Source organism: Streptomyces sp. NPDC023573, assembly GCF_055559735.1.
Genome location: NZ_JBVHKB010000002.1, coordinates 1 through 57,671, shown reverse-complemented (window position 1 = coordinate 57,671; position 57,671 = coordinate 1). Strand labels below are relative to the sequence as shown.

The following is a 57,671-nucleotide window of genomic DNA, read 5'->3' as shown; positions in this document are numbered from 1 at the left end:
TACGTCGTGCAGACCCTCGAGAAGAAGGGCGCGATCTTCGTCGACGTGACCGCGGAGGTGCCCGAGGGCTCCATCGTGATGTTCTCCGCGCACGGCGTCGCCCCGACCGTCCACGCGGAGGCCGCCGAGCGCAAGCTCGCCACGATCGACGCGACCTGCCCGCTGGTCACCAAGGTCCACAAGGAAGCCGTCCGCTACGCCAAGGAGGACTACGACATCCTCCTGATCGGCCACGAGGGCCACGAGGAAGTCATCGGCACGAGCGGTGAGGCCCCCGACCACATCACGCTGGTCGACGGCCCCGACGACGTGGCGAACGTCGAGGTCCGCGACGAGTCGAAGGTCGTCTGGCTCTCCCAGACCACGCTCTCCGTCGACGAGACGATGGAGACCGTCGGCGCGCTCAAGCAGAAGTTCCCGAACCTCCTCTCCCCGCCCAGCGACGACATCTGCTACGCCACGCAGAACCGTCAGATCGCCGTGAAGAAGCTGGCCGAGGACGCCGAGCTGGTCATCGTCGTCGGCTCCAAGAACTCCTCCAACTCGATCCGCATGGTCGAGGTCGCCCTGGACGCCGGCGCGCCCGCCGCCCACCTCGTGGACTTCGCCGACGAGATCGACGAGGCGTGGCTGGAGGGCGTCACCACCGTCGGGCTCACCTCCGGCGCCTCGGTGCCCGACGTCCTCGTCGACGGCGTGCTGGAGTGGCTGGGCGAGCGGGGCTACGCGGACGTGGAGACGGTGAAGACGGCCGACGAGTCGATCACCTTCTCGCTGCCCAAGGAGCTCCGGCGCGACCTGCGGGCCGAGGCCGCCGCGCTCTCCGCCCAGTGACCGGGGCGCGCCCGGCCCCCGGCCGGGCGCCCCGCGCACGTCGGCCGGATCACCCCTCCGGGGAGTGATCCTCGCCACCTGCCCGTACCGTGGATCACATGGAGATCTTCGGTGTGGACATCGGTGGTTCAGGGATCAAGGGTGCGCCCGTGGACCTGGACCGCGGAGAGCTGGCGCGGGAGCGCCACAAGGTACTGACACCTCACCCGGCCACGCCCGCGAGCGTGGCCGACGGTGTGGCCGAGGTCGTCGGCCACTTCGACTGGCAGGGGCCGGTCGGCATCACGTTCCCCGGAGTGGTCACCGGCGGTGTCACCAGGACCGCGGCCAACGTGGACAAGGGCTGGATCGACACGGACGCCCGGGCGCTGCTCAGCGAACGTATCGGGCAGCCCGTCACGATCCTCAACGATGCCGACGCGGCCGGTGTCGCCGAGATGACCTTCGGGGCGGGCCGTGACCGCAAGGGCACGGTCATCATGCTGACCCTCGGCACGGGCATCGGCAGCGCGGTCTTCACCGACGGGCAGCTCGTCCCCAACACGGAGCTCGGCCACCTGGAGCTGCACGGCCACGACGCGGAGAAGCGCGCCTCCACGAAGGCCAAGGAGGACGAGGACCTCAGCTGGCACCACTGGGCGCACCGGGTGCAGAAGTACCTGGTCCACGTGGAGATGCTGTTCTCGCCCGAGCTCTTCATCATCGGCGGGGGCGTCAGCCGCAAGGCGGAGAAGTTCCTGCCGCTCATCGAACACGTACGGGCCGAGATGGTCCCGGCCCAGCTGCAGAACAACGCCGGCATCGTCGGTGCGGCCATGGCGGCCGCCGGCACGTAGCTTCTAGGCGCGGGGGCGGCGGTCGGCCCGGTCGGCCCTGGCCAGGTGCCGCTGCCGCTCCCGCATCTGCCGGATCTTCCGTACGGAGGCGATGAGACCCGCGATGAGCGTGCCCCCGTACAGCCAGCCCGCCTGGACGGCGAGCGCGGTCACGACGGCCATCGCCTGCCCGCCGAAGCCGCCCGTGCCGCCGGCGACGGGGATCACGCCGACCGCGAAGGCGATGGGCACGATGATCGGGGCGGTCACCAGGTCGGCGGGCCGCACCCACAGGGCGGTCAGGGCGCTGACGGGCAGGAAGAGCAGCCCGTACACCAGCTCCGAACCACCGAAGAGCAGCCGGTCCACGCAGGCCAGCAGGAACATCGCCAGCGCCGCGAAGAGTCCGGCGCCGATGCCGGTCAGCCGGGGGTTGGGGAATCTGCGCAGCGCCAGGACCACGGGCGGGGCCCCGCGCCGGGGCCCCGGGCCGGCCGCCGGCGCCGGGGCGACCGCCACCGCCACCGGGCTTCCGGCCGCCCCCGTGGCCTCGCCGAGGCCGCCGGGCGGTGCGGGCCGGCCCTGCGGGGGCTGGGTGCGCTGCGGGGTACGTGTCCTGTGCTGCTCCACCCCGACAACCTAGGACGCCGGGTGCACTCTTTCGGGCGTTGGACACGCGCTTTGGGTGACCTTGGCGTTGCGTTCGATACCGCACGGCCGAAACAGGCCCGTTCGGCCCCGGGCCCGCCTCCGTCCCGGCCTCCGTCCCGGCCTCCGTCCCCGCCCCCGTTCCCGCACCCGTGACGGGTCGGCGGGCCCCGCCCGTAAACTGGAGAATCGGTCCGCCCTCCGGCCCGCCCGCACAGCCCCTCTCCTCACTTCAGGAAGTCGCCAAAGTGTCGCTCACGATCGGAATCGTCGGCCTGCCGAATGTCGGCAAGTCGACCCTTTTCAACGCCCTGACCAAGAACGACGTGCTGGCGGCCAACTACCCGTTCGCCACCATCGAGCCGAACGTCGGCGTCGTGGGCGTCCCCGACCCGCGCCTGGACAAGCTCGCCGAGATCTTCAGCTCGCAGAAGCTGCTCCCCGCCACCGTCGACTTCGTCGACATCGCGGGCATCGTGCGGGGTGCGAGCGAGGGCGAGGGTCTGGGCAACAAGTTCCTCGCGAACATCCGCGAGTCCGACGCGATCTGCCAGGTCATCCGGGCCTTCAAGGACGACAACGTCGTCCACGTCGACGGCAAGGTCTCGCCCAAGGACGACATCGAGACGATCAACACCGAGCTGATCCTCGCCGACCTCCAGTCCGTCGAGAAGGCCGTCCCGCGCCTGACGAAGGAGGCCCGCCTCCAGAAGGAGAAGGTCGCGGTCCTCGCCGCCGTCGAGGAGGCCCAGAAGATCCTCGAGGCGGGCGACACGCTCTTCTCCCGGGGCATCACGGCCGGCACCGAGAAGGGCCGCCTCCTCCACGAGCTGCACCTGCTCACGACGAAGCCCTTCCTGTACGTGTTCAACGTCGACGAGGACGAGCTCGTGGACGAGGACTTCAAGAACGAGCAGCGCGCCCTGGTCGCCCCGGCGGAGGCCATCTTCCTCAACGCCAAGATCGAGTCCGAGCTGATCGAGCTCGACGACGAGGAGGCCCTCGAACTCCTCCAGTCCATGGGCCAGGAAGAGCCCGGCCTGGCCACCCTCGGCCGCGTCGGCTTCGACACCCTGGGCCTGCAGACCTACCTCACGGCAGGCCCGAAGGAAGCCCGCGCCTGGACGATCAAGAAGGGCGCGACGGCTCCGGAGGCGGCCGGTGTGATCCACACCGACTTCCAGAAGGGCTTCATCAAGGCGGAGATCGTCTCCTTCGACGACCTCGTCGAGACGGGCTCGGTCACGGAGGCCCGCGCCAAGGGCAAGGCGCGCATGGAGGGCAAGGACTACGTGATGCAGGACGGCGACGTGGTGGAGTTCCGCTTCAACGTGTAGCGGGCTGGCCCCGGGGTGTGAGGGTCTTCCTCCGGCGTGTCACCCGGACGGCGCGTTCGGCTCCATGTGAAGGGTGGCGCCCGGCGTGTGCCGGGCACTGCCCGCACCCTCGTACGTTTTGATCGGTGCGGCAAGCGCCGCGCCGGCCGGGCGCCGGTTCGTCGAGGGAGCGCTCGGAATGGTCATGGCTGAGGAAGAGTCCGGCGCCACCCACTGGCTGTTCGGCGACCAGCTGGGTCCCCATTTCGTGGATCCGGCGCGGGGGGGCCCGGCCCGTAACGCGCCGCTGCTCATGATCGAGGCCCGCAGCGTCTTCCGGCGGCGCCGGTTCCACCGCGCGAAGGCCCACCTGATTCTGTCCGCGATGCGCCACCGGGCCGCCGAGCTCGGTGACCGTGTGCGGTACGTCAAGGCGGATACCTACCGTCAGGGCCTGCGCGAGTCAGTGGGGGACAGCCCGGTGACCGTGCACCATCCGACGTCCCACGCGGCCCACGCCTTCGTGTGCTCGCTCCCCTCCGTGAGCGTTCTGCCGGCGCGCGGCTTCCTCGTGACGCACGACGCGTTCAAGGGCTGGGCGGACGGCCACGGCGGGAGACACCTCCGCCAGGAGGACTTCTACCGGTGGGTCCGCAGCACGCACGACCTGCTGATGGAGGGCGACCGCCCTGTCGGCGGCCGGTGGAACCTGGACCACGACAACCGGCAGCCTCCGCCGCGCGGCGCCGGCGACCTGGGCGTGCCGGCCGCCTACCGTCCCCGGGAGAGCGGCATCGACGCCGAGGTGCGGTCCGACCTCGACCGCTGGTCGCGTGACGGGGACGTCGAGTTCGTCGGGGAGGACGCACCCCGCAGGTTCCCGGCCACTCGCCGGGAGGCGCTGGCCGCACTGCGCCGCTTCGTCGAGCACCGGCTCGCCACGTTCGGGGCATACGAGGACGCGGTCCTCACCGGGGACGCGACGATGAGCCACAGCCTGCTCTCCTCGTCGCTCAACCTCGGTCTGCTGGAACCCGCGGAATGCGTCGAACGGGCGGAGGCGCGGTGGCGGTCCGGTGGTGTGCCGCTCAACAGCGCCGAGGGCTTCGTGAGACAGATCGCCGGATGGCGCGAGTTCGTCTGGCACGTCTACTGGTACTTCGGTGAGCGGTACCGCGCGAGCAACACGCTCCGCCATCACGAGCCGCTGCCGGACTGGTTCACCGAGCTGTCCCCGGACGGCACGGAGGCCAATTGCCTCACCCACGTCCTTGAGCAGGTCAGGACGACCGGCTGGACGCACCACATCCCACGCCTCATGATTCTGGGCAGCTTCGCCCTGCAACGGGGGTGGGAGCCCGGCGCTGTCACCGACTGGTTCCACCGCAGCTTCGTCGACGGCTACGACTGGGTCATGGTCCCCAACGTGGTGGGCATGTCGCAGTACGCGGACGGGGGCCGCATGACCACCAAGCCCTACACGTCCGGAGGCGCCTACATCGACCGCATGAGCGACTTCTGCGGTCCCTGCCGGTACAAGCCGTCCGTACGGGTGGGCGAGGACGCCTGCCCCTTCACCGCCGGGTACTGGAATCTCCTGCACCGCCACCGCGACCGGTTCGAGCACAACGCGCGGATGACCCAGGCGGTGCGGGGGCTGGACCGGCTCCGCGATCTCGATGCCCTGCTGGACCAGGAGCGCGACCGCCGGCACTGAGTACGCCTCCCCCGGCGGCCGGGGCGGGGCCGGTCTCCCGCGCCGGCGGCCGGCTTCGTTCCGTCAGCTGCCGCTCGTCTCGGGGACGAGGCCCCCGGCGTGGGGCTGCGGCCGGGGAGCGGTCCGGGGGCGCAGCACCTCGTCGACGGACTTCTGGCGCCACTCCTTCAGCAGTTCGTGGAAGGCGGCGGCGCCGTGGGGGTAGGCGCTCGCGGAGTTCGGCCGGCCGAGGCCCTCGCGGTTGTAGTAGCCGGGGGTGCACCCGGCGTGGAACCACTCGTGGTCGGGCGCGTCCTTGGCCATGACGGCGGTCCAGGCGTCCTCGGAGGCGCGTGAGGGTTCCAGGAGGGCGTCCCCGGCCTCGGCCGCCGCGACGAGCGCGGCGGCGTGGACGGCCTGCTCGTCCAGGACGTGCGTGAAGTTGACGCTGCTGGCGTTGTGCAGGGACCCCATACGGATCAGGTTCGGGAAGTTGTTGCTGGTGAAGCCGTGCAGCGTGCGCGGGCCCTCCTGCGCCATCGCGCGCAGCAGTTGCGTGCCGTCCCGGCCGTGGACGGGGAGCTTGCCCGAGTGGATGCCGGAGACACCCACGGAGAATCCCGTGGCGAAGATCAGGCAGTCGAGTTCGTACGTGTCGCTGCCGACGACCACACCGTCCTCGGCGACGCGCTCGATGCCATGGGTGTCAGCGGTGTCGACCAGGGTGACGTTGTCGCGGTTGAACGCCGCGTAGTACGTGTCGGAGAAGGTGGGGCGCTTGCAGGCGTACCGGTACCAGGGCTTGAGCTTCTCCGCCGTACCGGGATCGGTGACGGCCTGCTCGACACGGGTGCGCAGTTCGTTCATCTTCGCGGCGTCGGCCACCTCGTACGCGGCCTCGAAGGCCGCCACGTCGCCCTTGCGGCTGAAGCTCGGCAGGAGCTTCTCCAGAAGTCCGGCCGAGGCGGTCCAGCCGTCGGCGACGAGGTCCCGGTCGGCCGCCTCGCCGGAGACGATGCGCAGGAAGTTCTCACGGCGCTCCCGGGCCCAGCCGTCGCGGTCGGCGCCCACGTCCTCACCGGTGGTACGGCGGTTGGCGCGCACGTCCACGCTGGAGGGGGTGCGCTGGAAGACGTAGACGTGCTGGGCGTCCTCGGCCAGCATCGGAATGACCTGGACGCCGGTGGCACCGGTGCCGACGATGCCCACGCGCTTGCCGGCGAGGCCGGTCAGGCCGCCGTCCGGGGTGCCGCCGGTGTAGGCGTAGTCCCAGCGCGACGTGTGGAACGTGTGGCCCCGGAAGGTCTCGATCCCCGGTATGCCGGGCAGTTTCGGCTCGGACAGCGTGCCGGTGGCGGTGACGACGTACGTGGCGTGGAACGCGTCGCCGCGGTCGGTGGCCACGATCCACGTCTCGGACGCCGCGTCCCAGGTGAGCGAGGTGACCGTGGTGGAGAACAGGGCGTCCGGATAGAGGTCGTACGTCTGGGCGACGCGCATGGCGTGGCGGCGGATCTCCTCGCCGGGGGAGTACTTCCACTCCGGCACGTAACCGGTCTCGTCGAGCATCGGCAGATAGACGTGCGACTCGATGTCGCAGTGGATGCCCGGGTAGCGGTTCCAGTACCAGGTGCCCCCGAAGTCACCGCCCGCCTCGACGATCCGGACCCGCTCCACCCCCTGCTGCCGCATCCGCGCCCCGGCGAGGATCCCGCCGAACCCGCCGCCGATCACGGCGACGTCGACGGTGTCGTGCAGCGCCTCGCGCCGGGCCGGTTCCCCCGCGTACGGATCGGCGGCGTAGTAGCCGAACTCAGCCTCCGTGCCGAGGTACTGGCGCGCTCCGTCGGGTCGTACGCGCCGCTCGCGTTCCAGGTCGTAGCGCTGCCTCAGTGCGGCGAGTTCGTCGGGGGCCGGCGCTTGAGTGGTGGTCATGTGGGGGTCTCACTCCAATCGGTCAGCCGTCCTCGGCTGAACGGCCATCAGCTACCGTAGCAATGACCGGACAACGATGTCCGGTTCTCTGTGCGGGTGGCCGGAAACACCCGTACGGGGCGTCCTGGCACCCCACCCCGGTCCCGTCGGCCTCCCGGCCGGCGGCGCTCCGCCCCCTCCAGACAGGAAGAGTGATTCCCCCCATGCGACGAACTCCGGTCCGGTCCCTTGCCGTACTCGCCACCGTCGGCGCCCTCGCCCTCACCGGATGCGGTACGCAGACGAGTGCTTCCGCCGGCCGCGAAGCCCCCGCCGGCGCGGACAGGACCATCCGCGCCCACCAGGTCATGCAGTTGACGAAGGTGCACGAAGAGACCGGGATGACCCTGCTGGAGGGCCCGGTCTTCGACGAGAACGGCGACCTGCTGGTCGTCGACGTCACGGCGCCCGAGGGGGAGCCCAAGGTCATGCGTGTCGACGTGCGGAAGAAGAAGTCGCGTGCCTTCCACACGGACGGCCGGGGGGCCTACACCTCCGCGCAGTTCAGTCCGTACGACGGACGGCTCTACCTCACCGACTACGCACACGGCGAGATCGTCAGCCTGGCCCCGGGCGGCGGTGACCCGCGGACCTTCTTCTCCGGCGAGGTGGACGGCGCGCGGATGAACCCCGACGACATCGCGTTCGACGAGGAGGGCAATCTGTACGTCAGCGATTCACGCAGCCTGTCCGCCGGGGACGCACAGGCCCGGGTGGTGCGCATCGGTCGCGACGGAGCGAAGGCCACCGTCCTGGCCGGAGGGCTGGCCTCGGTGAACGGGATCTCGTTCGACGCGGACTACCGGGGCCTGTGGATCAGCGAGCTCACGGAGAACCGGATCTCCTACCTCCGTCTCGACGGGGAGGGGCAGCTCGCCTCCCGGCACACCGCCATCCGCGTGGACGCCGGGATCGCCCAGACCGACTCGATCGCCGTGGACGCGGACGGCAACCTCTACCAGGCGCTGCACGGCCGGGCCGCCATGGCCGTGTTCGACAAGCACGGCGAGCGCCTCGCCACGATCGAGCTCCCGGCCGGAGCCCGGGGGCTCGAGTCGGCGACGAACGTGGCGATCACCCCCGGCGGGACGAAGGCGTACATGACCGTCAGCGGACCCGCCGGCGGCTACCTGTACACCTTCGACGCCCTGGCGGAGGGCGTACGGCAGTCCAACGGCGGCTGACGCCCCGCCTCAGACGCCGAAGGGCCGTACCGGACCCACCTCGACGCCGAGCAGCGCCCAGGCCGCAGCCGCCCGGCGCTCCCGCGCCTCACGTGTGGGCCCGCCGGCGGCGCCGGAGACCATGGCGACGGCGAGCATGAGGTCGTTCCGCGCGCTCAGCCGGTGCCCGTCCGGCAGACGCTCGCGCAGGGCACGCTCGACCCGGTCCGAGAGGGACAGCGCGTGTGCGAGCGCTCCGGAGCGGGCGACGGACCCGCGCACGTGCAACAGGCCGAGGAAGGCCGCCGACTCCGTCAGGTGCCAGGTCAGTACGCCGAGGACATCGGCGAACAGCGTGTCATCGGCCGCGGCGGCCTCCTCGATCTGCCGCACGTTCTCCTCCAGGACCGCGGTCGCCACCGCGTCCCGGTCGGGGAAGTGCCGGTACAGAACGCCCTGCCCGACCCCTGCCCGCCGGGCGATCGCGGAGAGCGGGGCGTCCAGTCCCTCCGCCGCGTAGATCTCCCGGGCAGCCACGATCAGCGCGGCACGGTTGCGGGCGGCGGCCTTCGGACCGCCGTTCGCGGGCCGTCTCACGTCCGGCACAAGGGGCTGGCTCATCCCGAAAGGGTACCAACCGGGCGCTGCGGGCCTACGTGTCCCGTCCGGCGGCCACGCGGGTGCCCAGGAAGGCCAGGAGCGCGTCGTTGAAGGCCGTGGGCTGCTCGGCGCCCGGGAGGTGTCCGGCCTGCTCGACGACGACCAGATCGGCGGACGGGATCAGGCGGTGCATCGCCTGGGCCTCGCTCACCGGGGTGTACGCGTCGTCGGCACCCACCAGAATGAGGACGGGTACCGAGGCCGCTGCGAGGGTGTCGCGGTAGTCGGGCCGTTCGGCCCGTCCGCGCAGTGCGGCGGCGGCCCCTTCCGGGGCGGTGGCGCGCATCATGGCCAGGACGTGCGCGGCGACGTCCGGGAGGGCCGTGACGTTGTACGGGGCGATCATCCTGTCGATCACCTCGTCCGCGTAAGGCCCCATGCCTTCCGCCAGGAGCCGGTCGGCCAGGGCGATGCGGAAGGCCTTGCCCTCCTCGGTCTCGGCGACCGGGGAGGTGTCGGAGAGGACGATTCCACGCACCCGTTCCGGACGGGTCCGCTGGAACTCCATGGTGATCTGTCCGCCCATGGAGACCCCGCCGATGACGACGGACTCCAGGCCGAGCGTGTCCAGGAGCCCGGCGATGTCGTCGGCGAAGTCGGAGAGCAGACACGTGCCCGGCACGACCTCACTGCCGCCGTAGCCGCGGAGGTCCGGTGTCACGACGCGGTACCCGGCGGCCGTGAGGGCCGTGACCTGGGGCGCCCACAGAGTGCGGTCGAACGGATGGCCGTGCACGAGCACCACGGGTAGGCCGTCCGACGGCCCCTGATCGTCGTAGTGGAGGGACACGCCGTTGACCACAGTCCTGACCATGCGGGGCACTGTAGTCGCCACCGCTTTCCGGGGAGGCTGATTTTCCCCGACAGCGGAGCTGGTCACGCCTGGAGCATGCTGAGTGCCTTCATCGCGTCGTGCTCGACGCGCGACAACTCGTGGAGGACCTCGCCGGCCTCCGCGAGACGGGTCGCGTCACCGGCTTCGCCGGCCGCCGCGACGAGCGCGGCCACCTGTGTCCAGAGTGTCGCCGCCTCGGCGTACAGGCCCAGGCCGGTGCGCAGATGGCCGCTGTCGATCAGCTGGGCGCTCTCGGCGAGGAAGTCCCGGTAGAGATTGCGGAACAGGGCGCCGCCGGTGCCCGCCCTCTCCATGAGGAGAGCCGCCCGGGGCAGGTCCACCTCCGGACCGCCGCTGCGCCGCAGCCACTGGGGTACCTGCTCGGCGGACAGCCCGGAGCCGAGCCCGAACAGCATGGGCTCGGACAGGTCGACTCCCTCGTGCCGCAGCAGCACACCCAGCGCCGTCGTCTCGCAGTGCTGCATGCCGCGGGCGTCAATGCCTTCCACCACGCTCATGCCGCTCATTCTTCCTCCCACGACGGACACCGACGCGGCTGCGTGACTGACGTGCGCCGTTCAGGAACGGTGACGCACGAAGCGGAGGTACGTGAACGACTCGCCCTCGCGCGGCGCCCGCGTCCAGGACCGGGTGGTGAACGTACGGAGACGGCCGCGGGTCAGCGCGAAGCGGGGGAGAGAGAGGCCGAGTTCGGTGTGCAGGGCCTCCAGCACCCGCAGTTCGTTCTCCGCTTCGGTGTCCTCCGGACGGAACAGCCGGACGGGGTCCAGCGCCTCGGGTATCGCGCCGGAGCGCTGGATCTCCGTACCCCGCACGGTGAACGCGTAGATTTCCTCGCCCTGTTCGGCCACCGACAGGTGGAACGGGGTGGGGTGGCCCTCCGGGTGCGAGCGCGCCGCGTCGCGCCACACCACCACCGCGCGGCCGGCCGCGGAGGCGGCCGGAGCGGGGGACACGAAGCGGTCGTTCAGGTGGTTGGGGTGGCCGTCGAAGGCGAAGCTCCACGCGTCGGTCGAGCGGCCGACCGCGACCACGGACCGGTCCTCCCACGGCTCCCGCTGCTCCGGCTTACGCCGGTACGCCAGACGCTGATCCGCGGGCGCGTCCAGTCCGGCGCCTTCCTCGCCGAGCAGGGCGGGCAGGCGGCCGGGGTCGGCCCCCTCGACCCAGACACAGCGGTACCCGTCGAACGGCAGCCGGTTCGAAACGGGCTCCGTGAGCCAGGCGAGGCCCGGCGGGTCGAGATCGGGTACGGGCTCGGGAGCGGGGCCCGTCTCGCCGGCCCGTGGGGTCGCGAGGATCTCCCGCCCCCGCTCCGGGGTGATCAGCGGGCCCAGGACCGGATCGGCGAGCAGGCCGACCGGCGCGATCAGCGAGGGCCCGGGAGCATCCCACAGCGGGAGCGCCTCCCGCAGCACCTGCCACGCGGCGTCGGTCGCCCCCCAGCGGGCCGGTTCCCGGGCCTCGGCGACGGCCCTGCCCCACGGGCCGGGAGGCGCGTAGCGATGGGTGCCGTCCCGCACCGCGCCCAGTACGGCCTCGGCGGTCTCCCGGGCGACTCCGCGGGCGGCCATCATCCCGAGCCAGTGGTCGTCCCCGCCCAGCCGCCATGCGCCGCGTGCCGGTTCCATGGCCTGCACGGGCAGGATCTCGGCCAGATAAAGGGGGTCGGCCCCCAGGTAGCCGTAATCCTGGGGAGCGCGCGGTGCCAGCAGCTGCCGGAGCTGGTACAGCAGGACGGCGCTCCGTGGCCGTCCGAAGGACAGGGCCTCCTCCAGCAGGGGCACGGCCTCCTCGTGGCGTCCGCGCAGGGCCAGCAGACGGGCCTCCTCGACGTGGGCGTCCTGGGCACGGGTGGTCGCGTTGACGAAGTCGGGCATCCCCGCACGGGTGCCGTGGAAACCTCGGTACATGGCCTCCATGTACGCGCGGAACGACGGGTAGCGGTCCGGGTATTCACCGCCCCAGCCCTTGTACAGGTAGAGCGCCCACTCGCCGTCCTGGTCGGTGTCGCCCGGGTCGAGCAGGGCGTACGACATGTCGGAGTCCGTCTCCAGGCGCAGCGCACGGCGCCACATCCCGGCCAGCAGGACCTCCTCCTCGCGCGGGTTGTCGCCCAGATTCTCCTCGTACATCGGGGACATGCCGAACTGATCCTGGAACCAGTCGATGTCCGCGACGCCGCCGAGCTGATAGACCCCGGCCACCTGGTCCACGTGCCAACCGTCGCTCACGGCCAGGAACTCCCGGTACGAGGGCGGCAGCCGCCGCCCCAGCCGCTTCTCGGCCGCGGCGATCGCGGCCTCGCCGGCCCCGGGTCTGCCCTGGCTGACGAGGGTCTGTCCGTCCTCGTCCTCCTCCTCGTCCTCGCGGGGGACCCACTCCTCCTGCCAACGCCCGAGAAACGCGTGCCAGTCGAAAGACTCACTGTTCATGACCGGATGGTGTCACCGGGCTCTGACAATCCCGTCCCGCAGAGGAAAAACCCCGGTCGACCGGTCGGTGGCGGCGCCGGACGGCACCGAGGGCGGCTTCGTGGAAGAGAGGCCGGGCACGTCCACGGGAAGGGACGGGAGGGACGCGCGCGGGGTCACAGGCGGCAGTTCCGTCACCGGACCGACGGGGTCCATCCGTATCTTCACCGTTGCCGCGACCTGCGGCTGGTACGGCGCCGACGAGTGGCCCGACTCGGGGCGCGGCGTGTCCCGGCCCGTTTCCACGGCGGGTTGCGAGGGAAGAGGCGGACGAGTGCGCGGACGTGCCGGAGCCGGGCGAGAAGCGGGTAACTCCGTGTCCGGGGCGGGCCGCAGCGCACCGGAGCCTGCCCTCGCAGGCGGGGTGTCCGGCCTGTCGGGAGGTGCGGCAGGCAGGGACAGCCCCACCGTGGCGGCTGTCACCGCCGCCGATGCCGCCACCGCCGACTGCGTGACGCCCGTGCGCGGGAACCTGCGCACGGACGTCCAGACGGTCAGGACCAGGGTGACACTCCCGGCGAGGAGGCTACGCAGCGACCGTCTGGCTCTGGCGAGCAGCGACTCGGCCCCTCGATCACTCAGCCCCAAGGCCAGGGCCACCTGCCCGACCTCGAGGCCCTGGGACCGGAGCCTCAGCGCCTCGGCCTGCCGGGCGGGCAGCAGCTCCGCGCTGCGGGCGGCCACCCACCGGGCCTCCGCCCGGTCGCACGCCGCTTCCTCGACCGGCCGGGGCTCGGCCGGAGCGGCGAAGGGGCTCTTGCCCGCCTCCGAGTCGCGGGCGACCTGGCGGTGCCGTTCGGCACACACGCGTACGGTCGCGCGCCTGAGCCACGGGCCCACCCGGCCGTACGCGACACCCGGGTCCTCCACCGCGCGGAGCATGGCTTCCTGGACGGCGTCCTCGGCCTCCTCCGCGCTCGACGAACGGCGGAGCGCGATGGCCAGCAGCTCGTCCCGGTGGCTCCAGACGAGCTCCCACCGATTGCCCGGGCCGGGCGGACGACGATCCGTGCGTCGACGGTCCTTCACGTGCGAAAGCTCTCCGGTCCGTGGGTTCGGAGCCCGATGTGCGTCGATCGCGGCCCCGCGGCCCCTATGCCCCGCGGCCTGTCCGGCATCGGGGCATACGGGCTCGGCGACGGCTCAGGCCGACAGCGTGGCGGCGGAGCCGAGCCCGGCGACACCCGGTCCGCCGGCGCTGAGTGCGCCCGAGAATCCGGCGGAGAGCGACGAGAGCGGCGTCTCGAGGGCGACCTCGCCGGCCAGACCGGCAATGACGCCACCGGACACGGCGTCCAGGTCCGCGTCGGAGATTTCCTGGGTCTGTATCTGGGGGGCGGAGCTCATGAGGTGAATTCCTTTCACGTAATGCCGAATGGCCGGGCCGACTCCGTCAGGAATGCCGGCCCTAGGCCGATTGCACGGTCGTGGCGCTTCCGTGGTGTGGAGGATGAAAGCACGCGAGCGCGTCGCGGGGCCACCGTCCTGTGACCCCTTGAGCTGCCTTTTCGGCATCGAAACGCCGTGACGGTCACATCGGTTCACGGACCGGTACGGTTTCTTCACTCGGCCGATCGACGGACTTTCCGTCAGCCACATTCTTGATACGCCCCCAACGGGACATTTTTCGCGCCAGACGCGGCAGTCACGCCTTCCGGCGAGGAGCCGCCGGCTTCCTGCGCGCGCCATGTGGAGATCCCCCGCAGGGACCCGTCTGCGGGGGATCGGTGGGAGCCCGGGGACGCATTGGTGCCGTGCATGCCCCGTAGGGGTGTCCGTAACTTCCCGGTGGACCCTCAGGGGGCTTCGAGGGCGGTCAGGGACGTTACGGCCGTCGGTTTGTCGGCGTCCGTCGAGTGGACCGTGAGCCTGATCCGGCGGGCCATGGCGCCCGGTTCGTACGGGTGCCAGGTGCGGCCGTCCAGGGAGGTCTCCAGGGTGTGGGAGGCCGGTGCGATGTCCGCCCAGCGAGGAGTGAGCGAGGCGAGCCGGGTCGCGTGGCGCAGCGGCACCGTCAGCGTGCCCGTCGCGCCGTCCGGCGACCAGGCGGTCGACGGGCTGCCGTCCACCGCCGCCTCGGCGTAGAGGCCGGGGGCCTCCGACGTGGCCGTCGCCGGGCGGCAGCGGGCCGCGTCGGACGTGGGGACGAGGTCGGGGCGGCGCGTGGGGAGCGTGAGGGTGCCGGAGAGGCGGCGCGGTCCGGCCGGCGTGTGGACCGTGAAGGGCTCGCCGTCCGTCAGCCGGACCGTGGTCGTCCGGGGGCCGACGGCGATGTCGTACGTACGGCCCCGGTAGCGCAGCCCGGTCAGTTCCACGCCCTCGCGGAGCTGCGGGGGCAGGAGCGGGTCGAGGCGTACGCCGTCCTCGCGGAGCCTGAGCCCGGTCAGGCCGTGCGTGAAGACCTGGAGGAAGCCGCCCTTGCCGGTGATGAAGTCCTCGGCGGGGAAACCCGAGAGGGGGTCCTGGGCCCCCGACTTCTCGCCCCGCGCCTCGGAGAAGAGGTCGTAGGGGCCACGGACGAACGGGCGTACGGCGCGCTGGAGGTACGTGTACGTGGCGCAGCCCGGCTCGCCGATCGCGGCGGCGTCGATCGCGTGCACCGAGTCGGTCATCGCGGGGCCGTCCGGGTCGGTGCGGGCCGCGTAGTAGTCGAGCGTCGCGGCTGCCGCGCCCTGTGCCATCGGCCACTCCAGCGGGTAGACCAGCAGCACCGTGTCGGCCTGCTTGATGGTCGAGCCGTTGTAGCCGGCGTACTGGAGGAAGACCTTCCGCTCGGCGTCGTAGGGGATGCGCAGTCCGTCGGCGACCCTGGTCCAGCCGGCGGGCGCCGGGTGGCCGAGGAGCTCGGCGGCGCGGGTGGCGTTGCGCAGGGCGGTGGCGGCGACCGCGTTGGTGAAGACGCCGTCCGTGACGCCGTTGCTGTACTCGTCGGGGCCGGCGACGTTCTTCACCGAGTAGCTGCCGTCGGTGTTGGCCGTGGCGCGCGACTGCCAGAAGTCGGCGATGCCCTTCAGCAGCGGCCAGCCCCGGCCGGCGAGCCAGGCGCGGTCGCCGGTGGCCAGGTAGTACTGCCAGACGGCGAGCGCGATGTCGCCCTGGAGGTGGTTCTGGGTGAGGCAGTGCGGCGGGTCCCAGCTCTGGCACTCGGAGTCCAGACGGCCCTTGCTCGCACTCGTCCAGGGGTAGAACAGGCCTTCGTGGCCCAGCTTCTCGGCGTTGGCGCGGGCGGCGTCCCGGGTGCGGTAGCGGTACTCGACGACGGAGCGGGCCAGCTCGGGGCGGGTGGCGAGCAGCCCCGGGTACATCCAGGTCTCGGCGTCCCAGAACACCATGCCGGCGTAGTTGTCGCTGGTCAGCCCGGCCGGGGCGATGCTGTCCGAGGAACCGGGCCGGGTGTTGGCCAGGAGCCCGTACTGCGCGGCCCGCAGCCAGGCCTGCAGGTCGGGGCTGCCCGGCGTCCTGACGTCGAAGGCCCAGGCCCGGCGCCAGGCCGCCGCGTTGGAGGCGAGGACCCCGGACCAGCCGCGGCGGGCCGCGCGGTCCGCCGCCGCCCCGGCGGAGGCGAGGGGGGTGCGGGAGGTGAGGGAGGTGTCGACCCCGACGTACTTCTCGAAGGTGTACGAGTGCCCGGCCCTCACCCGTGCGGTGCGGGCGCCGTCGGAGCCCCGTTGGACGATCGCCCCCGACGTGCCCGTGCCCAGCGTGCGGAACGTGCCGTCCTCGGCGACCGTGACCCGGCGCGCCCCCCGCTCGTCCAGCCGGCCCGTCACCGTGGCCGTGCCGCTCCAGCGCGGGGTCATCCGCAGGCGTACGGCGCCGGTGTGCACGTCGGAGCGGTCGGCCAGCACCTCGTAGGTCAGGTCGGTCGCGCGGCCGTCGGCCGTGGTCCACCGCAGGGAGGTGACCACGACGCCGCAGCGCAGATGGAGGGTCTGGCGGTAGTGGGAGACCTGGCCCGCGGGGGTGGCGGAGCCGTACGTCTCGGAGCCGACGCGCACGTCGAGCGTGGTCCAGGACGGCAGCGCGGCGAGCACCTCGCGGCCCTCGGCGAGGCCCTTGTCGCGGGCGTAGAGCCCGGAGACGAAGGCTCCGTCGTACCGTGGGGTGTAGAGGGGCCAGCCCGTCTTCTCGCCCGTGGCGGCGTATCCGGCGCCGGTGGCGGGGACGCGGTGGCCCAGGTAGCCGTTGCCGACGTAGGGGTCGTACCCCGCGGCCTCGCCGAAGGTGGTGGAGGCCGGTGCCCAGGAGGGGCCGGGGCGCGCGTCCGTCCTGCCGCACACCGGATCCGGGGCGGGCCCGGCGGCGTGCGAGAGCGGCGGCAGGGGGAGGACCAACGCGCCCGCGACGACCGGCGCGAGAAGAGAGATGCGCTTGAGGCTCACCCCACGAAGGTAGGGAAGACGACGCCGCCGGTGCGGTACCGGCGCGCGGGACGAGCGGACCGGTCCACGACCGGAGGCAGGGAGAGCGGCATGTCCTATCCGGAACCCGTCCACACGGACGGCGCGGGAGAGATCAGCGCGACGTACCGTCCGGCCGGCACCGCCCCGGACCTGCTGACACGCGGCGGCGGATCCACCCACTACCTGGCCACGACGGAGTCGACGCACGGCGAGTTCGGGCTGTACCGCATCACCATGGGACCCAAGGCGGGCGGCCCGGCCGAGCACTTCCACAGGTCGATCTCCGAGTCGTTCTTCATCCTCGGCGGGACGGTGCGGATCTACGACGGCGAGCGATGGGTGGACGCCACCCCGGGCGACTTCCTGTACGTGCCCCAGGGCGGCCTGCACGCCTTCCGCAACGACTCCGAGGAGCCCGCTTCCATGCTGCTGCTCTTCACGCCCGGAGCGCCCCGCGAGGAGTACTTCGAGAAGGTCGGAAAGGTCTCCGACTGGCCCGAGAAGCAGCGGGCGGAGTTCTTCGTCAAGCACGACACCTACTGGACGGGCGGCTGACAGGCCCCTGCCGCGCGAGGCCCGTCCGCCGGGCCGCCGCCCTCTCGCCGTGGAGATCCGCCCCCGCCTCGCCGACCGGGGTCCGAACCCGCCGCTGATACGCGATCGAGCGCCGAGGGCGGCACGTCCGCCGCCCTCGGCGCGGTCCCGGCAACGCCCTACCGGCGGTGCAGCCCCCGGTCGACCGCGGTCATCAGTTCGCCGTCGTCCGTGTCGCCGTCCAGCGACCAGAACATCGCGCCGCCGAGGCCCCGGTCGCGGATGTACGAGGTCTTGGCGCGCAGCACCTGCGGATCGTCGTACGTCCACAGAGTGGTGCCGTCGAACAGCCAGGCGTGGCCGTTGCGGGTGTCCCGGTGCACCTCGAACTGTCCGGACCCGGCCAGTTCCTTGAGAGCCTTGTAGTCCTCGTAGCCTGCGGCGTACGTGGCGGGCGCCGGTGCCTTCGCGGGCTGCCCGAGACCGTCACCACCCCCGGCGACGCCCGTCCACCCCTGACCGTAGAACGGCATGCCCATCACGAGCTTGCGGGCCGGGGCGCCGCGCTCGACCCAGTCGCGGACCGTCTGGTCGACGCTGAAGTCGCCCTTGGCGTACAGGGCGGACTGCTGTGCGGTCGCCGGCTCACCCGAGACGTGGAAGTCGTATCCCTGGAGGTTGACGAAGTCGAAGTCCCGCATGACGCGCGGTACGTCGAAGCCCGCGTCGATCTTGGCGGGAGCGGTGGGGACGAAGGCGGACAGCTCGTAGTGCTTCGGTTTCCCCCTCCGGCTGTTCTTCGCGTAGGCGTCGAGCTGTGTCCGGAACTCGTGCACCAGGGCGGTGAAGTTCTTCTTGTCCTCCGGGCGGTACACGGTGTCCGTGTCGCCGGCCGATCCGGGCCACTCCCAGTCGAGGTCGATGCCGTCGAAGAGACCGGCCGCGGCCCCCTCGCCCCCGCGGGCGCCGTCCACGGGCAGGTTGCCCTTGATGTAGAGGTCGATGCAGGACGAGACGAGCGCCTTGCGGGACGCGGCGGTGCGGGCCGCGTCCGAGAAGTGCGTGGACCAGCTCCAGCCGCCCAGGGAGATCATCACCTTGAGGCCGGGGTGTGCGGCCTTGAGCTCGCGCAGCTGGTTGAAGTTGCCCGCGAGGGGCTGCGCGTCGGTGTCGGCGACGCCGTCGACGGACCCGGCGGCGTCCAGCGGACGGGCGTAGTCCGCCCAGGCGTCGGCCTCGCCGGGCACGTTGCCCGTGAAGCAGCGGCCTTCGGCGCTGACGTTGCCGAAGGCGTAGTTGATGTGGGTGAGCTTGGCCGCGGTGCCACTGGTCTCCAGGTCCTTGACCTGGAAGTCGCGTCCGTAGACGCCCCACTGGGTGAAGTAGCCGACGGTGCGGTACGCGCGGTCGTGGTGGCCCGCACCCCGGTCGTGGCCGGGCCCGTCGGCGGTGGCGGCGGGGGCGAGGCCGGCCAGGAGGCTCAGGGCGCAGGCGGCGGCGGTGGTCAGTCCGGTCAGGGTTCTTCGGCGCATGGGGCTCGTTCCTGTGCGTGGTCCGGGAAAGCGACGGGAGCCGTGCTGTGCACAGGAAGGTATTGGTCTGGACCAAAAAGGGTCAAGGGTCGAGGCGTACCTGGCGTACTACCTCGGTCAGGTATGCGCAGGTGGGCGGGGAATCATCACTTCGAGTGAAACCCTGGCCTGTGCTTGCGGTACTCAACCCACGGTTGCAACGCTGTTGCTGTCTGTCAACCTGTTGGGAGTGGCCTGTGCCTTTCGGTGAGCAGCCCGCCTATCTGCGCGTGGCGAGCGATCTCAGGGAGAAGATCGTCAACGGCGCGCTGCCGCCCCATACCCGCCTGCCGTCGCAGGCCCGCATCCGCGAGGAGTACGGCGTCTCGGACACCGTGGCGCTGGAGGCCCGCAAGGTGCTGATGGCCGAGGGCCTCGTCGAGGGGCGGTCGGGCTCGGGCACCTATGTGCGCGCGCGTCCGGTCCCGCGCCGGATCGCCCGCTCCGGCTACCGGACGGGGGCGGGGGCCAGTCCGTTCCGTCAGGAGCAGACGGCGGAAGGGGCGCGGGGGACGTGGGAGTCCCGCAGCGAGCAGGAGGGGGCGAGCGACGAGATCGCCGAGCGGCTCGGGATCGAGCCGGGCGACCGTGTGATGCGCACGAGGTACGTCTTCCGGGAGGCGGGCGAGCCGATGATGCTGTCCACCTCCTGGGAGCCCCTGGCCGTCACGGGGCGTACGCCGGTGATGCTGCCGGAGGAGGGCCCGCTGGGCGGCTGCGGTGTCGTCGACCGCATGGCGGCGATCGACGTCGTCGTGGACAACGTGGCGGAGGAGGTCGGCGCGCGCCCGGGGCTGGCGGAGGAGCTCCTGGCGCTCGGCGGGGTGCCGGGCCATGTGGTGATGGTGATCGGGCGGACGTACTACGCCTCGGGGATGGCGGTGGAGACGGCCGATGTGGTCGTTCCCGCCGACCGCTACAGGATTGCCTACCATCTGCCGGTCAAGTAGCCGCCGGGGCACGGGGGATGACAGGTGGGACGGCCGTGGTGACCGCTGGGAGCGACGGTCTGTCCGCATCGGTTGACGCGGACGCAACGAACCCGGTCCGCACGTAACCGGCGGGCAACCGTTCACCGTGCCCACTTGTCATGTCCAAGTCCTAACTTCCCGTTCGTCACCCGCACACCGGACCGACGAACGGGAAGCCACCGATGACGGACACCGCAACGCCCACGGCGGGCGAGGCGCCGCGACAGGAGCCGCGGGAAGACCCCCGGCCGCCCCGGCGCAGCTATGCCAGGCTCGCGGCCGACGAGAGCCGCGAGGACTACTCCCTCCGCTACGCGCCGCACTCCTTCCGGCGCTGGTCGCCCTCGACGGTCGCGGGGACGGCGCTGGGCGGCATCGCCTATCTGGCCGACTTCGCGATCGGCGCGTCGATCGTCTTCACGTACGGCTTCACCAGCGGGCTCGCCTCGATCCTGGCCGCGGCGACGATCATCTTCCTCACCGGCATCCCGATCGCCCGGGCGTGCGCGAAGTACGGCCTGGACATGGACCTGGTGACCCGCGGGGCGGGCTTCGGCTACTTCGGCTCGACGCTGACCTCGCTGATCTACGCGTCCTTCACCTTCATCTTCTTCGCGCTCGAAGGCTCGATCATGGCGCAGGCCATGCACCAGGCCGTCGGGCTTCCCGTCGAGGCCGGCTATCTGATCACCACGCTGATCGTCATCCCCATCGTGTTCCGGGGCATGGGGGCGCTGGCCAAGGTGCAGGCCTGGACCCAGCCGGTCTGGATCATCGGGATGGTGCTCCCCTTCGTGGTCCTCGCCGTCGAAGCCCCCGCCTCCTGGGGTGCGTTCAGCTCCTTCACGGGCACGGAGGGGGCGGAGCCGGGCTTCTCCTGGATCGCCTTCGGCCTCGGCACGGGCGTGGCGCTCTCGCTCATCGCCCAGATCGGTGAGCAGGCCGACTACCTGCGCTTCATGCCCGCCAGGACCGAGGCCAACAAGCGGCGGTGGAACCTCGCCGTCCTCGCGGCAGGCCCCGGCTGGGTCGTCATCGGGGCCGCGAAGCAGATCGGGGGCGCCTTCCTCGCCTTCGTCGCCCTGGAGGCGGTCGGCAAGACGCACGCGCTGGAGCCGATCGCCCCGCAGATCGAGGCCCTGAAGCCGTGGCTCGGCTCGTTCGCGCTCCCGGCCGCCGCCCTCTTCGTGATCGTCTCCCAGATCAAGATCAACGTGACCAACGCCTACAGCGGCTCGCTGTCCTGGTCGAACTTCTTCTCCCGGATCACGCACAAGCATCCGGGCCGCGTCTGGTACATCTTCCTCAACCTCGCCATCGCGCTGACGCTGATGGAGATGAACATGTTCGCGGCCCTCAACAAGCTGCTGGGCTTCTACTCCAACGTGGGCATCGCATGGATCGTGGCCGTCGCGGCCGACCTGGTGATCAACAAACGGATCGGGCTGAGCCCCCGTTACATCGAGTTCAAGCGGGCCTATCTCCACGCGGTCAATCCGGCCGGCTTCGGTGCCATGGTGATCGCGTCGACCGTCTCGATCCTCGCCTTCTTCGGCCTCTTCGGCAGATACGCGGAGGCCTTCTCGACCTTCATCGCGGCCGGACTGTCCCTGGTCCTCTGCCCGTTGATCGCCTGGCTGACGAAGGGGAAGTACTACCTGGCGCGGCCGAACCCGGTGAACGGACCGGACGTCGACATCGCCGACATCACCGCCACGCACACCTGCGCGGTGTGCGAAACCGCCTACGAGCTCCCGGACATCGCCGACTGCCCGGTCCGGTCGGGGCCGATCTGCTCCCTGTGCTGCTCGCTGGACGAGGAGTGCGGAGACGTCTGCCGCAAGAAACCCGCGGCGGGCCCGGTACTGATGCCGGTGCCGGTCGTACGGACGCCCGCCGGCTGATGCCGTAGAGGTGCCGGCTCGTGGCCGGAAGGGGGGCGCATTCCGAGGAGTGCGCCCCCTTTGGTATGGCCGGATGCGTGTCTCTTTGTGTAAACACGCATCCGCTGAGTGAAGGTCAGGCGTACGCTCGGGCATATGCGTACTGCGGTTTCCTGGGGATCCTTAGAGACGTGCACGCCGGTGGGGAGAGGGGCGGGATGCAGGGGAGGGAAGTCATGACTGACAGCGGTGCCGTGCTCCCCTGGCTGGTGATCAGACAGGACGACAACGGCAACAGATACCGCGTCGGGCGTTATGCGACGCAGGACGAGGCTCAGAAGATCGCCGACGGCCTGGACCGTCATGGACACAAGCAGCTCTACTGGGTGGAGCGAACGAGCCGGAGCGCGCGCCCTTAGCGCATCGGCGGCACCGGCAGCGCACAGCGGCGTACAGCGGCGCGCCGACGGGAGATTCACCGGGGGGAGTTACGCTCCCGCACATGAGTGATTCCGTGGTGGTGGCCGGGGCCGTCTGCGACGGCGGGCGGCTCCTGGCCGCCCGCCGCAGCGCCCCGCCGGAGCTGGCCGGGCGCTGGGAGCTGCCGGGCGGCAAGCTGGAAGCCGGGGAGAGCGGCGAGCAGGCGCTCGTACGGGAACTCCGCGAGGAGCTCGGCGTGGAGTCGGAGCCACTGGAGCGCATCCCGGGGGAGTGGCCGCTGAAGCCGGGCCTGGTGCTCCGGGTGTGGACGGTGCGGCTGCTGTCGGGCGAGCCCGCGCCGCTGGAGGACCACGACGAGCTGCGCTGGCTCGCGCCGGAGGAGACGGACACCGTCGACTGGCTGGACCAGGACCGCCCCGCCGTGGCCGAAGCCGTACGCCGTCTGCGGGACGCCGCGCGGGCCTGAGCAGCACCGCCGCGCGCCCCGCGGTGGCGCCCGTTTCCGCCCGCCGTCCGGCAGGGGGCGTACACCCGTACGCCCCATAGGGCAGGGTCTGCGATAGTTCGCGCCGAATATCGGGTATGTGCCGACTATGCCCTGTTGACAGGGTGCGTCCCCGCTGCCGGCTCTGGGAAGTGATCGGCGTGACCGATATCGAAGGCGATTGTGCCGAGTGGAGCTTCCCGGCGGTGCCGGGCTCCGTGCGCAGCGCCAGGCACGCGGTCCGTGACGCACTGCACCAGTGGGGGTTCGACGCGGCGGTGGGGGACGTCGCCGTGCTCCTCGTCAGCGAACTCGTGACCAATTCCCTGCGCTATGCCTCCGGCCCCATCGGCGTCCGGCTGAGGTGGCCGCATCCCGACGGCGAGGTGCCCGACGCAGGTGCCGAGGGGCGGGGTCTGCTGGTGGAAGTCTCCGATCCGGTTCCGGATCCGCCCACCGAACGCACGGCCGGACCCGAGGACGAGAGCGGTCGCGGACTGCAGCTCGTGGCTTGTTCCGCGCGCCGCTGGGGGACCCGGCGCGGCAGAAGTGGCAAGACCGTGTGGTTCGAGCTCGCTCTGCCTGGTTAGGAGAGGTAGGGGACGCACAGCGATCACCGGAGGTCGGGCAGAACCTGGCTGAAAGGGACTGAGACCGTGCTGTGATCGTGAACGCCGTGCCGGTGAGGGCCGTAGTGCTGAATACTGCGGGCAGGACCGGTCCGGTGTGTGAGCTGGAGGGGACGGTCGCGTGAGCGAGATACCTGGGACGGCGGGCGACGTCATGTGGCAGAGCAGCCCGCCCGGCTCGATCTATGACTACATCAGGGTCGCATCGTTCTCGATCGGGCCCGACGGGCTGATCGAGCAGTGGAGCCGGCGGGCCGCCGGTCTCTTCGGCATGGCCTCCGACGAGGTGGTGGGCAAGGACCCGGTCGAGGCGTTCATGCCCGCCGAGCTGCGCCCGGGCGCCCACAGGCGGGTCGCCGAGATCCTGGACGGCAAGGAGTGGACGGGCGTCGTCCCGTTCCGGATCCCGGGCGAGAACGGGGTCGGCGGACTTGCTGAGATCTATGTCATGCCGAGCGAGACGGGAGCCGGAGAGCGCGCCGCGCTCTGCATCGTGGTCGACGTCAGAGCGCTGCGGCGCATCGAGACGGACCTCGCTGCCTCGCAGGCGATATTCGGCCAATCTCCCTTCGGTTTCGTCCTCTTCGGTACGGACTTCACCGTCGTGCGCGCCAACAAGCGGTTCGCGACCGTCTTCGGCGGCGAGGCCGACGACCACCGCGGCCGCACGGTGGACGACTACCTGACCCGCCCGGAGGCCGAGCGCCTCTCCGGCACGCTCAAGCGGGTCCTGGAGACGGGTGACGCCGTCACCGACCTCCAGCTCGTCGGCACCCCGCCCGGCACCACGGGCCGGCGCCACTGGTCCATGAACCTCTACCGGGTGCACAGCGGCGCCGGGCGTCCCGTGGGCGTCGCCGGACTCGCCACCGACGTCACGCAACGGCACATCGCCGCCCGCGAGGCCGCCAGTGCCCGCCGCAACCTCGCCCTGCTCAACGAGGCCAGCGCCCGCATCGGCAACTCCCTCGACCTGGAGACCACCGCCCGGGAACTGCTGGACGTCGCGGTGCCCGTCTTCTGCGACCTCGCCTCCGTCGACCTCTACCAGGGGCTGCTCACCGGCGAGGAGGCCTCGCCCGCCAGCTGGGGCAGGCACCAGGAGTCCGGCACCGGCTCCGCCGAGCTGCGCCGGGTCGCCCATGCCAGCGCCGTCTCCGACGCCCTCCCCGGAGCCTTCTCCGGCGTGGGCGGTGGAGTGGCGGCCGCCGGGGACACGGGGCAGCCCGCTCTCGGCGCGGTCCACCGCTACCCGTTCCACTCCCCCTGTGCCGTCGCCCTGCGCACCGGCCGCGTGGAGGACGTGCCCGGCGACGAACGCGGCTTCGTCCACTCCACCCTCGCCGTGCCGATGGTCGCGCACGACGTCGTCGTGGGCCTCGTCCAGTTCTCCCGGACCAAGGGCAGCGAGCCCTTCGGGGAGCGGGACCGGGCGCTGGCCACCGAGCTCGCCGCCCGCGCGGCCGTCTGTATCGACAACGCCCGCCTCTACCGCCGGGAGCACGAGCGGGCACTCATCCTCCAGCGCAGCCTGCTCCCGCCGGGCGACCCCGAGGCGGCGGGCCTGGACATCGCCTGCCGCTATCTTCCGGGCAACACGGCCACGGAGGTCGGCGGCGACTGGTTCGACGTCATCGAGCTCCCCGGCCACCGCACGGCCCTGGTCGTCGGCGACGTGATGGGCCGTGGACTGCGGGCAGCCGTCGCGATGGGTGAACTCCGCACCGCCGTACGCACACTGGCACTCCTGGACCTGGAACCCGCCGAGGTCCTCTCCGCCCTGGACGAGGTCGCCCGGGGACTGGGCACCCCCGGGGGCGGCGAGCGGAGCGAAGGCTTCGGCGCGGGCGGCGGCGCCCAATGGCCCTCGCGGGCCGCCCACAAGTCACGCGAGGCAGACCTCTCCGAGGTCTATTTGGCGACCTGCGTGTACGCGGTCTACGACCCGGTCACCCGGCGGTGCACCTTCGCCAACGCCGGTCACCTCCCTCCGGTGGTGGCCGAGCCGGGCGAGCCCGCCCTGATGCTCGACGTGCCCCCGGGCATGCCGCTCGGCGTCGGCGGCGAACCCTTCGAGGAGGTCGAGGTGGAGCTCAAGGAGGGCGCCCTCCTCGCCCTGTACACCGACGGACTCGTCGAGTCGCGGGACCATCCGCTCGACGAAGGCCTCGACGCCTTCCGGCATGCCCTCACGGAACCGTCACAGCCCCTCGAGGACGTCTGCGACCACGTGCTGACGACCCTTGACACCCGGCACGGCGAGGACGACATCGCCCTGCTGATGGCCCGTATCCAGGGGCTCGCCCCGGACGCGGTGGGCGACTGGCGGCTTCCGCGGGAGCTCCGCTCCGTCGCCCGCGCCCGTGAGCTGGCCCGTACCCAGCTCACCAGCTGGGGCCTGGACGACCTCGTGGACACCACCGAACTGCTCGTCAGCGAACTCGTCACCAACGCCCTGCGCTACGGCGAGGGCGAGATCCGGCTCCGACTGCTCCGCGACCGCACGCTCGTCTGCGAGGTGTGGGACGCGGGCCTCGTCCAGCCGCGGCGCAGGCGCGCCCGCGACACCGACGAGGGCGGCCGCGGGCTGCAGCTGGTCGGGCTGCTCAGCGCGGCCTGGGGCTCGCGGCGCACCCCGCGCGGCAAGACGGTGTGGTTCGAGCTGGCGCTGCCCGACGGAGAGCCCGCCGCCGAACTCTCCGTGGAGCAGTTGCTGAGCATGTACTGACGGGGCCCGGCGAGGCCATGGGCCAGGTCAGGAAGCGGACTTCAGGGCGGCGAGCCGCGCCTCGATCTCCGCGCTGTCCCCGAGGCTGTCCAGCTGCTCGAACTGGGCGTCCAGGGACGACGCGGCGAGTTCCTGCTTGCCCACCGCCCGCGCCTCCTCGCGCCGGACCTTGTCCTCGAAGCGGCCGAGCTCGCTCGTCGGGTCCATCACGTCGATGCTCTTGACGGCGTCCATCATCCGGTTCTGCGCCTGGGCGGACGCGGCGCGTGCGACCAGCTCGTCGCGCTTGGACTTGAGCTGGGCCAGCTTGTTCTTCATCTGGTCGAGACCCGTCTTGAGCTTGTCCACCACCACCGTCTGCGAGGCGATCGTCGGCTCGGCCGTCTTCGCCTCCTGCTCCGACTGGAGCTGCCTGCCCAACGCCACCTTGGCGAGGCCGTCGAACTTGTCGGCGTCCACCCCCGCTCCCGCGGCCCGCAGCTCGTCGGCCTTCCTGCTGGCGGCGAGCGCCTTCTGGCCCCACTCCCTCGCCGCGTCGACATCCTCCCGGTGGTCCTCCTCCAGCAGCCTGAGGTTGCCGATGGTGGCGGCCACCGCCTGCTCGGCCTCCGCGATGTTGTTCGTGTAGTCGCGGATCAGCTGGTCCAGCATCTTCTGCGGATCCTCCGCCTGGTCGATCAGGGCGTTGATGTTGGCCCGCGCCAGCTGAGTGACGCGGCCGAGGACGGTCTGCTTGGTCATGGCACCTCTCCTTGTGCGAGATCTCCTCGTGCGAAAGCCGGTGGAGCGTGTCGCGGTCAGAAGCGGCCTCCGCCGCCCCGCCTGCCACGGGTCCCCCCGCCGCCGAAGCTGCCAGGCCCGCCGCCGAACCCGCCCCCGGAACCACCGAACCCGCCCCCGAAGCCGCCGCCGAACCCTCCGCCCCGCCCGCCGAGCAGCCCGCCCAGGAGGATGCCGCCCAGCACGGCGCCACCCGTCCCGCCCCCGCCACGCGGACCGCCGAAGCCGCCCCCGTCGCCGTAACCGCGTACGTCCTGCTCGGCCAGGCTCCGCGCCTGCGTGGCCAGGGCGTCCGCCTGCTGCGCCTCGGCCAGGGCGGCCTGCGGGTCGCCTCCCTCCGCCAGCACCCGCGCCCTCTCCCACCGCCGCTGGGCCTCCGCCAGCCGGGTGCGGGCCTGGCTGCCGACCGCGCCCCGGTTGGTGGTGACGTAGTCCGCGGCGGCACCGATCGCCGCCCGCGCGGTGAGCATCGCCTGGTCGAGCAGCGAACGGGCCCGCCGGTCGCCGTGCTCGTGCGCGCGTGCTCCCGCCAGGGCCGCGTCCAGCGCCGCGTCCGCCTCCTCCACCCTGCGCAGCGCGTCGATCGGGTCGTACGGGCCGGCGCCGATCTCCCCCCTCACATCTGCGGCCACCGCCTCGGCGCGGGCCACCCGGCCCCGCAGATCCGCGGTCGGCACGCCCTCCGGAGTGCCGTCCAGCAGCCCCCTGGCGTCGGCGAGGTCCGTCTCCGTCTCGGTGAGGGCGCCCGGCAGCCTGTCCGCGGCCTCGGCCAGCTCCCCGGCCCGCCGGTCGACCGCGTCCACGAGGGTGGCCACCTGCTTGATGGCGCCCTCCGCCGCACGGACGTACACGGCGGCCCGGGAGTTGTCCCCGCTGTCCACGGCCTGGCGCGCCTGGTTGAGGGTGGAGGTGATGAAGACCAGCCGGTCCTCGGCCTGCTCGACGTCCCCGGCGGCGGGATCGGTCGCCGACCCGGCGTACCGCTCACGCATCGCGCCGAGGGCCGTCTGCGCGGCGGTGACGCGAGCGACCAGGTCGCGGTAGGAGGTCTCGGCGGTGGCCACGGCCTGCGGGGCTGTCTGTTCGAGGGAGCGCAGCCGGTCGAAGTCCTCCGACACGGCGTCCAGGCGTCCGTCGGCGTCCGAACAGCGGCTGATGATCTCGTCGAGCATGCGGCGCCGGGTCGCGTCGTCCTCGGGGAAGGCGTCGTCCAGCTGCTGCCGCAGCCGGAACGCCGCGGTCAGCTCGCTCTTGGCGTAACGGACCGCCTCGGCGAAGGGGGCCGCGGCCTCCTCGCCGAACTGGGCCGTGGCGAAGCCGAGCTCCTCCTCGCTGGTGCGCACGGCGTCGTCCGTGTCGACCAGGTCCTCCTTCGCCCGCGCGTCCAGTTCCGGCAGGGGCACCGGCGGCTCGGCCGCCGTCCCCGCCTCGCCGCCCCAGCCGCCCGCCGCCGGCGTCGTCCGGGTCGTCGTACGCCGTCTGCGGCGGGTGAGGGCGAAGGCGGCGACGGCGCACGCGACCACGAGTACGGCGACGGGCACGATCAGGTTCGCCGAGGCACCGCTGCCGGAGTCGCCCCCCGGATCGGCGGCGCCCGGCGTGACGGCTGGGGTGGGCACGGGCCCGCCCGCGAGCACCGCGGCGTAGCCGTCGGCGGCGCCGATCGCGGCTCCGGCCCAGTCGTTCTGCCGGAGAGCCGGCTCGATCGCCGTGTTCGCCACGTCCTGGAGCTGCGCGTCGGTGAGGCGTGATCCCTGGTCGACGGAGTAGGCGTACTGCCGGTCGTGCGTGGCCACGGCCAGCAGCACGTCCTCCTGGCCAAGACCGTTGCGGTTCGCGGTCTCGTCGGTCCAGGTCTGGGCGTCCCGGCCGGAGAAGTCACGGACGTACGCCACGAACAGCTGCACCCGCTGCTCCTCGAACAAGCGGTCGAGGGAGGCCTCGACCTGCCGCTCCCGGTCACCGAGCGCGTCCACCTTGTCGGTGATCTGCCCGTCACGGGACAGGGTCACGGGGCCCTCGGCCCGGGCTCCCGAAGTGCCCGGCAGGGCGGTCCAGAGCACCGCCGCCAGGGCGGCGATGAGGACCCTGCCGGATATCGACAGCCGGGACATCCCGGTACGGCTCGCAGGCGGCGTCACATTTGGGAGGCTATGTCCGCCCACTGCCGCCCGCGACCCGGCACCGTGTACCCGGTCGGATGCCGAAGCGGTCGGCCGCGTGCAGCCGGCGCACAGCGCCGGCATGAAGTCGCTGACCCGGCCGGCGCCCACGGTGACCGAGCCCCGGAAGCCGTAACTCTCGTGGTACGCGCCGAAGTCGCGGGCCGGCGCCCGGAGGCCGGCCACCGCCTTGTCGTGGGCGCACGGCGGCGCGAGGAGCGAGGCGTGCGGGGTTTCGATCTGGCCGCGGACGTACGAGCGCTTCTTCCGGGCGTGGCTCCGAGGCGGGCGTGGTCCAGGACGCCTTTCCGCGCCGCCGCCGGTCAGCCGCGGCTCGCCCGGCGGGCCAGGGAGACGGGCAGCTCGGTCTTTGCCCAAGAATGAACAGGTTGCCTTGCAAGATGCCCTGTCCATCTTTAGCGTGGAGTCATGCCCGGAACGCCCGAAAACCCTGCGGACGCCGCACCGCCGACCCCTGTCGACCCCACGGCCGAGGAGGTGGCGACGGACCTCTCGGCCGTGGTCGGGCGGCTGCTCAGGCGGCTGCGGAGCTCCTCGGCCGACAGTCTCCTCACCCCCTCCCAGCGCTCGGCCCTCGCCAGGCTGGAGGACGGCGGGCCGGCCACCACGGCATCCCTGGCCAGGGCGGAGCTCGTGCGTCCGCAGTCGATGCGGCTGACCCTCGGCGCGCTGGAGAGCCAGGGTTTCGTCACCCGCGCCCCCGATCCGGCGGACGGCCGCAAGTCCCTCGTGTCGGTCACCGAGGAGGGGAGCACCGTCCTGGCCGGGGTGCGCGCCGCCAAGCGGAGCTGGCTGGCCGACGCCATCGCCGGCGAGCTGGACGGGGCGGATCGCCGCGCGCTCGCCGAGGCCGTCGAGCTCATCGGCCGTCTGGTCGACAAGTGACCCGGCGCGGGACGGGCCCGGCCACCGGCGCGCCGGGGGCGGAGACCCGGCCCGCGCCGGTGGGGGAGTCCCGCCTCGCGGGGGTGGCGGAGTCCAGGCCCGGGTTCGGTGGCCGGCTCACCGCGCCGCTGCTGATGGGCTCGCTGCTCAACCCGCTGAACACCACGATGATCTCCACCGCCCTGGTGGCCATCGGGCACTCCTTCGACATCGGGGCCGCCGACACCGCCTGGCTCATCTCCGTCCTCTATCTGGCCAGTGCCGTCGCCCAGCCCGTCCTCGGCAAGCTCGCCGACACCCTCGGGCCGCGCCGGGTCTTCCTGGCCGGTCTCGTCGTCGTGGTCGTGTCCGGGGTGGTCGGCGCGCTGGCCCCCGGGTTCGGCACTCTGATCGTCTCCCGGCTGCTGCTCGGCATCGGCACCTCGGCCGCCTACCCGGCCGCCATGGCCGTCCTGCGTGACGAGTCGCGCCGGCTCGGCCGCCCCACCCCGCGCCCCGTGCTCGCCAGGCTCTCCTTCGCGGCCCTGGGCAGCGCGGCCGTCGGTCCCGCGCTCGGCGGGCTGCTCGTGTCGGCCGTCGGCTGGCGCGGCATCTTCGCCGTCAACGTGCCGGTCGCCCTGCTCGCCCTCGGCGCCGCGCTGCTCTGGGTCCCGGCCGACCCCCCGCGCGAGCGGGCCACCGGCGGGGGCGCGCCGAAGCTCGCCCTGGACCCCCTGGGCATCGGGCTGTTCACCACCGCGCTGACGGTGCTGGTCTTCTTCCTGCTCGACCTCGCCCACCCGCAGTGGTGGCTGCTCGCCCCCTTCGCCGTCCTGACGGCCGTCCTCGTCCGGTGGCAGCTGCGCACACCGCGGCCGTTCATAGACATCCGGATGCTCGCCGGCAACGGCCCCCTGCTGCGCACGTACCTGCGCCACGGCCTCAGCTACCTGCTGATCTACTGCGTCATGTACGGCTACACGCAGTGGCTGGAGGAGGCCCGCGGCTTCTCCTCCGGGCACACCGGGCTGCTCATGCTGCCGATGTCCGTCACCGCGCTCGTCTGCTCGCTGCTCGGCGCCCGCACGAAGGGACTGCGCGCCCCGCTGACCGCGGCCTGCCTGCTGCTCACCGTCGGCGCGGGCATCCTCCTGTTCCTCTCCGGCGACACCCCGCTGGCCGTCCTGCTGCTCGCCGGAGCGTGCTTCGGCGTCCCGCAGGGGCTCATCGGCACGAGCAACCAGGCGGCCGTCCAGGCCTACGCGCCCCCCGAGAGCATCGGCGCCGCCGCCGGCCTCCAGCGCACCGCCCAGTACATCGGGGCCATCACCGCGTCCAGCCTGATCGCCCTGGCCTACGCCGACGCGGCGAGCGACGCGGGTCTGCACCTCATGGCGGCGGTCTCCGTCGTCCTGGCGGTGCTGCTGGCCGTCCTGACCCTCACCGACCGCGCCCTGCGCGCCCGCACCTGACCCCCGGCACATCAGCACATCAGCACATCAAGGAGTACGCACATGACCGCCACCGTCCTGGACCCCCGGACCGCACTCGTCGTCGTCGACCTGCAGAAAGGCATCGTCGCTCTCCCCACCGCCCACCCGGCCGAGGACGTCGTGGCCAACTCGGTGACCCTCGCCGAAGCCTTCCGCGCCAAGGGCCTCCCGGTCTTCCTGGTCCGCGTGACAGGCGGCGCCCCCGGCCGCAACGAGAGCCGGGCCCCGGCCGGCAAGCCCGCCGCGGACTGGGCCGACATCCTGCCCGAGCTCGGCCCGCGCGACGGCGACACCGTCGTCACCAAGCAGCAGTGGGGTGCCTTCCACGGCACGGCCCTCGACCTCGAACTGCGCCGCCGCGGCATCACCCAGGTCGTGGTCACCGGCATCGCCACCAGCATCGGCGTCGAGTCCACCGCCCGCGCCGCGCACGAGCACGGCTACCACGTCACCGTCGCGACGGACGCCGTCACCGACATGGACGCCGACGCCCACCGCAACAGCGTCGAGAAGATCTTCCCGAGGCTCGGCGAGACCGGCACCACCGCCGCGATCGTCGACCTCCTGGGCTGACCGCCGCCCGGGCCGGTACCGGAACCGGGGCCGCACGGGTGACGTCCGCGGCCCCACCGGCCGCGTCTGCCGCCTCCCGCGCGTGAAGGTGCTTTCAGTGGATCAGCGAATCAGTCTGATCAACTGCAAATGCCACCAGAACGCATCATCCGGTCCATTCCGGTACGGGGTGGGCCGGGCCGGCCCCGGAGGTATCAGCCATGGCCCACGTCGGCGTCCCACGCGGGACGGCCCGAAAGCGCCGCTCGGTCGCGCTCCTGGCGACAGGTGTGCTCACGATCCCGGTGCTGGCGGGCTGCACCTCGGACAGCGAGGGCCCCACCTCGGCGGCCGTCCCGCAGGACATCGCCCCCGCCTCCCGGGACCGGGTGACCGAGGGCTCCACCCTCACATGGGCGATTGACGCGGTCCCCGCCACCCTCAACACCTTCCAGGCCGACGCCGACAGCGCGACCACCCGGATCACCGGCGCCCTGCTGCCCTCGCTCTTCCCGCTGGACGCGCGGGGGGAGCCGCAGCTGAACCCCGACTATCTGGAGTCGGCGAAGGTCATCGAGCAGGAGCCCAGGCAGGTCGTCCTCTACAAGCTCAACCAGCAGGCCGTGTGGAGCGACGGCCGGGAGATCGGCGCCCCCGACTTCGTCGCGCAGTGGCGCGCGCTGAGCGGCAAGGACTCGGCCTTCTGGACCGCGCGCAACGCGGGATACGAGCGGATCGAGAAGATCGAGCGTGGCAAGGACGACCTGCAGGTGCGGGTCACGTTCGCCAAGCCGTACGCGGACTGGCGCTCGCTCTTCTCACCGCTGTACCCGAAGGAGGTGACCGGGTCGCCCGGCACCTTCAACGACGGCGCCAGGGCCGCTCTCAAGAACACCGCCGGGCCGTTCCGGCTGCGCAGCGTGAACAAGGACAAGGGCACGGTCGTCCTCGACCGGAACCCGCGCTGGTGGGGCGACGAGGCCAAGCTCGAATCCCTCGTCTTCCGCGCCGTCGAGCCCGAGGACCGCACCGAGGCACTGACCCAGGGCACGGTGGACGTCGCCGACGTCGACTCCGGCACGGCGAACGACATCGCCCTCGCGGCGCGCTACGACGGCGGCAACGGCGAGCCGCCCGCCCACGGCCCGGGAGCCGGCATCACCCCGGCCGCGGCCCTGCGGTCCTGGGCCCTGGCCCACGGTTCCGACGAGGAGGCCGCCGAGACCGCGCAGGCCGCCCGCGAGAAGAACCGGGAAGCCGTCGCGGTGTACGCCGCCGAACAGAAGGCGCTGAAGGGCTTCGCCGTACGCAAGTCACTGGAGCCCGCCTACACGCAACTCGCGCTGAACGGCGAGTCCGGGCCCCTCTCCGACGACCGGGTGCGCCGCGCCATCGCCCGCACCCTGGACCGCCAGGAGCTCGCCGACACCGTCCTGAAGCCGCTCGGCCTGCCCGCGAAGCCGCCCGGCAGCCATCTGGCCCTGGCCGGACAGCCCGGCTACAAGGACGGCAGCGGCGCGCTCGGCGACCAGGACACCAAGGAGGCGCAGGCGCTGCTGGCCGACGCGGGGTGGACCGTGGGCGGTGCCGTCCGCAAGACCGAGGACACCAAGGCGGGCAGCGAGGCCGAGAAGAAGGCCGACGAGAAGGAGGCCGACGAGAAGAAGGCCGACGAGAAGAAGGCGGCCGAGGAGAAGGGCGCCGGCAAGGCGGAGAAGGACGACAAGGCCTCGCGCGAGGAGGGGACGTACGTCGTCGGCGACGAGAAGCCGGGCGACCGCCCCGCCGGCGACGCCGGGACCACCGCCCGGGACAAGGGCCCGGTGGGTGCCTACGCCCCCGCCGGAACGGCCGCACCGGCCCCCGCCGCCGTCAAGGACCGCCTGGGCAAGGGCGGCAAGCCGCTGAGCCTCCGCTTCGTCCTGCCCTCGGGCCCCGGATCACAGCCGCTGCGGACCGTCGGGGAGAAGATCGTCGAGATGCTGGACTCGATCGGCATCAGCACCCAGGTCACCAAGGTCGACGACGACAGCTACTTCAAGGACCACATCGCCTCCGGCGACTACGACATGGCGCTGTACTCCTGGCCCGCCACGGCCTACCCGGCGACCGACGGCCGCCCGATCTTCGCCAAGCCCGAGCCCGCCACCGACGGCTCGCTCCTCGTCGAGCAGAACTACACGCGGGTCGGCTCGGACCACATCGACCAGCTCTTCGACCGCGCGGTCTCCGAGCTCGACGCCAACGCGTCGCGGGACCTCCTGAAGCAGGCCGACGCACGGATCTGGGCCGCTGCGGGATCGATTCCGCTGTATCAGAGGCCACAGCTGGTCGCCGTCGACAAGAAGCTGGCGAACATCGGCGCCTTCGGCTTCGCCGCACCGCGTTACCAGGACATCGGCTTCACCGGGCGGGAAGCGGCAGGTCCCCCCGCGAATCGTAAGAAGTAGCAGGTCAAAGCCGCATTCGAAGCTCAGATACAGCTCAATTCCCTTGCCCGCCGGAGCCCCCGGCGGGCAAGGTGGTGTCCGCCCAGACCCGGGCAGCTCGTCCTCTCACACCCCTTGCCGTCCGGCCGTGCACCGGCTGGACGATGACGTAATACCGGCTGAATATCGGCTGAATAGTGGCTGTAGCCCTGGCCTGTGGATCGGGCAGGGAAGCCCCGGACCGATCGGGCCCGTACCATTGGACTAGCCGTGGCGTGCCGCCCGGCGGGCGTACGAGGACTCGAAGACCGACTGAGACGCCTGATCCCACGATCCGAGAGAAGCGCAAGCCACCCATGCCCACGCGCCACGACATCCGTAACGTAGCCATTGTCGCCCACGTCGACCACGGCAAGACCACGCTGGTCGACGCCATGCTCAAGCAGGCGGGCGCCTTCGCCGCGCACGCCGCCGAGAACCTCGACGAACGCATGATGGACTCGAACGACCTGGAGCGTGAGAAGGGCATCACGATCCTGGCCAAGAACACGGCCGTGAAGTACCACCCGAAGGATGGCGGCGACGTCATCACCATCAACATCATCGACACCCCCGGCCACGCCGACTTCGGCGGCGAGGTCGAGCGCGGTCTGTCGATGGTGGACGCGGTCGTCCTGCTCGTGGACGCCTCCGAGGGGCCGCTCCCGCAGACCCGCTTCGTGCTCCGCAAGGCGCTCACCGCCAGGCTGCCGGTCATCCTCTGCGTGAACAAGACGGACCGGCCGGACTCCCGGATCGCCGAGATCATCGACGAGACGTACGACCTCTTCCTGGACCTGGACGCCGACGAGGACCAGATCGAGTTCCCGATCGTCTACGCCTGCGCCCGTGACGGCGTCGCCTCGCTGACGAAGCCCGAGGACGGCACCGTCCCGCAGGACAGCGACAGCCTGGAGCCGTTCTTCAGCACGATCCTCTCCGCGGTCCCGGCCCCGGAGTACGACGAGGACGCCCCCCTCCAGGCCCACGTCACCAACCTGGACGCCGACAACTTCCTCGGCCGTATCGCGCTGTGCCGCGTCGAGCAGGGTGAGCTGCGCAAGGGCCAGACCGTCACGTGGATCAAGCGTGACGGCACCATGTCCAACGTCCGTGTCACCGAGCTCCTCATGACCGAGGCGCTCACCCGCAAGCCCGCCGAGAAGGCGGGCCCCGGTGACATCTGCGCGATCGCCGGTATCCCGGACATCATGATCGGCGAGACGCTGGCCGACCCCGAGAACCCGATCGCGCTGCCGCTGATCACGGTCGACGAGCCCGCCATCTCGATGACCATCGGTGCGAACACCTCGCCGCTGGTCGGCAAGGGCGGCAAGGGCCACAAGGTCACCGCCCGGCAGATCAAGGACCGTCTGGACCGCGAGCTGGTCGGTAACGTCTCGCTCCGGGTCCTGGACACCGAGCGTCCCGACGCCTGGGAGGTCCAGGGCCGCGGTGAGCTCGCCCTGGCCATCCTCATCGAGACCATGCGCCGCGAGGGCTTCGAACTCACCGTGGGCAAGCCGCAGGTGGTCACCAAGCAGGTCGACGGCAAGACGCACGAGCCGATCGAGCGCATGACCATCGACTGCCCCGAGGAGCACCTCGGCGCCATCACGCAGCTCATGGCGACCCGTAAGGGCCGTATGGAGACCATGACGAACCACGGTTCGGGCTGGGTCCGCATGGAGTGGATCGTCCCGTCCCGCGGCCTCATCGGCTTCCGTACGGAGTTCCTGACCCAGACGCGTGGCACGGGCATCGCCCACTCCCTCTTCGAGGGCCACGAGCCGTGGTTCGGGGAGCTGCGCACCCGTCACAACGGCTCGCTGGTGGCGGACCGCGCGGGCGTCGTGACGCCGTTCGCGATGGTCAACCTCCAGGAGCGCGGTGTCATCTTCACCGAGGCCACCACCGAGGTCTACGAGGGCATGATCATCGGAGAGAACTCGCGCTCCGACGACATGGACGTGAACATCACCAAGGAGAAGAAGCTCACCAACATGCGTGCGGCTTCCGCGGACACCACGGAGAACGTGGTGCCGGCCCGCAAGCTCTCGCTGGAGCAGTCGCTGGAGTTCTGCCGCGACGACGAGTGCATCGAGGTGACCCCGGAGACCGTGCGTATCCGCAAGGTCGTCCTGGACCAGAAGCAGCGCGGCCGTACGGCCTCGCGCGCGAAGAACGGCTGACCTGGTCCCGAGCGCCCGCTCCGGCGTCCGAACCGTCGGAACGAGCCATTGACACGAGGCCTGGACCCCCGCAGACACTGTGGGGGTCCGGGCCTTTCGTCAACCCGTTTTCGTGACCGAGGTGTCCGGTTATCGTGCGTCGCTCTCCGGAACATGTGTTAACGGTCCGTTTCGGGGGTGTCTGTCTGGGATCACTTTGTCCGGATTTCGGGCAACCATGGCTTCTCGATGTTGTCAAACCGAGACCCTTTAAGTGTGGTTTACAGCCCGGTGTTCCTTAATAGTTGGCTCCATTGAGCTCGGGTCAATGGGTCGTCGCACTGTGGGGAGTGCGGACTCACGAGCACACTCGGGGCACTGCAAACGATCGCCGTCAGGGGTGTCGGTGGATCTGTTCAGTGCCCCTCTTGTAGTCAAAAGTGGACTCATGAGGAGGAAACCCATGCGCGGTGCCAAGAGCGCCAAGTGGGTCGCGGGAGCGGCAATCATCGCCCTGGCCGCGACTGCCTGTGGCGGGGGCAGCGACGACAGCAGCGACTCGGCTTCGAAGGAGAAGGGCAAGCCTGCCGGTTATGTCTCCGTCGACGTCGGTGAGCCGCAGAAGCCGCTGATTCCGGCCGACACCAACGAGCAGCTCGGCAGTTACGTCATCCAGGCGGTGTTCACCCAGCTCCTGGAGTTCGACGGAGACGGCAAGATCGTCTACACGAACGCCGAGTCCGTGAAGTCGGACGACAACAAGACGTGGACCGTCAAGCTCAAGCCGGGCTGGAAGTTCCACGACGGCACCCCGGTCACCGCCGAGTCCTACATCAAGGCGTGGAACTGGTACGCCAACAGCAAGAACGCCCAGCAGAACGCGTTCTGGTTCGAGGACATCAAGGGTTACGCGGACGTCCACCCCGAGAAGGGTGACCCCAAGGCCACCGAGATGTCGGGTCTGAAGGCGGTCGACGACACCACCTTCACGATCGAGCTCGACAAGCCGGTCCCGTACTTCGAGTACAAGCTCGGCTACTACACCTTCGCCCCGCTGCCCGAGGTGTTCTACAAGGACACCAAGGCCTTCGGCCAGGCGCCGGTCGGCAACGGTCCCTACGTCTTCGAGAAGTGGGACCACAAGAAGCTCATCCAGGTCAAGGCGAACGCGGACTACCAGGGTCCGAACAAGGCCAAGAACAAGGGCATCCTGTTCAAGAACTACGCGACCGTCGAGGCCGCGTACCAGGACCTCCTGTCCGGCAACCTGGACATGATCCGCCAGGTCGGACCGAAGGACCTGCCGAAGTACAAGACGGACCTCGGTGACCGCGTGATCGACGAGCCGTACGCGGCCGTGCAGTCGATCGTCCCGACGTTCTACTCGAAGACCTTCAAGGGCATCGACCCGAAGGTCCTCCAGGGCCTGTCGATGGGCATCGACCGCGACACGATCACCAAGACCGTGCTCAACGGCACCCGCGAGCCCGCCACGAGCTTCACGCCCCCGGGCGTCGCCGGCAACCAGCACCTGGACACCGACGTGTTCAAGTTCGACGCGGCCAAGGCCAAGCAGCTCATCAAGGAAGGCGGCGGCGTTCCGGACAACAAGCTCTGGATCCAGTACAACGCCGACGGTGGCCACAAGGAGTGGGTGACCGCGGTCTGCGAGTCCATCCGCAACTCGACCGGGGTCGACTGCGTCCCGGACGCCAAGCCGGACTTCCAGACCGACCTGGAAGCGCGTGACAACGACCAGGTCAAGTCGATGTACCGGGGTGGCTGGGTGGCCGACTACCCGCTGAACGTCAACTTCATGCGGGAGCTGTACGGCACCACCGCCGAGGCCAACAACGGCCGCTTCTCCGACAAGGAGGTCGACGCGGCCTTCAAGAAGGGCGACAACGCGGCGTCCCTCGAGGAGGCGACCAAGGCCTACCAGGAGGCGGAGAAGCTCGTCCTGCAGAAGATGCCGGCGATCCCGCTCTGGAACTACAAGATCAACGGTGGTTACGGGAAGTCCGTCGACAACGTCGCCATCGACTTCCGCGGCGACTACGTCATGACCGACGTCACCGTCAAGTAGCACACGCCTGAGGGCCCCCACTCGGCCATCAGCCGCCCACACCAGGCAGTAGGTCCCGGGGGGCCGCTCTCCGTATCCGGAGGGCGGCCCCTGGGCTGCTTTATCCCTATCGGAGGCAAACATGGGGCGTTACGTCGCGCGGCGACTGCTCCAGATGATCCCGGTCTTCCTCGGGTCGACCGCGCTGGTCTTCGCCATGATGTACGCGCTGCCCGGCGATCCCGTGCGCGCACTTGCAGGCGAGCAGACCGTCGACCCGACGCAGATCGCGAACATGAAGAAGGAGCTGGGCCTCGACCTGCCACTCTGGCACCAGTACTGGAACTACCTCACGGGCCTGTTCCAGGGTGATTTCGGTACAGAGATCGCCAGTGGCCGACCGGTCGCCGACACCATCGCGGACGCGTTCCCGATCACTGTCCGGCTGGCCCTGTTTGCCTTCATCTTCACGGTGGTTGTCGGTATTTCCATGGGCGTCTTCGCCGGTCTGAAGGCGGACACCCTCCGCGACCGCGGACTGCTCATCCTGACGCTCCTGCTCATCTCGGTCCCCTCCTTCGTGCTCGGCTTCCTCGGCCAGTACTTCTTCGCCTTCCAGCTCGGCTGGGTCGATCCCAACGTGAGCGCGGAAGCGAACTGGAGCGAGTTGTTCCTGCCCGCTGTGGTGCTCGGGTCGCTGTCACTCGCGTACGTCGCGCGGCTGACCCGCACCTCGGTCGCGGAGAACCTGCGCGCCGACTACATGCGGACCGCTGTGGCGAAGGGACTGCCGCGTCGTCGCGTCGTCGGCGTCCACCTCATGCGTAACTCGATGATCCCCGTAGTCACCTTCCTCGGCACCGACCTCGGCGCGCTGCTCGGCGGTGCGGTCGTGACGGAGGGCATCTTCAACGTCCAGGGTGTCGGCCGGGCCGTCTTCGGCGCCCTGCAGCACCGGGAGGGCGCCACGGTCGTCGGCATCGTGACGCTGATCGTCATCGTCTATCTCGTCACCAGCCTGCTCGTCGACCTGCTCTACGCGGTCCTGGACCCGAGGATCCGTTATGCCTGAGGCGCTCAAGGAAACCGCCGCGGAGAAGTCCGCGGACACGACGGCGACGCCGGTCCCCGCCGCCAAGGTGGGCAAGCCCCGCAGCCTGTGGTCGGACGCCTGGCACGACCTGCGGCGCAGCCCGCTGTTCGTCGTGTCGGCCGTCCTGATCTTCTTCCTGCTGGTGATGGCGATATTCCCCGGCCTGTTCACCGGCGCCGACCCGCGTTACGCGGACCTGGCCCACCACTACCTGCAGAAGCCCAAGTGGGGGAACTTCTTCCAGGAGGACTGGTTCGGGTACGACATCCAGGGCCGCTCGATCTACGCGCGTGTCGTCTACGGTGCCCGTGCCTCGATCATGGTCGCCGTCGTCGTCACCGCCCTCGTCACGATCCTGGGCACCGTGGTCGGCATGCTCGCCGGCTACTTCGGCGGCTGGATCGACACGATCCTGTCCCGGGTCACCGACGTCTTCTTCGGTGTGCCCTTCATCCTCGGCGCGATGGTCGTCCTGACCTCGTTCGAGGAGCGCAAGATCTGGGTCGTCATCCTGGCGCTGGCCTTCCTCGGCTGGACCCAGATCGCCCGTGTCGCCCGCGGCTCGGTGCTGACGATCAAGCAGGCGGACTACGTGATGGCGGCCAAGGCGCTCGGCGCCTCGACCACCCGCATCCTGCTCCGGCACATCCTGCCCAACGCGATCGCCCCGGTGATCGTGGTCGCGACCATCGCGCTCGGCGGCTACATCTCGGCCGAGGCGACCCTGTCCTTCCTGGGCATCGGGCTCGCCGAACCGACCGTGTCGTGGGGTGTCGACATCTCCTCCGGCCAGGAGCAGTTGCGTAACGCCGCGTTCGTCCTGATCATCCCGTCGGTCATGGTGTCGATCACCGTTCTGGCGTTCATCATGCTCGGCGATGCGGTGCGCAACGCCCTCGATCCCAAGCTGCGCTGAGGGAGGCGTACATGACCATCATCGACAAGACGGCGGATGTTCCTGCTCCGCGTGGTTCGAACGACGAGAGCGGTCCGCTGCTCGAAGTCCGCGATCTGCACGTGGAGTTCCACACCCGTGACGGCGTCGCCAAGGCCGTCAACGGAGTCAACTACAGCGTCAGCGCCGGCGAGACCCTCGCCGTGCTCGGCGAGTCCGGTTCCGGCAAGTCCGTGACCGCCCAGGCGATCATGGGCATCCTGGACATGCCTCCGGGCCGCATCCCCAAGGGAGAGATCTTCTTCCGCGGCCAGGACATGCTCAAGATGTCCAACGAGGAGCGCCGGCAGATCCGCGGCCAGAAGATCGCCATGATCTTCCAGGACGCGCTCTCCTCGCTGAACCCGGTCCTCTCGGTGGGCTACCAGCTCGGCGAGATGTTCCGCGTGCACCAGGGCCTCTCCAAGAAGGAGGCCAAGGCCAAGGCCATCGCACTGATGGACCGCGTGCGCATCCCGGCGGCCAAGGAGCGGGTCAACGACTACCCGCACATGTTCTCCGGCGGTATGCGCCAGCGGATCATGATCGCGATGGCGCTGGCCCTGGAGCCCGACCTGATCATCGCGGACGAGCCCACCACGGCGCTCGACGTGACCGTGCAGGCGCAGGTCATGGACCTGCTCGCGGAGCTCCAGCGCGACTTCAACATGGGCCTGATCCTGATCACGCACGACCTCGGTGTGGTCGCCGACGTCGCCGACAAGATCGCCGTGATGTACGCGGGCCGGATCGTCGAGACCGCTCCGGTCCACGAGATCTACAAGCGCCCCGCGCACCCGTACACCAAGGGCCTGCTGGAGTCGATCCCGCGCCTGGACCAGAAGGGCCAGGAGCTCTACGCGATCAAGGGCCTGCCGCCCAACCTGCTGCACGTGCCGTCCGGCTGTGCCTTCAACCCGCGCTGCACGATGGCGCAGGACATCTGCCGTACGGAGATCCCGGCGCTGTTCCCGGTGACCGAGCAGGACGGTACCGAGCTGGTCGGCCGCGGCAGCGCCTGCCACTTCTGGAAGGAGACGATCCATGGCTGACCTCGAGAAGGGGCCCGTGGACGCCACCCCGAACGTCACCGAAGTGGCGACGGTCAACGCGAGCACGGAGTCCGAGGCCATCGCGGCCGTGGACGCGCCGGTCTCGCAGGGCGAGCCGATCCTCCAGGTGCGCAACCTGGTGAAGCACTTCCCGCTGACCCAGGGCATCCTGTTCAAGAAGCAGGTCGGCGCGGTCAAGGCCGTGGACGGGATCTCGTTCGATCTCTACCAGGGCGAGACGCTCGGCATCGTGGGCGAGTCCGGCTGTGGCAAGTCCACGGTCGCCAAGCTCCTGATGACGCTGGAGCGGGCCACCGCCGGTGAGGTCTTCTACAAGGGCCAGGACATCACCAAGCTGTCCGGGCGCGCCCTGAAGGCCGTGCGCCGCAACATCCAGATGGTGTTCCAGGACCCGTACACCTCGCTGAACCCGCGTATGACGGTCGGCGACATCATCGGGGAGACCTTCGAGATCCACCCCGAGGCGGCCCCGAAGGGTGAGCGGCGCCGCAAGGTGCAGGAGCTGCTGGACGTCGTCGGTCTGAACCCGGAGTACATCAACCGGTATCCGCACCAGTTCTCCGGCGGTCAGCGCCAGCGCATCGGGATCGCCCGGGGCCTCGCGCTCAACCCGGAGATCATCATCTGCGACGAGCCGGTCTCCGCGCTCGACGTGTCGGTGCAGGCGCAGGTCATCAACCTGATGGCGAAGCTCCAGGACGAGTTCAACCTCTCCTACCTCTTCATCGCGCACGACCTGTCGATCGTCCGGCACATCTCGGACCGGGTCGGGGTCATGTACCTCGGCAAGATGGCCGAGATCGGCACGGACCAGCAGATCTACGACCACCCGACGCACCCCTACACCCAGGCGCTGCTGTCGGCGGTCCCCGTCCCGGACCCCGAGGCCCGTGACGGCCGCGAGCGCATCATCCTCTCCGGCGACGTCCCGTCGCCGGCGAACCCGCCGTCCGGCTGCCGCTTCCGTACGCGGTGCTGGAAGGCCCAGGACAAGTGCGCCACCGAGGTGCCGCTGCTGGCGATCCCCGAGCGCTTCAAGGCCTCGGACACGCCGGCGGCCCACGAGTCGGCCTGCCACTTCGCCGAGGAGAAGGACGTCGTCCACGCGGCGTAGTACCTGATCCGACCGAACCGGAACGCCCGGCCCCCTCCGTGGGGCCGGGCGTTCCGGCGTTCGGTCCCGCCCGTACGGCGTACGGCGTAGGCCGACATGCGACGGGGTGTCATATGGGGTGATATGAGGCATTGAGCCACTCAAGGGAACCCTAGGAGGCACTCCATGCGCGGAGCCACACAGGCCAGGTGGGCCGCATGCGCCGTCGCTGTCGCCCTGGCGGCCACGGCCTGCGGCGGCGGGGACAGCGGTGGCGGCAGTGGCGCCGACGGGATCGTGAGCTCGTCCTGGGGAGACCCGCAGAACCCGCTGGAGCCGGCGAACACGAACGAGGTGCAGGGCGGCAAGGTCCTCGACATGGTCTTCCGCGGACTCGTGCGCTACGACCCCAAGACCGGCGAGGCCCAGAACGAGATCGCCGAGAAGATCGAGTCGACGGACTCGCAGAACTTCACGATCACGATCAAGGACAACTGGACCTTCAGCAACGGCGAGAAGATCACCGCGAAGTCGTTCGTCGACGCCTGGAACTACGGCGCCGCTCTGAAGAACAACCAGAAGAACGCCTACTTCTTCCAGTACATCGACGGCTACGACAAGGTGCACCCGGAGTCCGGCGCGGCGTCCGCCACCAGCCTCTCCGGCCTCAAGGTGGTCAACGGCACGACCTTCACCGCCAAGCTGTCGCAGAAGTTCTCCCTCTGGCCCGACACCCTCGGCTACGCCGCGTTCGTGCCGCTGCCCAAGGTCTTCTACACCGACCACGACGCCTGGCTCTCCAAGCCCATCGGCAACGGTCCCTACACCATCGAGCAGTACGCCAAGGGCTCGTCGATGAACCTGCGCCGGTGGGACGACTACCCCGGTGCGGACAAGGCGCAGAACGGCGGCATCGACCTCAAGGTCTACACCGACAACAACACCGCCTACACCGACCTGACCGCGGGCAACCTCGACCTGGTCGACGACGTACCCGCCTCCCAGCTCAAGAACGTCGAGGCGGACCTGGGCGACCGGTACATCAACACACCCGCCGGCATCATCCAGACGCTCGCCTTCCCCTTCTACGAGAAGGCCTGGGACACCCCGGACGCGACCAAGGTCCGCCGGGGACTGTCCATGGCGATCAACCGGGCTCAGATCACCGACCAGATCTTCCAGAAGACCCGCACCCCCGCCTCCGACTGGACCTCGCCGGTCCTCGGCGCCGAGGGCGGCTTCAAGAAGGGCCTCTGCGGCCCCGCCTGCGAGTACGACAAGGCGGAGGCCAAGAAGCTGATCGAGGAGGGCGGCGGCATCCCCGGCGGCCAGCTCAAGATCTCGTACAACGCCGACACCGGCTCCCACAAGGAGTGGGTGGACGCGGTCTGCAACAGCATCAACAACGTCATGGGCAACAACAAGGCGTGTGTCGGCGGGCCCGTCGGCACCTTCGCCGACTTCCGCAGCCAGGTCTCCACCCAGAAACTGACCGGAGCCTGGCGCGCGGGCTGGCAGATGGACTACCCGCTGATCCAGAACTTCCTCCAGCCGCTCTACTACACCAACGCCCCGTCCAACGACGGGAAGTGGAGCGACCGGAAATTCGACGACCTGGTCGACAAGGCCAACGCGGAGAGTGACAAGGCCAAGGCCGTCGCCACCTTCCAGGACGCGGAGAAGGTCCTCGTCGAGCAGATGCCCGTCATCCCGCTCTGGTACCAGAACGGCAGCGCGGGCTACTCGGACAGGGTCGAGAACGTCTCGCTGAACCCCTTCAGCGTCCCGGTGTACGACCAGATCAAGGTCAAGTGACCCGCTGAAGCCGGGTGGCCGGTGCGGCAGCCGCACCGGCCACCCGGCTTTCCGGTCCTTCCGCCCGCCAGCCCCGACCCCCGGGAGCCCTCATGGGACGTTATGTGATCCGGCGGCTGCTGCAGATGATCCCGGTCTTCTTCGGCACCACGCTGCTGATCTTCCTCATGGTGAACGTGATGGGCGACCCCGTCGCGGGCCTCTGCGGCGACCGCCAGTGCGACCCCGCGACCGCCGCCCAGCTGCGCAGCGAGTTCGGCCTCGACAAGCCGGTCTGGCAGCAGTACCTGACCTACATGGGCAACGTCTTCACCGGCGACTTCGGCACCGCGTTCAACGGTCAGAAGGTCACGGAGCTGATGGGCACCGCCTTCCCGATCACCATCCGGCTCACCATCGTCGCCATCGTGTTCGAGATCGTCATCGGCATCAGCCTCGGCGTCGTCACCGGCCTGCGCCGCGGCCGGCCCGTCGACACCACGGTGCTGATCCTGACCCTGGTCGTCATCTCCGTACCGACGTTCGTCACCGGTCTGCTGCTCCAGCTCCTCCTGGGCGTGGAGTGGGGCATCATCAAGCCGTCCGTCTCCTCGGAAGCCCCGGTCGACGAACTCATCGTGCCCGGACTCGTCCTGGCCTCCGTCTCGCTGGCCTACGTCACCCGGCTCACCCGCACGTCGATCGCCGAGAACGCCCGCGCCGACTACGTCCGTACCGCCGTCGCCAAGGGCCTCCCCAGACGCCGCGTGGTCGTGCGGCACCTGCTGCGCAACTCCCTGATCCCGGTCATCACCTTCATCGGTACGGACGTGGGCGCCCTGATGGGCGGGGCGATCGTCACCGAGCGCATCTTCAACATCCACGGAGTCGGCTACCAGCTCTACCAGGGAATCCTGCGCCAGAACTCCCAGACCGTCGTCGGGTTCGTCACCGTGCTGGTCCTCGTCTTCCTGGCGGCCAACCTGATCGTCGACCTCCTGTACGCCGTACTCGACCCGAGGATCCGCTATGCCTGAGCCGAAGCCGTGGGACGGGACGACGGACAGCGGAGCGATCTCGGGCGCCGGCGCGGGCGGCGCGATGGACCTCGCCATGGACGAGGGCACCACCCTGGAGAAGACGCCCGGAGGCCCCGAGGGCACCGGGCCCACCGGCAAGCCGCGCAGCCTGTGGTCCGACGCCTGGCGCGACCTGCGCCGCAACCCGGTCTTCATCATCTCCGCACTGGTCATCCTCTTCCTGGTGATCATCTCGATCTGGCCGTCGCTGATCGCCGGCCAGGACCCCCTCGACTGCGACCTGGCCAAGGCCCAGGAGGGCTCCCAGCCCGGGCACCCCTTCGGCTTCGACGGACAGGGCTGCGACGTCTACACCCGCACCGTCTACGGCGCGCGGACCTCGGTGGCCGTCGGTGTCCTCTCCACCCTCGGGGTCTCGCTGCTGGGGGGCGTGCTGGGCGGCCTCGCCGGCTTCTTCGGCGGGACGTGGGACGCCGTGCTCTCCCGCCTCACGGACGTCTTCTTCGGCATCCCCGTGGTCCTGGGCGGGCTGGTCTTCCTGTCCGTCGTCACCAGCTCCACCGTCTGGCCCGTGATCGGCTTCATCGTGCTGCTGGGCTGGCCCCAGATCGCACGCATCGCCCGGGGCTCCGTCATCACCGTCAAACAGAACGACTACGTCCAGGCCGCCCGCGCGCTGGGTGCCTCGAACTCGCGGATGATGCTCCGGCACATCACCCCCAACGCCATCGCCCCGGTGATCGTCGTCGCGACCATCGCCCTCGGTACGTACATCTCGCTGGAGGCGACCCTGTCGTTCCTCGGGGTGGGCCTGAAGCCGCCGGCGGTCTCCTGGGGGATCGACATCTCCGCCGCCTCCCAGTACATCCGCAACGCCCCGCACATGCTGCTCTGGCCGGCCGGGGCGCTGGCGGTCACCGTGCTCGCCTTCATCATGCTCGGCGACGCGGTGCGCGACGCCCTCGACCCCAAGCTGCGCTGAGGAGCCCGCTGCCATGTTGCTCGAAGTGCGCGATCTGCACGTGGAGTTCCACACCCGGGACGGCGTCGCCAAGGCCGTCAACGGGGTCAACTACTCGGTGTCCGAGGGGGAGACGCTCGCCGTCCTCGGCGAGTCCGGCTCGGGCAAGTCCGTCACCGCCCAGGCGATCATGGGCATCCTCGACATGCCGCCCGGAAAGATCAGCGGGGGCGAGATCCTCTTCAAGGACCGCGACCTGCTGAAGCTCAGGAGCGAGGACCGCCGGCGGATCCGCGGCCAGGAGATGGCCATGATCTTCCAGGACGCACTGTCCTCGCTCAATCCGGTACTCAGCGTGGGCGCGCAGCTCGGTGAGATGTTCGTCGTGCACCGGGGGATGTCGCGCGGCGACGCCAAGGCCAAGGCGATCGAGCTGATGGACCGGGTGCGCATCCCGGCGGCCCGGCAGCGGGTGGGCGACTTCCCCCACCAGTTCTCCGGCGGTATGCGCCAGCGGATCATGATCGCGATGGCGCTGGCCCTGGAGCCCGACCTGATCATCGCCGACGAACCGACCACCGCCCTCGACGTGACCGTCCAGGCCCAGGTGATGGAGCTGCTCGCGGAGCTGCAGCGCGAGCTCAGCATGGGCCTGATCCTGATCACGCACGACCTCGGTGTGGTCGCCGACGTCGCCGACAAGATCGCCGTGATGTACGCGGGCCGGATCGTCGAGACCTCACCCGTCCACGAGATCTACAAGGCACCGGCCCACCCGTACACCAAGGGCCTGCTGAGGTCGATCCCGCGTCTGGACCAGAAGGGCCAGGAGCTCTACGCGATCAAGGGGCTGCCGCCCAACCTGCTGCACATCCCGCCGGGCTGCGCCTTCCACCCGCGCTGCCCCATGGCGCAGGCCGTGTGCCGCACGGACGTGCCGCCGCTCTACACCGTGGACGAGGAACGCCGGAGCGCCTGCCACTTCTGGAAGGAGACGCTCGATGCACGCTGACGAGACGGGTCGCGGGGGCGGCGGTTCCACGCTCCGGGCCGAGGCGCCCGTGCGCCCGTACGCCGGGGGTGACCCGATCCTGGAGGTGCGCGGGCTGGTCAAGCACTACCCGCTGACCCGGGGCATCCTCTTCAAGAAGCAGGTCGGCGCGGTCAAGGCCGTCGACGGCGTGGACTTCGACCTCGCGGCGGGCGAGACGCTCGGCATCGTGGGGGAGTCCGGCTGCGGCAAGTCGACCGTCGCCAAGATGCTCGTCCACCTGGAGCCGCCGACCGGGGGCTCGATCCGCTACAAGGGCGAGGACGTCACCAAGCTTTCAGGGCGCGCCCTGAAGGCCGTGCGCCGCAACATCCAGATGGTGTTCCAGGACCCGTACACCTCGCTGAACCCGCGCATGACGGTCGGCGACATCATCGGGGAGCCGTACGAGATCCACCCCGAGGTGGCGCCCAAGGGCAGCCGTCGGCAGAAGGTACAGGACCTGCTGGACGTCGTCGGTCTGAACCCGGAGTACATCAACCGGTATCCGCACCAGTTCTCCGGCGGTCAGCGCCAGCGCATCGGGATCGCCCGGGGCCTCGCGCTCAACCCCGAGATCATCGTCGCCGACGAACCGGTCTCCGCGCTCGACGTGTCCGTCCAGGCCCAGGTCGTCAACCTGCTGGACCGGCTGCAGAGCGAATTCGACCTGAGCTTCCTCTTCATCGCGCACGACCTCTCGATCGTCCGGCACATCTCCGACCGGGTCGGCGTCATGTACCTCGGCAGGATCGTCGAGATCGGCACGGACGAGGAGATCTACGACCACCCGACGCACCCCTACACCCAGGCGCTGCTGTCGGCCGTCCCGGTGCCCGACCCGACGGCCCGTGAGCACCGCGAGCGGATCATCCTGCACGGTGACGTGCCCTCACCGGCGAACATCCCGTCCGGCTGCCGCTTCCGCACCCGGTGCTGGAAGGCGCAGGAACGGTGCGAGCTGGAGGTGCCGCTGCTGGCGGTCCCGGCGGTCCTCCGGGACACGGAGACGCCCGCCCGGCACGACTCGGCGTGCCACTTCGCGGAGGAGAAGCAGGTGGTGCCACCGGAGGACGTACGGGAGGCGCCCGAGGATGAAAAAAGCTGATAATTGATCCTCATGTTCGTTAACACAGAGGCAACTTGACCGTCGTCGCACCGATATACGGACCTCCCACCATGGAGAGCGTACGGCCGTGCGGGTGCCGTGAACCGGCCGGGGCGTTCATCACGTCGCCCCGGCCGGCTGCACGAGCCCGCCCCGCCCCACAGGTCCCCTTGTTCATCGGCGGACCGCGGTGGAGTATCGCCGGTGTGATACTCACACGGGGAGCCAGGATCACCGGAGCGGTGCTGTGCGCCGTGCTCGCGGCCGTCGTCGCGGGATGGATCGTGCGGGATCTGCGGGCCGTCGGTGACGTGCCGGTCCTGCTGCGGTACTGGGCCGGCTACACGGACGGCTGGCCGAAGGCGCTGCCCGCCACCCTCCAGGCCGATCCGGTGCTGCTCGTCGTCTACGTCCTCGCGCTGATCGCCGCGCTGCGCTCCTCGGTCGCCGCGTCCACACTGGTCGCCACCGGCCTGGTCACGCTCGCCCTGCGGCTGCCCGGCGTCTGGACCATCGGATCGTCCTGGATGGACGGGCGGTTCGAGGACGAGCTCCGCACCCGGGCCCTCATCGGCACCTTCGTCGCCCTGGCCGCCGGACTCGCACTCGTCGTCACCGGAGCCGCGGGCCGCAGACAACCCGTCGACTCCTACGACTCCGACGAGCCGCTGCCCACCCGGCCCGGCCAGGGCGCCGGGGTCACGGCCTTCCTGGTGCTCGGCACCTCGGGGGCGGTCCTGATCGCCTGGGAGATCCGCCGGCTCTTCACTCTCCCCGACGCGCTCCATCCCGCCTGGTTCATCGGCGGAAAGTCCCTCACGCTCGGGCTCACGGCCACCCCGCCCGGCTGGAGCGGCATCGCGCTGGGGACGGCCTGCCTGGTGGTGGCCTGGACCGCGCTCTTCCGCGCCGTCCACGCCCGCCCGCTCGGCATGATCGTCGCCGGTTTCCTGCTGGTCTCCGGCGGCTGCGGAATCGCCCGCGTCCTCGACAACGGGTGGCTGGAGAACATCGGCGGGGCGCCGCTCGAACAGCAGCTCAGCATGGCCACCTCGTTCCTCCTCGCCTTCGCCGGGGCCACGGCTCTCCTCGTCCTGGCGCGCAGGGGCTTCGAGAACACCGACGGACGGAACGAGGGGTACGGGGGCTACGGCTATCCGCAGAGCGGGGCGCCCGGTTACGGCTACCCGCAGGCCGGGGCGCCCGGTTACGGCTACCCGCAGGCCGGCACGCCCGGTTACGGCTACCCGCAGACCGGCACGCCTCCTTACGGCTATCCGCAGACAGGCGGCGGGCCCGGCAACCCGCCGCCGCCCGTCTCCCCGCCGCCCGGTTGGTGACGGCCGGTCCGAGGGGCTGCCAGGGGCCTACGCCCGCGGCAGACCCAGGGACCGCCGGAGGAAGTCCACCTGGAGCAACAGCAGGTTTTCGGCCACCTGCTCCTGCGGGGTCATGTGCGTCACCCCGCTCAGCGGCAGCACCTCGTGCGGGCGCCCGGCGGACAGCAGCGCGGACGAGAGCCGCAGCGCGTGGGCGACCACCACGTTGTCGTCCGCGAGCCCGTGGACGATCATCATCGGCCGCACGGCGTCGGCCGGCTCGGAGAGCCCCTCGTCGGTCACCAGGGAGTTGCGGGCGTACACCTCGGGCTGTGCCGCCGGGTCGCCGAGATAGCGCTCGGTGTAGTGGGTGTCGTACAGCCGCCAGTCCGTCACCGGAGCGCCGACGACGGCCGCGTGGAAGACATCGGGACGCCGCAGCACCGCGAGTGCCGAGAGGTAGCCGCCGTACGACCAGCCGCGCATCGCCACCTTGGAGAGATTCAGCGGGAAGCGCCCGGCCAGGGCGTGCAGCGCTTCGACCTGGTCGTCCAGGGTGAGCGTCAGGTCGTCCCGCACCGCCTTCTCCCAGCCGGGCGAACGGCCGGGCGCGCCCCGGCCGTCCGCGACGATCACGGCGAAACCGTGGTCCGCGAACCACTGGGACGTGAGGTGCGGATTGTGGGCCGCGACCACCCGCCGGCCGTGCGGCCCGCCGTAGGGGTCCATCAGCACCGGGAGCGGGCCGTCCGATTCCTTGTATCCGGTGGGGAGCAGCACGGCGCACGGGATCCGCCGTGCGCCCCCCTCCGTCAGCCGTACGTTCGCGGTCAGGACCGGCTCCTGGGCGAGGTTCGCCACATCGGCGATCCGCTTGCCGTCCCGCAGCACCCGCACTGCCGCCCCGGGGTGCTCGAGGGACGCCGAGACCAGCACCGTCACACCGCCGACCCGCACCGCGGAGTGCACCCCGGGCCCCTCGCTGACGCGCTCCACGCCCAGCTCGTTGACCCGGTACACATGGCTCTGCCCCGTCTCCGGGTCCGCCGCGCCCTCACCCGCGGTCGCCTGCACCAGGATGTCGGACTCCCCGATGTCCAGCACCGCCTGGACGTGCAGCTGGTCACCGGTCAGCGGCCGGTCGCCGACCGAGAGCACCCGCGCGCCCCCCTCGTCGGCGACCCGCACGAGCCGCCCGTCGGGCGCCCAGGCGGGCACCCCGGCGAAAAGATCAAGCCACACACCGTCCTCGTCGACGTGCACCGTGCGGGTCGCGCCGCTCTCCGTGTCGACGGCCAGATACAGCTGGCTGCGCTGGTCACGGGCCTGCACCAGAAGCAGCGGGGCGCCGTGCGATGACCAGTGCACCCGCGCCAGATAGGGGAAGCGGGACCGGTCCCAGACGACCTCCGTGCGGGTCCCGTCCAGGGCCGTCACGAAGAGCCGCACCTCGGCGTTGGCCGTCCCCGCAGCCGGATAGGCCACCTCGGCCGGCTTGCTCCCGGGGTGTGCCGGATCGGCGATCCACCACCGCTGTACGGCGCTGTCGTCGGCCCGGGCGACCAGCAGGCGGTCCGAGTCCGGCGACCACCAGAAGCCGCGGTAGCGGCTCATCTCCTCGGCCGCGACGAACTCCGCGAGGCCGTACGACGTGTGCGCGTCCTCCGGCTCCGCGACCGCCCGGTCGCCCTCGCCCTCCGCCCCCACGACGCGCAGCGCGCCCCGCGCCACGTAGGCGATGTGCCGGCCGTCGGGGGAGGGGCGCGGGTCGATCACCGGACCCGGCACGGGCAGAGCCCGTGCCGTGCCCGCCCTCAACTCGGCGACGTACGCCTTCCCCGAGAGCGCGAAGGCCGCCAACTCGGCCGCGTCGTCCACCGCGTAGCCCACGATCCCCGCCGAGCCCTCCCGCGTCCGCTCGCGCCGCGCCCTCTCCTGGGGCGACAGCTTCTCCGCCGAACCGCCCAGCAGGGTCTCCGGATCGGCCGCGATCCGCTCGTCGCCCGTCGCGGTGTCCAGCACCATGAGCCGGGTCGTCCGGTCGGTGCCGGAGGCCGACCGGAGGAACAGCACCCGCGTCCCATCCGGTGAGACGGTGAAGGCGCGGGGTGCGCCGAGAGTGAACCGCTGGGTTCTGGCGTGCTGGCGGGGAAAGGTCAACTTCTGCGAGGTCATGGCCCTGAACCTAGTCTGCGGCGGCCGGTCCGTGCGCCCCTCGTGCTGCTGTGCCCCGATCAATGCGTCGGCACGGATAGTTATGATCCGTAGCGCTCGGTGGGTATGAACCTGCTGGCTCCATGTGTGCTGCCCGTCCCGACCGTACTGATGGAGGTGAACCGCCGTGGCACTCTCGATTTCGGCGGTGGTGCTGCTGGCGATCGTCGTCTTCCTGCTGATCCGGAAATCCGGACTGAAGGGCGGACACGCGGTGGTCTGCATGTTGCTCGGCTTCTACATGGCGAGCTCGTCGATCGCCCCGACCATCTCGGAGGTGACGTCGAACGTGGCAGGCATGATCGGGGGCATCAAGTTCTGACGACCGTCCCGCCCCCCTGACGGGTACCCCGCCGGGCGTCCCCCACACCGTGGGGCGTTCGGCCGGTGGGCCGGCCTGCTCGTAGGGTGGTCCCATGAAGGACCTCCCCACCCGCCGTCTGCTCCTGGTGCACGCGCACCCCGACGACGAGTCGATCAACAACGGCGCCACCATGGCCAGGTACGCGGCCGAGGGCGCCCACGTCGCCCTCGTGACGTGCACCCTCGGCGAGGAGGGCGAGGTCATCCCGCCGGACCTCGCGCACCTCGCCGCCGACCGGGACGGCGGACTGGGCGACCACCGCATCGGCGAACTCGCCGCCGCGATGCGGGCGCTCGGGGTCACCGACCACCGGTTCCTGGGCGGCCCCGGCAGGTTCCGTGACTCCGGGATGATGGGCACCGGGCAGAATCACCGGCCCGGCGCCTTCTGGGCCGCCGACCTCGACGAGGCGGCAGGGCACCTCGTCGGAGTGATCCGCTCCCTGCGCCCCCAGGTCCTCGTCACGTACGACCCCGACGGCGGATACGGCCACCCGGACCACATCCAGGCGCACCGCGTCGCGATGCGCGCGGCCGACCTGGCCGCCGATCCCGCGTACGACGCCGACGCCGGAGCCCCGCACACCGTCGCCAAGATCTACTGGAACCGGGTGCCCCGCTCCGTGGCCGAGGCGGCCTTCGCGCGGCTGCGGGACACCGCACCCGACGCCTTCCCGGGGATCGCCGCGGTCGACGACGTGCCCGGTGTGGTGGACGACGCGCGGATCACGGCGGAGATCGACGGTTCGGCGTACGCCACGGCCAAGACCGAGGCCATGCGGGCGCACGCCACCCAGATCGCCGTGGACGGACCGTTCTTCGCTCTTTCGAACGACTTGGGACAGCCCCTTTTCACCACCGAGTACTACGAGTTGGTGCGGGGCACCCAGGGCGGGGACGACGGTTCCCGCGAGCAGGATCTCTTCGCGGGCGTGACGGACGCGGCCCTCGCACCGGGAGCACGGACATGAGCAGCAGGCAGAGGCCACGCGCCTCGTCACAGGCGCCCCGCACCGACGCCCCGCCCAGGAGCCCCGCCCCCACCGGTCTCGCCGCGCCCCTGAACCCCGCGCGGATCCCCCTGTACGTGGGACTCGCGGTGCTCGGCGCGGCTGTCGGGATCGCCGGCACCCTCGTCCAGGCGGCCCTGTTCCCGGGCGGGTTGCTGCTCGCCCTCGCGGCGTCGGCGGGTCTGTTCTACGGCGGCCGGGTGCTGACAGGGACACAGCTCGGCGCCCTGGCGCCGGCGGTGGGGTGGTTCATCGCGTTGGTGCTCCTCCTCGGCGGGCGGCCCGAGGGCGACTACGTCTTCGGCCAGGAGCTCGGCCTGGCGCTCTTCATGCTCGGAGGGACGGCCGTCGCTGTGATGTGTGCCACGATGTCGCGGCTGCGGTATCCGGCCGATGGCACCGGCCCGACCGGCGCGTGATGTGGTATGTCCGCTCCCGGATTGCTCCTCCGCGCGGTGATGGGTGCATCCTTGTTCCCCCCGGGCGCGGAGAGTCTTACGGTGGCGGCCAGTATGGTGGTGCGCGCGCCGAGCCGTCCCCTGGCCTGCGGCATGGGGGAAGTACGGGCGGCGGAGCCAATCGGGAGAACCTGCTTTGAGTCGTGAAACTGACAGTTCGTCCTCCGGGCCCCAGGGGCGCGGAGGAGCCGCGTACCCGTCGGGTACGCCGCCGTACGGATCACGCCAGTATCCGTCGCTGCACCCGTCCCAGGACGGGCCGGAGGAGACTCCGGAGCCTGCGGATCCGCCTCAGCCCGAGGAGCCCAGAACAGAGACGACGCTGACGACGCGTATCCGGATCAACATTCCGGGCTCGCGTCCGATCCCGCCGGTCGTCATGCGTACGCCGATGAGTGACGCGTCCGCCGACCGTCCGGACCCGGAGCGCACGGGCACCACTCCGAGGCCCGGCGCACCCGCGCCGTCCTCCGGTGGAGCGCCCGCTCCCGGCCCGGACGCGCGTGACGGCGGCCCGGCCGCCGACGCCCCGGCCGAGAAGCCGGCCAGGGAGAAGAGCGGCAGCGACTGGTTCGCGCCGCGCAAGGCCCCGGCCCCCGTCCCGGGCGTGGGCGCCGCACCGGCGGCCTCGGCCGCGGGCGCGCCCGGTCAGGGCCCCGGTCCCGGTCAGGGCCCCGGTCCCGGTCAGCGTCCTGGCGCAGGGCAGGGCCAGGGGCCCGCTGGTGGATCCGTCGGCGGTCCCTCCGGCGCGGGCGGTGGCCCCACGCCGCCCCGCACGGACATGCCGTACTTCCCCGACGGTCCGCAGCGGCCCGGCGACCCGGGCGGCGCACCCCGTCCCGGCCGCAGCGCCCTCGACGACCTCGACTCCGGTCCTCGGTCCACGCAGGGCACCGGCATGCGGCCACCGGCCGGCCAGGGCCCCTCCGGGCCGACCACCGGCCCGGCCCCCGGAAGTTCGTCCCTGACACCGAACCTCGACCGTCTTCCCGGCGGACCCGGCGGACCCGGCGGACCCGGCGGACCCGGCCAGGCGTCCGGCGGCCCGTCCGGGCCCAGGCCCGGCGGCCCCGGTGGCGTACCCCCGCGGATGTCGGACGACACCGCGATCCTGACGCCGCAGGCTCCCGCCCCCGGCCCCGGGTCCGGCGGCCATGTCTCCGGTGACACGCTCACCAGCGGCATCCCCGTCATCCCCGCGGAGCCCCGCTCGGCGTTCCCGGGCGGGCCCGTGGGGACCCGGCCGCCCGAGGGCCCCAGGGGCGGCGGACAGGTGGACGAGGGCGCCCCGGCACCCGCTCCCGCCCCCCGGCCCGCCCCGAAGCCCGCGGCGCCCGCCAGGAAGGGCCGCTCCAAGGTGGTCCTGCTGGGCGTGGCCGTCGTCGTGCTGCTCGGCGTGGCCTACGGCGCCGGCCTGCTGATGAACCACTCCGAGGTGCCCAAGGGCACCACCGTGCTCGGAGTCGACATCGGCGGCGGCACGAAGGCGGAGGCGGTCACCAAGCTGGAGGCCGCCCTTGGCAAGCGCGCCCGGACGCCTCTGCGGCTGTCCGTGGACGGCAAGGAGGAGAAGCTCGCCCCCGACAAGGCCGGCCTCACCCTGGACAGCCAGGAGACCGTCCGCGGCGCCGCGGGCAGCGACTACAACCCGGTCTCGGTGATCGGCTCCCTGTTCGGCGGGGCGCGTCCCGCCGACCCGGTGATCCCGGTCGACGAGGAGAAGCTGGGGGTCGCGCTGACCGACCTGGCAGGCGTCGCCGGCTCCTCCAACGACGGCACCATCAAGTTCGAGCCGAACAAGGCCGTGGCCGTCCCCGGCAAGTCGGGCAAGTCGCTGGACGTCAACCGGTCGATGATCTCCGTCCGGGACGCCTACCGCGCGCAGGTTCAGACCGGCGAGCCGGCCGTCGTCGAACTGCCGGTGGCCGCCACCGAGCCCACCATCACCCAGGCCGAACTGGACCGGGCGATGAAGGAGTTCGCGAAGCCGGCGATGTCAGGCCTGGTCACCATCAAGGCAGGACCCAAGCAGATCGACTTCGGCCCCGCGAGGTCCCTGCCGCAGATCCTGTCCATGAAGCCGGTCGACGGCAAGCTGGTCCCCGTCTACAACAGGGAAGCGATCGACACCCTGCTGGACGGCGTCTTCGACGGCATCATGATCACCAAGGGCGACGGGAAGAAGCACCAGGTCAGCCCCACCGACGTGGCCCAGGCCATGCAGGGCGCGCTGCTCGGCAGGACCCCTGCGGAGCGCACCGCCACGATCGACCTGACCGGCGCCGGCTGACCGGACGCGGTCCGCACGCACGAACGCCCCCGCCCGGACCTCCGGGCGGGGGCGTTCGTCGTGCGGCGGGGCCCCGTTCCCTCGTCTGCGGGCCCCGCCCACGTCTAGGGGAAGGAGACGATCCGGGACGGGACGGTGTCCGTACCGGATGTGGGGGACCCGGTGTCGTTGATGACGTGGTCGTACTGTCCCTGGCCGCCGAGGGAGACGACGAGCAGGTCGTGGAACTTGACCCCGGGTTTCACCGGGGCCTGGAAGCCGTGCTGCTGGCGGATGGTCGGGTCGACGTTGAAGTAGCAGTAGCTGCCCATGCCCCAGCCCTCGTGGGTGGTGACGGAGTCGTCGACCTTGTAGGCGGCGTAGCCCTTGATGTCGCCGTTCTGGATCGCGGCCTGGTTCGGGGCGTCGTACGCCTTCTCGTTCTGGAAGAAGATCGTCCTGCCGTTCTCTCCGGACCACTGGACGTCGTACTTGTTGAAGTGCTCCACGAACAGCCCGGTGGCCAGCACGTCGTCGCCCTTGACGTGGACGCCGTAGTCGGCGCGGTTGGTCTCCCAGCCGACGCCCTCCCCGTGGTCCGCGCGCCAGACCCAGGTGTGGTCGATGATCGTGTCGTCGCTGTTGACGACGATGCTGGTGGTCGCCTTGCCGGGGCCGGCTCCACCGATGCGTACGAACACGTCCTGGAGGCTGGTCGGGTTGGCCGAGTGGTCGCCCGACGCGCCGTCGGGGCCGACCTCGATGAGCGTCTCGGAGTTGACCGGTCCCGCGTCCACGAGGAGTCCGGCGAGCTTGACGCCGTCGACGTCGCCGACCTCGATCGCGGTCACCCCGTTGTCCGGGATGATCGTGGCGAGGCCCAGGCCGAGCGCGACGGTGTCCGCCCGGTCGATCTTGATCGTCTCGTCGACGTGGTAGACGCCCGGGGTGAACAGCAGGTGCAGGCCCTGGTCCACGGCCGCGTTGATGGTCTGCGCGGTCGCGCCCGGCTTCACGACGTAGAACTGGTCGAGGGGGATGGACTCGCCCTCGGGCGTTCCGTCCGCCCAGGTCGTGCCCCGTGCGTCGGTCCGCTTGGCGGGGACGAAGACCTTGTAGTCGTCGCCGTCGAGGTAGAGGAAGGGCTTCTCGCGGGAGACAGGGGTGGTGTCCAGGGTGGTGTACGGCGGCTCGGGGAAGCTCTGGGCGGGGGCGCCCTCGACGCCGGAGAACGTCATGTTCCAGACGCCGTTGCC

At 70.9% G+C, this 57,671-nt stretch carries 45 protein-coding genes and 1 pseudogene (1 of these 46 running past the window's edge); 32 read left to right on the top strand and 14 right to left on the bottom strand.

What is annotated here, in order from left to right; all coding sequences use genetic code 11:
- Nucleotides 1–834 carry the 3' portion of a 4-hydroxy-3-methylbut-2-enyl diphosphate reductase gene (locus ACZ32T_RS06690; protein ID WP_467268083.1) on the top strand. Its footprint begins 156 nt before the window's first position, so only the last 834 of its 990 coding nucleotides appear in the window; its start codon lies beyond the left edge, outside the window; its stop codon occupies nt 832–834.
- Nucleotides 835–932: 98 nt separating this feature from the next.
- A complete protein-coding gene (gene ppgK, locus ACZ32T_RS06685) occupies nt 933–1,670 on the top strand; it encodes a polyphosphate--glucose phosphotransferase (RefSeq protein ID WP_356716066.1) in 738 nt (245 codons plus the stop codon).
- Nucleotides 1,671–1,673: 3 nt separating this feature from the next.
- Here the strand turns inward: ppgK and ACZ32T_RS06680 are convergent, their stop codons facing one another.
- Complete coding sequence (locus tag ACZ32T_RS06680) at nt 1,674–2,279, bottom strand: DUF6542 domain-containing protein (protein WP_467268080.1); 606 nt, start codon at nt 2,277–2,279, stop codon at nt 1,674–1,676.
- Nucleotides 2,280–2,545: 266 nt separating this feature from the next.
- Here ACZ32T_RS06680 and ychF point away from each other — a divergent pair, with 266 nt between their 5' ends.
- Both ychF and ACZ32T_RS06670 read left to right on the top strand, forming a co-directional pair.
- Entirely contained in the window at nt 2,546–3,634 is a 1,089-nt protein-coding gene (gene ychF / locus ACZ32T_RS06675; RefSeq protein ID WP_467268078.1) for a redox-regulated ATPase YchF, read from the top strand.
- Nucleotides 3,635–3,818: 184 nt separating this feature from the next.
- Nucleotides 3,819–5,330: a cryptochrome/photolyase family protein gene (locus tag ACZ32T_RS06670; RefSeq protein ID WP_467268040.1), complete on the top strand. Its 1,512-nt coding sequence runs from the start codon at nt 3,819–3,821 to the stop codon at nt 5,328–5,330.
- A gap of 63 nt (nt 5,331–5,393) precedes the next feature.
- Here the strand turns inward: ACZ32T_RS06670 and ACZ32T_RS06665 are convergent, their stop codons facing one another.
- Nucleotides 5,394–7,244, bottom strand: a complete 1,851-nt coding sequence (locus ACZ32T_RS06665) for a flavin-containing monooxygenase (RefSeq protein WP_467365720.1) — start codon at nt 7,242–7,244, stop codon at nt 5,394–5,396.
- 203 nt (nt 7,245–7,447) lie between these two features.
- On the opposite strand from ACZ32T_RS06665, the gene ACZ32T_RS06660 reads away from it, so the two are divergent.
- The gene (locus ACZ32T_RS06660; protein WP_467268036.1) at nt 7,448–8,467 is read left to right on the top strand and encodes an SMP-30/gluconolactonase/LRE family protein; all 1,020 of its coding nucleotides are present in this window, start codon (nt 7,448–7,450) and stop codon (nt 8,465–8,467) included.
- 9 nt (nt 8,468–8,476) lie between these two features.
- On the opposite strand, the gene ACZ32T_RS06655 is transcribed toward ACZ32T_RS06660, so the two are convergent.
- The 7 genes from ACZ32T_RS06655 to ACZ32T_RS06625 all read right to left on the bottom strand — a co-directional run bounded on the left by ACZ32T_RS06655 (nt 8,477) and on the right by ACZ32T_RS06625 (nt 16,818).
- Nucleotides 8,477–9,067, bottom strand: coding sequence for a TetR/AcrR family transcriptional regulator (locus tag ACZ32T_RS06655; RefSeq protein ID WP_467268035.1), 591 nt, complete (start codon nt 9,065–9,067; stop codon nt 8,477–8,479).
- A gap of 31 nt (nt 9,068–9,098) precedes the next feature.
- Complete coding sequence (locus ACZ32T_RS06650; RefSeq protein WP_467268033.1) at nt 9,099–9,920, bottom strand: alpha/beta fold hydrolase; 822 nt, start codon at nt 9,918–9,920, stop codon at nt 9,099–9,101.
- 62 nt (nt 9,921–9,982) lie between these two features.
- On the bottom strand, nt 9,983–10,459 hold the full coding sequence (locus ACZ32T_RS06645) for a BtrH N-terminal domain-containing protein (protein ID WP_467365718.1): 477 nt from the start codon (nt 10,457–10,459) through the stop codon (nt 9,983–9,985).
- Between the two features lie 60 nt (nt 10,460–10,519).
- Nucleotides 10,520–12,397 (bottom strand): SMI1/KNR4 family protein, encoded by a 1,878-nt coding sequence (locus ACZ32T_RS06640; RefSeq protein ID WP_467365716.1) that lies wholly within the window; start codon nt 12,395–12,397, stop codon nt 10,520–10,522.
- Nucleotides 12,398–12,409: 12 nt separating this feature from the next.
- Nucleotides 12,410–13,465, bottom strand: coding sequence for an RNA polymerase sigma factor (locus ACZ32T_RS06635; protein WP_467365714.1), 1,056 nt, complete (start codon nt 13,463–13,465; stop codon nt 12,410–12,412).
- Nucleotides 13,466–13,579: 114 nt separating this feature from the next.
- Complete coding sequence (locus ACZ32T_RS06630; protein WP_467268028.1) at nt 13,580–13,783, bottom strand: hypothetical protein; 204 nt, start codon at nt 13,781–13,783, stop codon at nt 13,580–13,582.
- Between the two features lie 449 nt (nt 13,784–14,232).
- The gene (locus ACZ32T_RS06625) at nt 14,233–16,818 is read right to left on the bottom strand and encodes a glycosyl hydrolase family 65 domain-containing protein (RefSeq protein WP_467365712.1); all 2,586 of its coding nucleotides are present in this window, start codon (nt 16,816–16,818) and stop codon (nt 14,233–14,235) included.
- Nucleotides 16,819–16,908: 90 nt separating this feature from the next.
- Between ACZ32T_RS06625 and ACZ32T_RS06620 the strand changes: the two genes are divergently transcribed.
- The gene (locus ACZ32T_RS06620; RefSeq protein WP_467365710.1) at nt 16,909–17,394 is read left to right on the top strand and encodes a cupin domain-containing protein; all 486 of its coding nucleotides are present in this window, start codon (nt 16,909–16,911) and stop codon (nt 17,392–17,394) included.
- 158 nt (nt 17,395–17,552) lie between these two features.
- Here the strand turns inward: ACZ32T_RS06620 and ACZ32T_RS06615 are convergent, their stop codons facing one another.
- Nucleotides 17,553–18,905, bottom strand: coding sequence for a glycoside hydrolase family 18 protein (locus tag ACZ32T_RS06615; RefSeq protein WP_467365708.1), 1,353 nt, complete (start codon nt 18,903–18,905; stop codon nt 17,553–17,555).
- Between the two features lie 236 nt (nt 18,906–19,141).
- Between ACZ32T_RS06615 and ACZ32T_RS06610 the strand changes: the two genes are divergently transcribed.
- From ACZ32T_RS06610 to ACZ32T_RS06585, 6 genes are all read left to right on the top strand, one after another.
- A complete protein-coding gene (locus tag ACZ32T_RS06610; RefSeq protein ID WP_467268019.1) occupies nt 19,142–19,894 on the top strand; it encodes a GntR family transcriptional regulator in 753 nt (250 codons plus the stop codon).
- A 203-nt stretch (nt 19,895–20,097) separates the two neighbouring features.
- The gene (locus ACZ32T_RS06605; RefSeq protein ID WP_467365707.1) at nt 20,098–21,819 is read left to right on the top strand and encodes a purine-cytosine permease family protein; all 1,722 of its coding nucleotides are present in this window, start codon (nt 20,098–20,100) and stop codon (nt 21,817–21,819) included.
- A gap of 215 nt (nt 21,820–22,034) precedes the next feature.
- Nucleotides 22,035–22,217 carry a hypothetical protein gene (locus tag ACZ32T_RS06600; protein WP_033298025.1) on the top strand — a complete coding sequence of 61 codons (183 nt, stop codon included), beginning with the start codon at nt 22,035–22,037 and terminating at the stop codon, nt 22,215–22,217.
- 83 nt (nt 22,218–22,300) lie between these two features.
- On the top strand, nt 22,301–22,705 hold the full coding sequence (locus ACZ32T_RS06595; RefSeq protein ID WP_467268015.1) for a (deoxy)nucleoside triphosphate pyrophosphohydrolase: 405 nt from the start codon (nt 22,301–22,303) through the stop codon (nt 22,703–22,705).
- 170 nt (nt 22,706–22,875) lie between these two features.
- Nucleotides 22,876–23,313 carry an ATP-binding protein gene (locus ACZ32T_RS06590; protein ID WP_467268013.1) on the top strand — a complete coding sequence of 146 codons (438 nt, stop codon included), beginning with the start codon at nt 22,876–22,878 and terminating at the stop codon, nt 23,311–23,313.
- Nucleotides 23,314–23,506: 193 nt separating this feature from the next.
- Complete coding sequence (locus ACZ32T_RS06585; protein WP_467366287.1) at nt 23,507–26,080, top strand: SpoIIE family protein phosphatase; 2,574 nt, start codon at nt 23,507–23,509, stop codon at nt 26,078–26,080.
- 27 nt (nt 26,081–26,107) lie between these two features.
- Here ACZ32T_RS06585 and ACZ32T_RS06580 read toward each other — a convergent pair whose 3' ends face one another.
- Together ACZ32T_RS06580 and ACZ32T_RS06575 are read right to left on the bottom strand one after the other, a co-directional pair.
- Nucleotides 26,108–26,821, bottom strand: coding sequence for a PspA/IM30 family protein (locus ACZ32T_RS06580; RefSeq protein ID WP_467268011.1), 714 nt, complete (start codon nt 26,819–26,821; stop codon nt 26,108–26,110).
- Nucleotides 26,822–26,877: 56 nt separating this feature from the next.
- The gene (locus ACZ32T_RS06575) at nt 26,878–28,974 is read right to left on the bottom strand and encodes a TPM domain-containing protein (protein ID WP_467366285.1); all 2,097 of its coding nucleotides are present in this window, start codon (nt 28,972–28,974) and stop codon (nt 26,878–26,880) included.
- Between the two features lie 477 nt (nt 28,975–29,451).
- Between ACZ32T_RS06575 and ACZ32T_RS06570 the strand changes: the two genes are divergently transcribed.
- The 16 genes from ACZ32T_RS06570 to ACZ32T_RS06495 all read left to right on the top strand — a co-directional run bounded on the left by ACZ32T_RS06570 (nt 29,452) and on the right by ACZ32T_RS06495 (nt 50,122).
- A complete protein-coding gene (locus ACZ32T_RS06570) occupies nt 29,452–29,928 on the top strand; it encodes a MarR family winged helix-turn-helix transcriptional regulator (protein WP_467365705.1) in 477 nt (158 codons plus the stop codon).
- A 59-nt stretch (nt 29,929–29,987) separates the two neighbouring features.
- Complete coding sequence (locus ACZ32T_RS06565; RefSeq protein ID WP_467268375.1) at nt 29,988–31,379, top strand: MFS transporter; 1,392 nt, start codon at nt 29,988–29,990, stop codon at nt 31,377–31,379.
- Nucleotides 31,380–31,421: 42 nt separating this feature from the next.
- A complete protein-coding gene (locus tag ACZ32T_RS06560) occupies nt 31,422–31,973 on the top strand; it encodes an isochorismatase family protein (RefSeq protein WP_467268008.1) in 552 nt (183 codons plus the stop codon).
- 200 nt (nt 31,974–32,173) lie between these two features.
- The gene (locus tag ACZ32T_RS06555; protein ID WP_467365703.1) at nt 32,174–34,402 is read left to right on the top strand and encodes an ABC transporter family substrate-binding protein; all 2,229 of its coding nucleotides are present in this window, start codon (nt 32,174–32,176) and stop codon (nt 34,400–34,402) included.
- Nucleotides 34,403–34,737: 335 nt separating this feature from the next.
- Nucleotides 34,738–36,612: a translational GTPase TypA gene (typA, locus tag ACZ32T_RS06550; protein ID WP_467268005.1), complete on the top strand. Its 1,875-nt coding sequence runs from the start codon at nt 34,738–34,740 to the stop codon at nt 36,610–36,612.
- Nucleotides 36,613–37,054: 442 nt separating this feature from the next.
- Complete coding sequence (locus ACZ32T_RS06545) at nt 37,055–38,677, top strand: peptide ABC transporter substrate-binding protein (RefSeq protein ID WP_467268003.1); 1,623 nt, start codon at nt 37,055–37,057, stop codon at nt 38,675–38,677.
- Between the two features lie 121 nt (nt 38,678–38,798).
- Nucleotides 38,799–39,728, top strand: coding sequence for an ABC transporter permease (locus ACZ32T_RS06540; RefSeq protein ID WP_467268001.1), 930 nt, complete (start codon nt 38,799–38,801; stop codon nt 39,726–39,728).
- A complete protein-coding gene (locus ACZ32T_RS06535; RefSeq protein ID WP_467267999.1) occupies nt 39,721–40,665 on the top strand; it encodes an ABC transporter permease in 945 nt (314 codons plus the stop codon). Before ACZ32T_RS06540 ends, ACZ32T_RS06535 begins: the two co-directional genes overlap by 8 nt.
- Before the next feature lie 11 nt (nt 40,666–40,676).
- Nucleotides 40,677–41,735, top strand: a complete 1,059-nt coding sequence (locus ACZ32T_RS06530; protein ID WP_467267997.1) for an ABC transporter ATP-binding protein — start codon at nt 40,677–40,679, stop codon at nt 41,733–41,735.
- Nucleotides 41,728–42,870: an ABC transporter ATP-binding protein gene (locus tag ACZ32T_RS06525; RefSeq protein ID WP_467267996.1), complete on the top strand. Its 1,143-nt coding sequence runs from the start codon at nt 41,728–41,730 to the stop codon at nt 42,868–42,870. The genes ACZ32T_RS06530 and ACZ32T_RS06525 overlap by 8 nt, the downstream gene beginning before the upstream one ends.
- 165 nt (nt 42,871–43,035) lie before the next feature.
- The gene (locus ACZ32T_RS06520) at nt 43,036–44,664 is read left to right on the top strand and encodes a peptide ABC transporter substrate-binding protein (RefSeq protein ID WP_467365701.1); all 1,629 of its coding nucleotides are present in this window, start codon (nt 43,036–43,038) and stop codon (nt 44,662–44,664) included.
- Between the two features lie 92 nt (nt 44,665–44,756).
- Nucleotides 44,757–45,680 carry an ABC transporter permease gene (locus ACZ32T_RS06515; protein ID WP_467267992.1) on the top strand — a complete coding sequence of 308 codons (924 nt, stop codon included), beginning with the start codon at nt 44,757–44,759 and terminating at the stop codon, nt 45,678–45,680.
- Entirely contained in the window at nt 45,673–46,665 is a 993-nt protein-coding gene (locus ACZ32T_RS06510) for an ABC transporter permease (protein ID WP_467267990.1), read from the top strand. Before ACZ32T_RS06515 ends, ACZ32T_RS06510 begins: the two co-directional genes overlap by 8 nt.
- A 13-nt stretch (nt 46,666–46,678) precedes the next feature.
- Nucleotides 46,679–47,656: an ABC transporter ATP-binding protein gene (locus ACZ32T_RS06505; protein ID WP_467267988.1), complete on the top strand. Its 978-nt coding sequence runs from the start codon at nt 46,679–46,681 to the stop codon at nt 47,654–47,656.
- The gene (locus ACZ32T_RS06500; RefSeq protein WP_467267986.1) at nt 47,646–48,782 is read left to right on the top strand and encodes an ABC transporter ATP-binding protein; all 1,137 of its coding nucleotides are present in this window, start codon (nt 47,646–47,648) and stop codon (nt 48,780–48,782) included. Before ACZ32T_RS06505 ends, ACZ32T_RS06500 begins: the two co-directional genes overlap by 11 nt.
- 206 nt (nt 48,783–48,988) lie before the next feature.
- Nucleotides 48,989–50,122 (top strand): hypothetical protein, encoded by a 1,134-nt coding sequence (locus ACZ32T_RS06495; RefSeq protein WP_467365699.1) that lies wholly within the window; start codon nt 48,989–48,991, stop codon nt 50,120–50,122.
- A 27-nt stretch (nt 50,123–50,149) separates the two neighbouring features.
- Here the strand turns inward: ACZ32T_RS06495 and ACZ32T_RS06490 are convergent, their stop codons facing one another.
- A complete protein-coding gene (locus tag ACZ32T_RS06490) occupies nt 50,150–52,276 on the bottom strand; it encodes an alpha/beta fold hydrolase (RefSeq protein WP_467365698.1) in 2,127 nt (708 codons plus the stop codon).
- 166 nt (nt 52,277–52,442) lie between these two features.
- On the opposite strand from ACZ32T_RS06490, the gene ACZ32T_RS06485 reads away from it, so the two are divergent.
- The 4 genes from ACZ32T_RS06485 (at nt 52,443) to ACZ32T_RS06470 (ending at nt 56,436) form a co-directional block, all read left to right on the top strand.
- Nucleotides 52,443–52,637: a DUF2304 family protein gene (locus tag ACZ32T_RS06485; protein ID WP_056793925.1), complete on the top strand. Its 195-nt coding sequence runs from the start codon at nt 52,443–52,445 to the stop codon at nt 52,635–52,637.
- A 94-nt stretch (nt 52,638–52,731) separates the two neighbouring features.
- Nucleotides 52,732–53,649, top strand: a complete 918-nt coding sequence (mshB, locus tag ACZ32T_RS06480) for an N-acetyl-1-D-myo-inositol-2-amino-2-deoxy-alpha-D-glucopyranoside deacetylase (protein ID WP_467267980.1) — start codon at nt 52,732–52,734, stop codon at nt 53,647–53,649.
- Nucleotides 53,646–54,107: a DUF6113 family protein gene (locus tag ACZ32T_RS06475; protein WP_467267978.1), complete on the top strand. Its 462-nt coding sequence runs from the start codon at nt 53,646–53,648 to the stop codon at nt 54,105–54,107. The genes mshB and ACZ32T_RS06475 overlap by 4 nt, the downstream gene beginning before the upstream one ends.
- Before the next feature lie 175 nt (nt 54,108–54,282).
- Nucleotides 54,283–56,436 (top strand): hypothetical protein, encoded by a 2,154-nt coding sequence (locus ACZ32T_RS06470; RefSeq protein ID WP_467365696.1) that lies wholly within the window; start codon nt 54,283–54,285, stop codon nt 56,434–56,436.
- Between the two features lie 104 nt (nt 56,437–56,540).
- Here the strand turns inward: ACZ32T_RS06470 and ACZ32T_RS06465 are convergent.
- A pseudogene (locus ACZ32T_RS06465) lies at nt 56,541–57,671 on the bottom strand (coagulation factor 5/8 type domain-containing protein); the annotation flags it as partial.

Coding starts and splice junctions, on each gene's coding strand:
- ppgK (WP_356716066.1), top strand. CDS start 933: ATGGAGATCTTCGGTGTGGACATCGGTGGTTCAGGGATCAAGGGTGCG.
- ACZ32T_RS06560 (WP_467268008.1), top strand. CDS start 31,422: ATGACCGCCACCGTCCTGGACCCCCGGACCGCACTCGTCGTCGTCGAC.
- ACZ32T_RS06605 (WP_467365707.1), top strand. CDS start 20,098: ATGACGGACACCGCAACGCCCACGGCGGGCGAGGCGCCGCGACAGGAG.
- ACZ32T_RS06530 (WP_467267997.1), top strand. CDS start 40,677: ATGACCATCATCGACAAGACGGCGGATGTTCCTGCTCCGCGTGGTTCG.
- ACZ32T_RS06630 (WP_467268028.1), bottom strand. CDS start 13,783: ATGAGCTCCGCCCCCCAGATACAGACCCAGGAAATCTCCGACGCGGAC.
- ACZ32T_RS06515 (WP_467267992.1), top strand. CDS start 44,757: ATGGGACGTTATGTGATCCGGCGGCTGCTGCAGATGATCCCGGTCTTC.
- ACZ32T_RS06545 (WP_467268003.1), top strand. CDS start 37,055: ATGCGCGGTGCCAAGAGCGCCAAGTGGGTCGCGGGAGCGGCAATCATC.
- ACZ32T_RS06540 (WP_467268001.1), top strand. CDS start 38,799: ATGGGGCGTTACGTCGCGCGGCGACTGCTCCAGATGATCCCGGTCTTC.
- ACZ32T_RS06520 (WP_467365701.1), top strand. CDS start 43,036: ATGCGCGGAGCCACACAGGCCAGGTGGGCCGCATGCGCCGTCGCTGTC.
- ACZ32T_RS06570 (WP_467365705.1), top strand. CDS start 29,452: ATGCCCGGAACGCCCGAAAACCCTGCGGACGCCGCACCGCCGACCCCT.
- ACZ32T_RS06640 (WP_467365716.1), bottom strand. CDS start 12,397: ATGAACAGTGAGTCTTTCGACTGGCACGCGTTTCTCGGGCGTTGGCAG.
- ACZ32T_RS06580 (WP_467268011.1), bottom strand. CDS start 26,821: ATGACCAAGCAGACCGTCCTCGGCCGCGTCACTCAGCTGGCGCGGGCC.
- ACZ32T_RS06575 (WP_467366285.1), bottom strand. CDS start 28,974: ATGTCCCGGCTGTCGATATCCGGCAGGGTCCTCATCGCCGCCCTGGCG.
- ACZ32T_RS06585 (WP_467366287.1), top strand. CDS start 23,507: ATGTGGCAGAGCAGCCCGCCCGGCTCGATCTATGACTACATCAGGGTC.
- ACZ32T_RS06665 (WP_467365720.1), bottom strand. CDS start 7,244: ATGACCACCACTCAAGCGCCGGCCCCCGACGAACTCGCCGCACTGAGG.
- ACZ32T_RS06525 (WP_467267996.1), top strand. CDS start 41,728: ATGGCTGACCTCGAGAAGGGGCCCGTGGACGCCACCCCGAACGTCACC.
- typA (WP_467268005.1), top strand. CDS start 34,738: ATGCCCACGCGCCACGACATCCGTAACGTAGCCATTGTCGCCCACGTC.
- ACZ32T_RS06650 (WP_467268033.1), bottom strand. CDS start 9,920: ATGGTCAGGACTGTGGTCAACGGCGTGTCCCTCCACTACGACGATCAG.
- mshB (WP_467267980.1), top strand. CDS start 52,732: ATGAAGGACCTCCCCACCCGCCGTCTGCTCCTGGTGCACGCGCACCCC.
- ACZ32T_RS06595 (WP_467268015.1), top strand. CDS start 22,301: ATGAGTGATTCCGTGGTGGTGGCCGGGGCCGTCTGCGACGGCGGGCGG.
- ACZ32T_RS06555 (WP_467365703.1), top strand. CDS start 32,174: ATGGCCCACGTCGGCGTCCCACGCGGGACGGCCCGAAAGCGCCGCTCG.
- ACZ32T_RS06490 (WP_467365698.1), bottom strand. CDS start 52,276: ATGACCTCGCAGAAGTTGACCTTTCCCCGCCAGCACGCCAGAACCCAG.
- ACZ32T_RS06535 (WP_467267999.1), top strand. CDS start 39,721: ATGCCTGAGGCGCTCAAGGAAACCGCCGCGGAGAAGTCCGCGGACACG.
- ACZ32T_RS06475 (WP_467267978.1), top strand. CDS start 53,646: ATGAGCAGCAGGCAGAGGCCACGCGCCTCGTCACAGGCGCCCCGCACC.
- ACZ32T_RS06660 (WP_467268036.1), top strand. CDS start 7,448: ATGCGACGAACTCCGGTCCGGTCCCTTGCCGTACTCGCCACCGTCGGC.
- ACZ32T_RS06645 (WP_467365718.1), bottom strand. CDS start 10,459: ATGAGCGTGGTGGAAGGCATTGACGCCCGCGGCATGCAGCACTGCGAG.
- ACZ32T_RS06500 (WP_467267986.1), top strand. CDS start 47,646: ATGCACGCTGACGAGACGGGTCGCGGGGGCGGCGGTTCCACGCTCCGG.
- ACZ32T_RS06670 (WP_467268040.1), top strand. CDS start 3,819: ATGGCTGAGGAAGAGTCCGGCGCCACCCACTGGCTGTTCGGCGACCAG.
- ACZ32T_RS06655 (WP_467268035.1), bottom strand. CDS start 9,067: ATGAGCCAGCCCCTTGTGCCGGACGTGAGACGGCCCGCGAACGGCGGT.
- ACZ32T_RS06510 (WP_467267990.1), top strand. CDS start 45,673: ATGCCTGAGCCGAAGCCGTGGGACGGGACGACGGACAGCGGAGCGATC.
- ACZ32T_RS06615 (WP_467365708.1), bottom strand. CDS start 18,905: ATGCGCCGAAGAACCCTGACCGGACTGACCACCGCCGCCGCCTGCGCC.
- ACZ32T_RS06620 (WP_467365710.1), top strand. CDS start 16,909: ATGTCCTATCCGGAACCCGTCCACACGGACGGCGCGGGAGAGATCAGC.
- ACZ32T_RS06600 (WP_033298025.1), top strand. CDS start 22,035: ATGACTGACAGCGGTGCCGTGCTCCCCTGGCTGGTGATCAGACAGGAC.
- ACZ32T_RS06505 (WP_467267988.1), top strand. CDS start 46,679: ATGTTGCTCGAAGTGCGCGATCTGCACGTGGAGTTCCACACCCGGGAC.